The organism is Streptomyces sp. NPDC045678, from assembly GCF_056432085.1.
In genome coordinates this window covers 1-57671 of sequence record NZ_JBWKJS010000017.1, presented here as the reverse complement: position 1 = coordinate 57671, position 57671 = coordinate 1, and the positions used below count along the sequence as shown (strand labels likewise).

Annotated in this window: 26 protein-coding genes and 1 pseudogene (1 of these 27 running past the window's edge); 15 read left to right on the top strand and 12 right to left on the bottom strand. The window is 72.1% G+C overall.

Translation table 11 applies throughout. The features are described 5' to 3' along the window. On the top strand, positions 1–101 hold the 3' portion of the coding sequence (locus AC07DO_RS39185) for an SDR family NAD(P)-dependent oxidoreductase (RefSeq protein ID WP_479067202.1). The gene continues 658 nt to the left of window position 1, outside the view; only the last 101 of its 759 coding nucleotides appear in the window; the start codon falls outside the window, past its left edge; its stop codon occupies positions 99–101. Positions 102–133: 32 nt separating this feature from the next. Here AC07DO_RS39185 and AC07DO_RS39180 read toward each other — a convergent pair whose 3' ends face one another. Then, on the bottom strand, positions 134–439 hold the full coding sequence (locus AC07DO_RS39180) for a helix-turn-helix domain-containing protein (protein WP_479067200.1): 306 nt from the start codon (positions 437–439) through the stop codon (positions 134–136). Between the two features lie 64 nt (positions 440–503). Here AC07DO_RS39180 and map point away from each other — a divergent pair, with 64 nt between their 5' ends. Further along, positions 504–1280 (top strand): type I methionyl aminopeptidase, encoded by a 777-nt coding sequence (gene map / locus AC07DO_RS39175; RefSeq protein WP_479067198.1) that lies wholly within the window; start codon positions 504–506, stop codon positions 1278–1280. A 135-nt stretch (positions 1281–1415) separates the two neighbouring features. Here the strand turns inward: map and AC07DO_RS39170 are convergent, their stop codons facing one another. Further along, positions 1416–1892, bottom strand: a complete 477-nt coding sequence (locus AC07DO_RS39170; protein WP_479067224.1) for a MarR family winged helix-turn-helix transcriptional regulator — start codon at positions 1890–1892, stop codon at positions 1416–1418. Positions 1893–2033: 141 nt separating this feature from the next. Here AC07DO_RS39170 and AC07DO_RS39165 point away from each other — a divergent pair, with 141 nt between their 5' ends. The 4 genes and pseudogenes from AC07DO_RS39165 (at position 2034) to AC07DO_RS39150 (ending at position 6281) form a co-directional block, all read left to right on the top strand. After that, positions 2034–3551, top strand: a complete 1518-nt coding sequence (locus tag AC07DO_RS39165) for an MFS transporter (protein ID WP_479067196.1) — start codon at positions 2034–2036, stop codon at positions 3549–3551. Between the two features lie 188 nt (positions 3552–3739). After that, positions 3740–4285, top strand: a pseudogene (locus tag AC07DO_RS39160) (FAD-dependent monooxygenase); the annotation flags it as partial. A 23-nt stretch (positions 4286–4308) separates the two neighbouring features. After that, a complete protein-coding gene (locus AC07DO_RS39155) occupies positions 4309–5106 on the top strand; it encodes an SDR family oxidoreductase (protein ID WP_479067194.1) in 798 nt (265 codons plus the stop codon). Next, the gene (locus AC07DO_RS39150; protein WP_479067192.1) at positions 5103–6281 is read left to right on the top strand and encodes a cytochrome P450 family protein; all 1179 of its coding nucleotides are present in this window, start codon (positions 5103–5105) and stop codon (positions 6279–6281) included. The genes AC07DO_RS39155 and AC07DO_RS39150 overlap by 4 nt, the downstream gene beginning before the upstream one ends. Before the next feature lie 21 nt (positions 6282–6302). On the opposite strand, the gene AC07DO_RS39145 is transcribed toward AC07DO_RS39150, so the two are convergent. From AC07DO_RS39145 to AC07DO_RS39125, 5 genes are all read right to left on the bottom strand, one after another. Next, positions 6303–7661 (bottom strand): S41 family peptidase, encoded by a 1359-nt coding sequence (locus tag AC07DO_RS39145; protein WP_479067190.1) that lies wholly within the window; start codon positions 7659–7661, stop codon positions 6303–6305. Between the two features lie 144 nt (positions 7662–7805). After that, entirely contained in the window at positions 7806–8279 is a 474-nt protein-coding gene (locus tag AC07DO_RS39140) for a hypothetical protein (protein ID WP_479067188.1), read from the bottom strand. Between the two features lie 92 nt (positions 8280–8371). Beyond that, positions 8372–8989 carry an SHOCT domain-containing protein gene (locus AC07DO_RS39135; RefSeq protein ID WP_479067186.1) on the bottom strand — a complete coding sequence of 206 codons (618 nt, stop codon included), beginning with the start codon at positions 8987–8989 and terminating at the stop codon, positions 8372–8374. A 169-nt stretch (positions 8990–9158) separates the two neighbouring features. Continuing rightward, on the bottom strand, positions 9159–11426 hold the full coding sequence (locus tag AC07DO_RS39130; protein ID WP_479067184.1) for an NACHT domain-containing protein: 2268 nt from the start codon (positions 11424–11426) through the stop codon (positions 9159–9161). 189 nt (positions 11427–11615) lie between these two features. Then, positions 11616–11723: an SDR family oxidoreductase gene (locus AC07DO_RS39125; RefSeq protein WP_479067182.1), complete on the bottom strand. Its 108-nt coding sequence runs from the start codon at positions 11721–11723 to the stop codon at positions 11616–11618. Positions 11724–11915: 192 nt separating this feature from the next. On the opposite strand from AC07DO_RS39125, the gene AC07DO_RS39120 reads away from it, so the two are divergent. From AC07DO_RS39120 to AC07DO_RS39110, 3 genes are all read left to right on the top strand, one after another. Continuing rightward, entirely contained in the window at positions 11916–12311 is a 396-nt protein-coding gene (locus AC07DO_RS39120; RefSeq protein WP_479067222.1) for an Rrf2 family transcriptional regulator, read from the top strand. 198 nt (positions 12312–12509) lie between these two features. After that, a complete protein-coding gene (locus tag AC07DO_RS39115; protein ID WP_479067180.1) occupies positions 12510–13262 on the top strand; it encodes a DUF4232 domain-containing protein in 753 nt (250 codons plus the stop codon). Positions 13263–13592: 330 nt separating this feature from the next. Beyond that, a complete protein-coding gene (locus tag AC07DO_RS39110) occupies positions 13593–13958 on the top strand; it encodes an SH3 domain-containing protein (RefSeq protein ID WP_479067178.1) in 366 nt (121 codons plus the stop codon). 350 nt (positions 13959–14308) lie between these two features. Here AC07DO_RS39110 and AC07DO_RS39105 read toward each other — a convergent pair whose 3' ends face one another. The 4 genes from AC07DO_RS39105 to AC07DO_RS39090 all read right to left on the bottom strand — a co-directional run bounded on the left by AC07DO_RS39105 (position 14309) and on the right by AC07DO_RS39090 (position 19090). Then, positions 14309–14626, bottom strand: coding sequence for an acyl carrier protein (locus AC07DO_RS39105; protein WP_479067176.1), 318 nt, complete (start codon positions 14624–14626; stop codon positions 14309–14311). Positions 14627–14670: 44 nt separating this feature from the next. Further along, the gene (locus tag AC07DO_RS39100; RefSeq protein ID WP_479067174.1) at positions 14671–17112 is read right to left on the bottom strand and encodes a type I polyketide synthase; all 2442 of its coding nucleotides are present in this window, start codon (positions 17110–17112) and stop codon (positions 14671–14673) included. Between the two features lie 203 nt (positions 17113–17315). Continuing rightward, on the bottom strand, positions 17316–18197 hold the full coding sequence (locus AC07DO_RS39095) for an alpha/beta fold hydrolase (RefSeq protein WP_479067172.1): 882 nt from the start codon (positions 18195–18197) through the stop codon (positions 17316–17318). Between the two features lie 26 nt (positions 18198–18223). Then, on the bottom strand, positions 18224–19090 hold the full coding sequence (locus AC07DO_RS39090; protein WP_479067168.1) for an SAM-dependent methyltransferase: 867 nt from the start codon (positions 19088–19090) through the stop codon (positions 18224–18226). A gap of 235 nt (positions 19091–19325) precedes the next feature. On the opposite strand from AC07DO_RS39090, the gene AC07DO_RS39085 reads away from it, so the two are divergent. After that, positions 19326–20861, top strand: coding sequence for a DHA2 family efflux MFS transporter permease subunit (locus AC07DO_RS39085; RefSeq protein ID WP_479067166.1), 1536 nt, complete (start codon positions 19326–19328; stop codon positions 20859–20861). After that, a complete protein-coding gene (locus AC07DO_RS39080; RefSeq protein WP_479067164.1) occupies positions 20839–21450 on the top strand; it encodes an acyl-CoA-like ligand-binding transcription factor in 612 nt (203 codons plus the stop codon). Before AC07DO_RS39085 ends, AC07DO_RS39080 begins: the two co-directional genes overlap by 23 nt. 241 nt (positions 21451–21691) lie before the next feature. On the opposite strand, the gene AC07DO_RS39075 is transcribed toward AC07DO_RS39080, so the two are convergent. Further along, positions 21692–22504 (bottom strand): thioesterase II family protein, encoded by an 813-nt coding sequence (locus AC07DO_RS39075; RefSeq protein WP_479067162.1) that lies wholly within the window; start codon positions 22502–22504, stop codon positions 21692–21694. A 241-nt stretch (positions 22505–22745) separates the two neighbouring features. Between AC07DO_RS39075 and AC07DO_RS39070 the strand changes: the two genes are divergently transcribed. From AC07DO_RS39070 to AC07DO_RS39055, 4 genes are all read left to right on the top strand, one after another. Continuing rightward, a complete protein-coding gene (locus AC07DO_RS39070; RefSeq protein ID WP_479067160.1) occupies positions 22746–31805 on the top strand; it encodes a type I polyketide synthase in 9060 nt (3019 codons plus the stop codon). A 6-nt stretch (positions 31806–31811) separates the two neighbouring features. Continuing rightward, positions 31812–38606 carry a type I polyketide synthase gene (locus AC07DO_RS39065; protein WP_479067158.1) on the top strand — a complete coding sequence of 2265 codons (6795 nt, stop codon included), beginning with the start codon at positions 31812–31814 and terminating at the stop codon, positions 38604–38606. Between the two features lie 57 nt (positions 38607–38663). Beyond that, positions 38664–50993, top strand: a complete 12330-nt coding sequence (locus tag AC07DO_RS39060) for an SDR family NAD(P)-dependent oxidoreductase (protein WP_479067156.1) — start codon at positions 38664–38666, stop codon at positions 50991–50993. Between the two features lie 166 nt (positions 50994–51159). After that, positions 51160–57671, top strand: a 6512-nt coding sequence (locus tag AC07DO_RS39055) for a type I polyketide synthase (protein WP_479067154.1), incomplete at its 3' end; no start/stop codon positions are given.

Sequence of the window (57671 nt, the reverse complement as noted above, 5' to 3'; positions counted from 1 at the left end):
CCGATGAGGTCGCCCCCGCGATCCTCTTCCTGGCCTGCGACGACTCCTCGTTCGTCACCGGCGCGGAGCTGGTGGTCGACGGCGGGCTCACCGCGCACTGAACAACCCACCCGTGGGGGAGTGGCGCGGCGGGTTACGAAACGAACAGGACGTGCCGGGCGACAGGCAGGGCCGGCTGGTCCTCGTCGGTGCGCTCCGGCCGGCTGATCTCGGCCCAGAGCGCGTCGAGGGACAGCCCGAGGGCGTCGGCGATCGCGGCGATGGTCGGGAAGGCGGGGGTGGCCACGCGGCCGGATTCGATCTTTCGGAGCGTCTCCGGCGAGATGCCCGCGGCGAGCGCGACGTCGATCATCGAGCGGCGGCCCCGGGCCCGGCGGAGCAGGGCGCCCAGGCGCTGTCCGCGTTCGACCTCGGCGGGAGTGAGCGGCAACCTGACCATCCGCCCATTCTAATACCGGTATAGTTAGAACGGTATAGTTATTGGAAGCACGTGAGAGGCCCCCATGATTGAGATCCTCAACTCCACCCGGATCGATCGGGCGAAGGACACCGGAGCGCTGGTCGGCAACATCCTGCACACGCTGAAGCAGCGCAGCACGCCCGGCACGAACCTTCTGGACATCGACCAGTGGGCCAAGGAAATGATCACTGAGGCGGGGGCGCAGTCCTGCTACGTCGACTACGCGCCGTCCTTCGGGCGCGGCCCGTTCGGCCACTACATCTGCACGGCCGTCAACGACGCCGTGCTCCATGGCCGGCCCCACAGCTACACGCTCGCCGACGGCGACTTGCTGACTCTGGACCTGGCTGTCTCCCTGCGCGGAGTGGCCGCGGACGCCGCGATCAGCTTCCTCGTGGGCAAGGCCCGGCCGGCGGAGAGCGTCGCGATGATCGAGACGACCGAACGTGCGCTGGCCGCGGGCATCGCCGCCGTCAGGCCGGGGGCGCGCATCGGTGACCTCTCACACGCCATCGGTACGGTCCTCGGCGAAGCCGGCTACCCCATCAACCTCGAGTTCGGCGGTCACGGCATCGGCTCGACCATGCATCAGGACCCGCATGTCGCGAACAACGGACGGCCCGGCCGGGGCTACAAGCTGCGCCCTGGACTGCTCCTGGCCCTGGAGCCCTGGGTCATGGCCGACACCGCCACGCTCGTCACCGATGCCGACGGCTGGACGCTGCGCAGCGCAACGGGCTGCCGGACGGCGCACAGCGAGCACACCATCGCCATCACCGACGACGGAGCCGAAATCCTCACCCTTCCCCCGCTGGCGTAGCCGTCAGGGGACGCGCCTGCGGTTCCGCTGCCGCCGACTCCCGTGCAGCGGGCGACACCGCCGGGCCGCTCGGCCGGAAGCCATACGGCAAGGGGATTCGTCCGTCAGGGAGTTCGTCCGTCAGGGAGTCGTCCATCAGGAAGTGGGGCCATCAGGGGTGCGGAGGGGGCGCGGTGGCACCGCGCCCTGTTCCGTGAGGTGGCTGTCCATGGTGGTGTTCAGGTCGGCCACGAATGCTTCGACTTGTGCCAGGAACTGGGGCGGGTAGTGCGACATCGCGGCGTCGAGGCGGTGGGCGAGCGGGCCGAAGAACTCGTCCGCCCGTTCCTGGATGTGCGCGCCGCTGCGCAGGGTGACGATGCGTCGGTCGGAGTGCTCCCGGGCCCGGGTGATGTGCCCCGCCGCTTCGAGACGGTTCAGCAACGCCGTGGTGGCGCCGGTGGAGAGGGAGATCCGCTCGCTCAGCCGCGCCGGTGACAGCGGAGTGCCGCGCTCCTCGGCGGCGGCGATCTCCAGGACCGCGGTCGCATCCGTGGAGTGCAGGCCCAGCCAGGCGGCGAAGCGGCGGCTGAGCTCGGTGTAGTGGCCGCCGTAGATCCTCAGCGACTCCATCAGCCGCTCACGCTGCTCTGCGACACCGTCGCGCACTGCTTCCTCCACGCCTTCGCCCTTCCCTCCTGCCGAGCGGTCCGAGCACACCGCTTTGACAACCTACCGCCCCTCACTTTACCTTCACGGTGGAATTACTTCACCATGGAGGTATCTGTCGTGCGTGACCCGTCTCCCCTCCCTGACGAGACGACCGAGCCCTACCGGTGGCGGTGGCTGATCCTGGTGGTGATGATCGTCGCGGAGATCATGGATCTCCTGGACGCCTCCATCGTCAACGTCGCCGGACCGGACCTGGAGAAGTCCCTCGGTGCCGGATCCGTCGGACTGCAGTGGGTGATCGGCGGCTACGCCCTCACTCTGGGCGCCGGCCTCGTGCTGGGCGGCCGACTCGGCGACCGCTACGGCCGACGCCGGATGTTCCTGATCGGCCTGACGGCCTTCACCGCGAGCTCCCTGCTGTGCGCGGTCGCGCCGAACATCGAGTCGCTGATCGCCTTCCGCCTGCTGCAGGGCACCGCCGGAGCGATGCTGCTGCCCCAGGGGCTGGGCCTGCTGCGGGAGAACTTCTCCGGCCCCGAGCTCACCAAGGTCTTCGCGATCTTCGGCCCCGTCCTCGGCCTGGGCGGCATCATCGGCCCGGTCCTGGGCGGCTTCCTCATCGAGGGCGACTTCTTCGGCCTGGGCTGGCGGTCGGTGTTCCTGGTCAACCTGCCCATCGGTGTCGCGGCACTGATCGTCGCCGCGAGGTTCGTGCCCAAGAAGGCGGGCGACCGCACGGTACGGGTCGACATGACCGGCGCCGCCCTGGTCGTGATCTCCTGCGCCCTGCTGGTGCTGCCGCTCAACCAGGGGCAGGAGAACGGCTGGCCGCTGTGGACGTGGCTGTCCATGGCCGCCTCGGCGATCGGCTTCGCTCTCTTCGCCCTCCAGCAGCGCCGCACGTCCGCCGCGGGCCGCGAGCCGCTGGTGACCCCGGGGCTGCTGCGCAAGCCGGCCTTCACCGTCGGCCTCGGTGGCATCGCCCTGTTTTTCGGCGGACTGATCGGCACCCAGCTCGTACTGACCCTGTTCCTCCAGATCGGCCAGCACTTCACCTCCGGTGACGCGGGCCTCGGCAACCTGCCCCTCGCGGTGGGAACCGCGATCGGTGGCGCGGTCAGCGGCGCGTTCCTCGCGGACAGGATCGGCCGAAAGGTGCTCCAGATCGGACCGCTGGTCCAACTGGCCGGCGCGGCCGTGCTGCGGTTCGAGCTCGACGGCCTCGATGCCGCCTCGTTCTCGATCTGGGACATCGCTCCCGGTGTGGCGGTGGCGGGCATCGGCGCCGGCATGGTGATCGCCGCCCTGTTCAGCTTCATCCTGGCCGCGGTGGACGACGACGAGATCGGATCCGCGTCCGGTGTCCTGTCGGCGGTCCAGGCGGTCGGCGGATCCATCGGTGTCGCGGTCTTCGGCTCGGTGTTCTTCGCCCGGGCCGAGACCGGCGACTTCACCGGCGGCTTCCACCGCGCGCTGATCGTCCAGGCGTGTCTGCTGATGGTCTTCCTCGGAATCACCTTCCTGCTGCCCAAGAAGGGCCGCCCCGATGAAGAGCAGCACGGCATCACCCCCGAGGCGGCCGGCGACGGCCCCGGCACCGGCCAGCACCTCACCGTGTGAGCCCCGGCCCGATCGCGGGAGCCTGCATCGACGGCCCGCCCCTGGCTCCGACCCGTAGTCCGTCCTCGCGACGCCGGCCTGAGGCGTGCCGGAACAGTCCGCCGTTCCGTTTCACACCCCGAGGATGCGGGAGAGCCCGTAGTCGGAGGGCTCGTCGAAGGAGGTGTCCTCGAAGTGTGCGGCGGCTCGCGCACATGCACTACCCGGCCGGAGGCGTGGGCCTCAACGCCGGCATTCAGGACGCCATGAACCTCGGCTGGAAACTGGCCGCCACCGTGGCAGGCACCGCCCCCGCCGGACTCCTGGACAGCTACCACGCCGAACGCCACCCGGTCGGCGCCGACCTGTTGCTCAGCACCCGCGCCCAGAGGGCACTGATGAACGCCTACTCGGCGGAGGGCCAGGACCTGCGCGCGCTCCTGAGTCAACTCATCGCCACGGTAACCGAGTTCTCCCGAAGCCTGACCGAAAGGCTCTCCGCGCCGGCCGTCACCTACCCGGGCCCCGCACACCACCACCCCCTGACCGGTCGACGCGCCCCCAACCTCGAACTCTCCAACAGCACGGACCTCTTCACACTGCCCCGGGCCGGCCGCCACGTCCTGCTGCACTTCACCGGCACACCGACCCGACCCACGCCCACCTGGACCACCGTGCGTGCCGCGCTCATTCGCGCACGTTCCGCTCCGAGGACGTACGTTCCGCGCCCGGGGAAAAACGCGTGCCGTGTGTAAGGGCGCCCGTCAGGATGAGGAGCATGACTGGTGAGACGCTCGTGGGGAGTCGGCAGGACGTGGGAGACGGGGGGCGCCCGCTTGCCCTGGTCACGGGGGCGGGACGGTCGGCCGGGATCGCGGCGTCCGTCGTACTGGATCTGGCCAGGACCGGGTGGGACGTGGCCTTCACGTACTGGACTCCGTATGACGCGCGGATGCAGTGGGGCACGGAGCCGGGTGCGCCCGAGGAGTTGCGGGAGCAGGTGGCGTCCCTCGGGGCGAGAACGTTCGCGGTTGAGGCGGACCTGAGCGATCCGGCCGTGCCGCCGCGGCTCTTCTACGACGTCGAGCGTGAGCTGGGGAACGTCACCGCGCTGGTGCTCTGCCACTGCGAGTCGGTCGACTCCGGTCTGCTGGACACCACGGTGGAGAGCTTCGACCGGCACTTCGCGGTCAACGCGCGGGCGACCTGGCTGCTGATCCGCGAGTACGGGCTGCGGTTCCGCGGACGGCACGGCAGCGGACGCGTCATCAGCCTGACCAGCGACCACACCGCAGGCAACCTTCCGTACGGGGCCAGCAAGGGGGCGATGGACCGGATCACGCTGGCCGCCGCGCGGGAACTCGCGGAGCTGGGAGTGACCTGCAACGCGATCAATCCCGGACCGACGGACACTGGGTGGATGACCGAGGAACAGAAGGCGGACATGATCCGCTTCACACCGCTGGGACGCCTCGGCGTGCCACAGGACTGCGCCCATCTCGTCTCGTTCCTCTGCTCCGCGGAGGGCGGATGGATCAACGGCCAGCTTCTGCAGAGCAACGGAGGCATGGCGTGACCGACCCGACCCAGGACCCGGGCTTCCTGCGGAACCCGTACCCGTCCTACGCGGCGATGCGGTCCACCTGCCCGGTGCAGCCCGTGCCCGCCGGATCCGGCGGGCGTACCAGCTACCTGATCACCGGCTACGCGGAGGCCAGGGCAGCTCTGGCCGACGCGCGGCTGTCGAAGGACACAGCTGTCTTCTTCGCGGGCAAGGAGTCACGCCGCCGCCTGCACCCCGCGGTCGCCCACACCATGCTGGCCAGCGACCCGCCGCGGCACACCCGGCTGCGCAAGCTGGTGACCAAGGCGTTCACGACCGGGGCCGTCAAGCAGCTGCGCCCGTTCATCGCACGCACCACGGACGAGCTGCTGGACCGGTGGCCGGCCGACGGGCCGTACGACCTCGTGGCAGGTCTCGCGGTGCCGCTGCCGGTCATGGTGATCTGTGAACTGCTGGGCGTTCCGCAGGCCGACAGGACCGACGTCCAGCGCTGGTCGGCGGAGCTGTTCGCGGTGGGGAGACCGGACGTCATCGACGCGGCCTCCCACGCGATGGCCGACTACATGACGGGCCTGATCGCCGCCAAGCGCCGGGCACCCGGCGACTCGCTCCTCGACCGGCTCATCACCGCCCGCGACGGGGACGATCACCTGAGCGAGGAAGAGCTGGTCTCCCTCGCGGTGCTGCTGCTCGTCGCCGGGCACGAGACCACCACCAACTACCTGGGCAACGCTGTACTGGCACTGCTCCAGCACCCGGACGAACTCGCTCGCCTCCGGGACGACCCGGACGACGTACCTGGCGTGCTGGACGAGTTGCTCCGCTTTGACTCGCCGGTGAGTACGGCCACCTTCAGGTTCACCGAGGAAGCCGTCACGCTCGGCGGTACCGACATCCCGGCCGGCGCCCCGGTCCTGGTCGTGCTCGGAGCAGCGAATCGCGACCCGGCCCGCTTCCCGTCACCGGACGCGCTCGACCTGGAGCGAGACGCGGCCGCCCACCTCGCCTTCGGCCACGGCATCCACCGCTGCGTCGGCGCCCCCCTCGCCAAGGCCGAGGCGGAGATCGCCCTGAGAGCGGTGGTCACCCGCTTCCCCGCGATCCGGCTCGCCGTCCCGCCCGACCGGCTGACCTGGCGAGACACCCGCCTCGTACGCGGCCTCGCGTCGCTCCCCGTCCTGACGTAGCCGCGCGGCACCGGCGGACGGTCACCGCAGCACATTCAGGGCTCGGTCGTAGGCCGAGTCCCGGTTCTTGGCGAACTCCTCCTCGGTGAAGACCGGTTCCTTCAGGTGCGGCGGAATACCGGGGCCGTCGAAGGTGTCGCCGGTGCGGGTCAGGAACTGCTCGTTGGGCAGTACGGCCCCCATGCCGTTGGGCAGCACGCGGCCCAGAATGTCCGAGAAGACGCCTTGGGTGGGCCGGCCGATGCGTACGACCCGACCCTCGGGGCGGTCGATGAGGGACTGGGTGAACGTCTCACCCGCGCTCACCGTCGACCCGCCGGTCAGCACGGCGATGCGGCCGGTGTAGTGGGGTGCTTGGGCCGGGGTGACACGGATCGGCTCGGGGCGGGTGTACTTGGTGGGGTCGGCGGGGTCGTTGCGGGCGCGCTTGCGGTAGGCGACGTAGGGCGAGTCGGTGAGGCGCTCCGCGATGCGGATGCCCAGGAGGTCGGACCCGCCGCCATTGATGCGCAGGTCGATGATGAGGCCCTTGAGCCGTTTGGCGCGCTGCGAGGTGAGGACGGTGTCCAGGGTTCGGTCGAGCACGGCTTGTTCGGCGGAGTAGGGGGCGCCTTCGGTCGCGTACCCTCCGAAGCCGGAGATCCGCAGGTAGCCGCGATTGCCGGGCAGATCGGCGTACGTGATGCGGCCGTTGGCGAAGTTTCGCAGGTTGCGCGCCTTGGCGAGGTCGCGCCGCACGATGTATTTCTTGACCTTCTCGTCGAGTTCGTCGGTGGGAAGTTCGGTGCCGGGGCGGCCCTGCGCAAAGTACTTGTCGCCGTCACCGACGGCGACGTGCGCGTCGTACAGCGGAGTCACCATGTCGCGGAAGACGGCGAAGAGTTCATCGCGCGTGGTGTCAGGGTGCACCTTGGCGCGGTAGCGGGTGCGCATGCTCTCCCAGTCGATGCCCTTGGCGGAGAAGAAGGGATAGTTCTCCGCGAAGGAGTGCCAGAACACGTCGAAGCCCGCGAGAGGACCACTGGGGGCGGCCCGGGTGCAGTCGTCGGGCAGCGCCGGTATCCGCTTCAGCTTCCGGTGCCCCGCTGCGCCGTCGATGGCCACGGTGGCACGGTCGTGGTCGTGTCCGGTGCGTACGGTGAGGACGGCGTTGTCCGGGGTGGTGTAGACGCCGGGGCGCGTCTGCCGGGCGGCGAAGCCCTTCAGGCAGCTCACGGCCGTGGTCTGGTACTCCTGGAGCTGTCCGTCCCGCAGGGCCAGGACGGTGCCGTAGCCGTCCATGCGCCATACGCCGTCCGTACCGGCCGGGGCGTCGGCGGCGGAAGCGGCCTGAGTGAATCCCGCGGTCAGTGCCAGAGCGAGGGCGGCAGACACGGTCATACGCAAGATGTTCCCCAGTGTTCGTCAGTATGCGTCACCCGACAGTGCCTCACGCCCGCGCACCAGGTCCATCAGACCCGCCACTTGACGCCACCTGGCCACGCCACGATTTCTGATGGCGGGGCGCGGCGCGGCGCGCGCGTCTCAAGGGATGCGCCACGCCTCCTCGTTGATGCCCAGATCCTGTCGCGCGCTCTCGTGGTACGCGTTGAGACGCTCGTGGAGATCGCCGCGTACGGGCGGCGGCTCATGCTCCCGTGCCTGCTTCTCCATCTGCCAGACCCCGACGTTGACCTCGTGCGCGGCGGACACGACCGGTGCGGCCGCCAACAGGACCAGCGCCTCAAAGAGCGCCGAGCGCCTGCGTTCCCCCTCGTCCATCGACGCGATGAAGTGGTTGTACTCCTCCGAATCCGCGGCTGCCAGGCGCGCGAACTTCGAGGCGTCGGCGACCTCTTTCACGCACGCGGCGTACTCGATGTACGCGTTGAGCTTCCGCTCGTCCCACCGTGTCGCCAACGCCCGCCGGTGCTTGGCGCGTTCGGCCATGGTGACGGAGAAGTAGGACGTCAGGGCGCCGATGAGCACACCCACCAGCGTCACTATCTGAGTGATCATGGCCTGGACGATATCGCCGCGGTGTCGCTAGGGGGTTCCGTGGTCAGAGCTTTGTCTCGCATGAGGGAGGTACGCTCACCGCGGCCGCCTGATCAGGTTCCGAGCAATCGTGTCTTCTGTTGATCGAACTCGTCCTGCGTGAGAACTCCTTGTTCGACTAGCGCCTTGAGTTTGCTGAGTTCGTCGGCCACCGACTGAACTTGTGGTTGAACTGCCGGGGGCAGTGGGGCAGAGCCCTCCTCGGCGGCCAACTGCGCGGCGAGCGTGTTGAACGCGTTCGCGTACTGGTTGGCCGCTCGCAGGTTGGTGGAGTCCGGCGTCACGCTGTATGTCTGCGCAGACCCATTTCCAAAGGTCACGTTGATGACCGCTGCACCCTTGTTCTTGCGTCCCGCCAAGGCGGAGAGGCCGCCCGTCGCGACTCCACCGGCGAGCCTTGTGGCCGTCCACGCCTTATGGGCACCGGCATCCACGAACTCGGCTTGGCCGCCGAGTACAGGCCCTTGCGCGGTCAGACCGTATTTCGACGACGGCCACAAATGCATCATTGCGGCGGCGTTCATCATCTTCTCGGCAGGGTGCTGTTTACGCCAGTTCTTCAGCGCTTCTTTCTCCGTACGCCGTTTGTCCGCTGCTTCCGTACGGGCGCGCTGCTTCTCTTCGCGCTCAGCTGCCCTCTGTACAGATCTTTCCGGATCGCGCTTGAACATGATCCTCACCAGCCCATCTGGAGTCCGAAGGCGGTTCCGCACCTCGGTCCACTATCCCGCGGCGAGGGTGGCCGGCGCAGGCTGAACGGGCCATCGAGTAAACGCGAACCGAGGAGCCTCTCGGAGATGAGTGTGGACCCACGTTGACGGCACTACGCGGAGCGTTCTGTCAGTCGGCGGGCCGTGGCTGCCGGGCCAGGTGACGCTGGAGCTCAATGTGGCGGAACTGGTACATGGCTCCGACCTGCCGAAGGATGCCCCGGTGGTGAGCCTCCACGAGAAACGTCATCAGGCGCCACGGGACCCGGCGTGACAGAGCTAGGTAACACCGCGCGAGCCCGTACGACCACCAAGCCGTCAGGCCGAGGCTGAGGACAAGTCCGCTGATGAGGCCCTTCAAGATCCCCGAACCTGCTCCCACTCCGGCGCTGATCCCAGGCCCGACGCCGAAGGCGATCACGGTGCCGGTTACGAAAGGAGGCACAAAGGCCAGACCGACCGCCACGCGCAAGCTCATGCGTACCCCGACGGCTACGCAGAACCCGACTCCGAACCCCACCAGCACGGCGGACACCAGTCCGGTCTCGATCCCAGCGTTTGTGCCACCTTCCACCCCACCCGTGATCCCGCCGACCAGCCCGCCGAAACCCCCGCTCAGCAGCAGGATGATGCGGAATGTACGGCGATCCCGAGCGAGCAGCAGGCTCGGATCCACCGTCTTCGTCAAGTCCGGGCGGGACACTCCGATGCTGAACGGGACTGCTGACGCAAGGGCGGCCGCCGCACCGAAGCCGAAGCCGCCCACCAAGCCCACCATGGGAGCGCAGGCAACGGTCACGACGGCGCCGAACCCGATCCCCACCACCGTTGCGGGCCGCGACCAGACCAGGCCGATGCCCGGAACATCCGGTGGGTCGACGAGCGCGCCGACGATTCCTCCTGCGACGCCGGTGACCACCCCGCAGATGACACCGGCGGTCAGCCCGAATCCGAACCCCGCGATGAGTGCGAAGGGGAGGCCGAATGCGCAGCCCGTGCCCGAACCGAGCAAGAGGCGCCGGGCACGGGGGGAAAGAGCGTAAGAGAGTTCCCACCACGAGAAGTCGGGACTCCCACGGCGGTTGTCTTCCAAGTGACGGGCCAGGAAGGCAAAGGTGCGCCGGGCCTTTTCGGGCGAGCAGCGTGAAGGCGCGGCATAGGCGCTCGGGACGAAGGCGTTGAGCAGATGGGCCTCCAGACGGGCCCGGGTGGGGAAGCGCCAGGTATCGCAGAGGTCATTGGGGTGTGACCCGTGGGCGGGCTCGGCTCCGGGACGGAGGTTGTAGATCGTACGAGCCAGGAAGAGTCCGAACGGCGTGCTGAGTGCCTGACCCACGGGAGTGTCCGTGCCCAGCAGCCGAGTGACCGCGTGCCAACGGTGGGCAGCCGGGCTGTGTGATCCTCCGGCGTCTCGGCGCAGGTACGTGGCCGCCTGCTCGGGCATCAGGGGGAGCAGGCGGATGCCCGCGGCTCCATTGAATCGGGCGACGGTCCCCTGGCGAAGGTGTACAGCTCGATATTCCGCTGTGCGGCTTGCCAGCACGGCAGGGTGCCCAGGCGGAAGTGCCTGGTTGATGGCGTCCAGGGCGCGAGCACGCAGGTCGACGGGTAGTTCGTCGAACCCGTCCAGGAAGGGGAGGATCCGACCGCTGTCCAACAGAGCGTGCGCAAGATCGGATGCCTTGCCGGTCCTCGGATTGATCACCGTCGCAGCCAGAGCCGGATACGCTCGGCAGAGGTGCTGGGCCATCCACGAGAACAAGGACTTACGGCCGGGATCCCAGGAAGCCAGAGAAAGAAGTACGGGCACAGGACCGTGGGCGGGGCGCTGGTGGAGGAGGCCCAGGAGGAGTCGGATCATCAGCACGGTCTTGCCCGCTCCGGGTTCTCCCAAGACGACCAGACGGCGGGTGGGGAGACGCCGGGAGAAGACCTCGACGATGTCCGGGCCGCTGCCGGCCAAGCCGGTGGAGTCCGTAGGCCAGTAGGCCGAATCGGACGGTAGTCCGCAAGGCCCTGCTCGGGCCAGGCTGCAGAGCAGCGACCATTCCTCGAAGAGGTCGGGGTCGCCGCTTTTCCAGGCGACCGGCAGGGGATAGGGGTCGTGCAGTCTGCGCAGCCGTGCCTCGCTTTCCCACACCCGCTGCTCTGCCACGGACAGATCTCCGGCGACCGCGTCCAAGTCCCATGCCATGGCTTCCTCGTCGCGGGCGTGACGAAATGCCGCCCAGGCCAAGTAGGTCGGCCCCATCGAGGTCAACAGTGCGGCGGCGATCGCCGCGGTTCCCAGACCGAAGCGAGTCGCCAGCAACAGCGATCCCGTGGCTCCGGTCAACGTGTACAGCAGATAGATCCGCCCGGTTCGTGCCGGACTTGATCGGCGACCCCAGGTCTCCATGGCCACCATCGTGCGCCCGCGCTGCCCGCCTAGCACAGGTAGAAGTGCGGGGAATGGCAGCGCGCCCAGGAGCCTGCAACACGATCCCGATCCGGGGCTTGTGAGGTGTGCCCACGCACGCGCGGGCCGTGGGCGATGAGCACCCCGAAGATGCGATGTCCGTGAGGGTGCGCGGCAAGGCGTTCCGGTTCAGGCGTTGTATCCGCCGTAGGCGTCCAGTACCGCGCCCGTGACGTAGGACGCGGTGGGGCTTGCGAGGAAGGCGAGGGGCGCGGCTATTTTCTCGGGGTGGCCCATGCGTCGCAGGGAGGTGAGCCGAGTCGACCAGGGCCTTGAGGGTTTCCGGGCCCGGTCCGTCCATACCGCCCTCCATCGGGCCGGCCTCCACGACGTTGGCGTCCACCGTGCGGCCCTGCTCGCCCGAGACGGCTGCGTTGTTGACCAGGATGGCCAGGTCGCCGAAGCGCGCGACCACGTCGTGCCCACGCGCTGGGCTGGATCGGGCTCTATCAGCGCCAGGGCCACGGGGTCGCCACCGCCGAGCAGATCGCGACCAGCGCGAACACCAACCCCGTGATGGGCAGGTGGCTGCCTGGGGAGCTGCGCAGGGCGGGGCTCGTGGAGTCCCGGCGCGGGGTGGGCGCGGACCGGTCGCTGGCGCGCTGGTTCGGGTCGATGACCCCGCTCGACGTGTACGAAGCCGTGGAGCCCGGCCCGCTGTTCGCGACGCACCGCACCGCTCCGGACCGAGGGAGCATGGTGGGGCACGGCATCCAGCCGACGATGCAGGGCGTCTGCGCGGGCATCGACGAGACCCTGAAGGGCGATCTGGCTCACGTCACGCTGGAGAACGTGCTCCGGGACGTACTCGCGGCGCCTCGGTAGGCGTACGTCGAGGACGGAAACACCGTCATACCCTTACCCCGTATCGACCCCGGTCGATGTGTCGAGCTGCCGGGGCGCCGGGGTGGTGGGGCAATCAGTGGTGATGATCAGGTCGCCGCTGTTTCTGATCGATCGATCACAGCGGAACGAACCATCTCTCCGTCCGCCCGGGCCCCCGTCGGGCACGGAGGTACTCCCATGAGCAGTTACGGACGCACGCGTCGCATCACCCGTACCACCGCAATGGCCGCCGCCGCGGCCGTCGCCGCGCCGATGGGGCTCCTGGCAGGTGCCGGCAGCGCATCGGCGGCGGCTCCCACCTGTCGCACCGATCAGCTTCAGGCGTCGTGGAGCGACAAGGGCACGGCCAAGTCCGGTACCGCCACCGGAAAGCAGGAGACGGTCGTGGTGGAGCTGAAGAACTCCGGCTCCGGGACCTGCGCCCTCGAGGGGCGGCCCGGGGTGACCCTGACCCAGCAGGGCAAGGACGGCGAGACGCTGCGGGAGGGCAGCGGCAAAGCCGAGGAGGAACCGGTATCCCTCGACCCGGGCGAGAGCACCACATTCACTCTCGTCTTCCTCAGCGAGAAGGACGAGCCGAAGCAGGGCTTCACGCCCAAGACCGCCGTCGTGACCCCTCCGGGCAACAAGGACTCCATGGACCTGCCCTGGAAGTGGGGTCCTGTGACCAGGCAGGAGGCGGCGACCCACCCGGGCAACAGGGTCGGGCCCGTCGGCGCCGGTGTCCAGCTCACCGGGGAGGGGGACGGTGGAAAGGGCAGCGCCACGAAGGATGTCGACTGCGGAGAGGGATGGAACGGTCTGAGCATCCGCGCCGTCACCGCGCACGGCAAGGCCGCCTGTCCCACGGCGCACAAGGTCACCGACGCGTACGGCAAGGCCCTGGACGCCAAGAAGAAACCGCCGGTCACCGTGACCGTGAACGGCTAGGCCTGGAAGTGCGACGAGAAGCAGGGCAAGGTCAACCCCTACCAGGAGTGCGTCAGTACGAAGGAGCGGGGCGAGAAGGTGCAGCTGTTCTCCTGATGCCCCAGTAGCAGTGCGGCTCCAGCACCTCGACGCGTGGTGTCACCGCTCTCCCTCGCGGTGGCGCCACGCTCTCGTGCCGCCGCGTCGGCAAGCTCCTGCAATCCGGTGACCGGGCGCGTGTCGAACGTCGGGTAGCTTCCTGTTTCGCGCCCAGCCCCTACGTTTTTCTCCGCAGTGCAGACCGGGTTTTCTCGGAGGAAACTCGGCGCGTCGCCAAGGAGAAATAACGGCATGATGTTTCGAAATGCAGTGAGCGCCTGCCTCGCGGTCGGTCTCGCTTCCGTGGCCCTCACCGGTCTCGCGCAGGCGGACACCCAGCACGTGCGGGACTCCGGCGCCCCGGTGGCAGCACCGGTCGCCAAGCCGGTCAAGGGCACCGTCACCTCGCGGATCGGGGTCAACGTACGGCAGTACCCGACCTCCAACTCGAAGGCCCTCGGGGCCTACCGCTACCGTCAGGTCATCGACCTGGTCTGCAAGAAGACGAACGGTCAGCCGGTCAACCGAAACCGTGTCTGGTACAAGGTCAACAAGCCCAACGGGTGGGTCACCGCCGCCTTCGTCAAGAACCAGGCCGCGGTGCCCCTCTGTAAGTAGACAGGCAGTCGCATTTCCTTCGGCCGGGCGCTCCGTGCGCCCGGTCGAAGCCGTTTTTGGCCCTTTGGTCAATGGGTGCCGGAGGACAGGAAAAGGACTTTTTTCTCACCGCAGGGAAATGAGCAATTCAATGCGCCGCTTCACGTCCCGCCGCACGATCCGTGCCACACCGCCGCCCCCCCGGCCGAGATCCCGTCCGAGGGCAGCCGTGCCGGCGCGATCAACGGCCGCGGTGAGATCACGTACGGCGAGACGGGCCCTTGGCCCGCTCCGGAAGGGCCGCCGCCGCGTGCGTCCGGGGGCGAGGGGTGTTCCGAGTGGGCCGGTGGCCCGGGCTCGGTGGCCGGGGGCTACGCGGTCGTGTGGGCGAGTTCCTGGCCGAGGTGGTGGGCGAGCTGGGCCGGGGTCGGGTTCTCGACGATGGCGACCATCGCGATCTCCATGCCGGTCAGGGTCATCAGGGTCTTGGTGAGTTCGAGGGCGGTGAGGGAGTTGAGACCGTTCTCGAGGAAGTTGCTGTCGTCGCTCAGCGTGGTGTTGAGGAGGGTGCCGGCCTGCGTGCGGATGGTGTCGGTGAGGAGCTTCTCGCGCTCCTCGGGGGTGGCCGCGGCGAGCTGCTTCTCCAGCTCGGAGGCGTCCTGGCCGGTCGTGTTGTCGGTGCTGGTCATGAATGCTCCTGTGTGAGTGGGGTGTTGACGTGTCACACCGTGTGTCACACCGCGGTGTGCGTGGTGTGGTCGTGCAGCCAGTAACGCGTGGCCTGGAAGGGGTACGTCGGGAGGTCGATGGTCCGGAGGTGCGGTGTGCGCCGGGTGAGCGGCGTCCAGTCGACCGTGCCGCCCGAGGTGTGCAGCCGTGCGAGGGCCGTAAGGACCGTGCGCACGGCGGGTGATGCGGGGGAGAAGGCGCTCAGGTCGAGGAGGGTGTGGGTGTCGGGGTCGAGGCCGGAGAACGGGCCGGGGCCGAGGTCGGTGGAGGTGAGGTGGTGGTGCCAGTAGCCGGGGGAGGACAGGGGGGCGTCGGCCGGGGCGGTGCCGGTGAGCGCGAGCGTCGCGGGCCGGAACGTCAGGTCCTTCAGCACCGGTTCGTACGCCTCGGGGGCGGGCGACGCGTCCTCCGCCGTGGCCGTGAAGTGGGCCGCGGCCAGGCGGCACGCGTCGTCGAGGGCCAGGACGCCCGCCGCGTACGCGGCGGCGATGTGGCCGACGCCGCGTCCGCCGACCGTGTGGGCGTGCACCCCGGCTTCCAGCAGCACGCGGGCGAGCGCCGTGTGGAGCGCGAAGTGCTGGGGCGCGGGTGCGGTGGCGGGGAGGGGCGCGACGAGGTGGGCGTCGAGGAGGGCCCGGGTCTCGTCGAAGGCCGCGGCGAAGAGGGGGAAGGCCGCACCGAGGTCGGCGGACGCCGCCTCGATGCCGGCAGCAGACGTCCCGGTAGTAGGCATGCCGGTAGCAGGCGTGTCGGGAGCACGCGTGCCGTCGAAGTGCCAGGCGATCTTCTTGGGGGTGGTGTCCGCGGTGGTACGGGTCAGGTCGGGGTGGTCGTCGCCGGCGGCCAGAGCGCGGGTGGCGGCGAGGAGACCGGTGGTGTCCGTGCCGATGAGGACGGCCCGGTGGGTCAGGGGGCTGCGGGTGGCGGCGAGGGAGTGGGCGACCTCGGCGGGGGAGGGCGCGGGGTCGGCGGACGCCAGGTGCGTGACGAGCGCCTTCGCCTGCTCCTGGAGGGCTTCGGGAGTACGTGCGGACAGGGTCCAGGCCACGGGGAGTTCGGGCACCACGGTGTCGGCGGGGGCGTCCGGTACCGGGGGCTCTTCGAGGATGAGGTGGGCGTTCGTGCCGGAGGTGGCGAAGGCGGAGATGCCGACCCGGCGGGGCTCGTCGCGGCGCGGCCAGTCGACCGCCTCGGTGAGCAGCCGGACCGCGCCCTTCTTCCAGGCGGCCAGAGGGGTGGGCCGGTCGACGTGGAGCGTCGGCGGCAGCGTGTCGTGCCGGAACGCCTGGACCATCTTGATGAGTGCCGCGGCACCGGCGGCGCCTTGTGTGTGCCCGGTGTTGGACTTGACGGAGCCGAGCCACAGCGGCCGCTCGGGGGAGCGGTTGGCGCCGTAGGTCGCGAGGAGGGCCTGCACCTCGATGGCGTCGCCGATGGGTGTGCCCGTCCCGTGTGCCTCGACTGCGTCGACCTGGTCGGGGGTGAGCCCGGCGTCGGCGAGCGCGGCGCGGATCACGTGCTGCTGGGAGGGGCCGTTGGGGGCGGCGAGGCCGTAGCCCGCGCCGTCCTGGTTCACCGCGGAACCGCGGATGACGGCGAGTACGGGATGGCCGTTGCGCCGGGCGTCACTGAGCCGCTCGAGCAGGACGAGGCCGACGCCCTCACCGAGCCCCATGCCGTCCGCGGCAGCCGCGAACGGCTTGCAACGGCCGTCCTGTGCGAGGGACTTCTGGTGCGCGAAGGCATGGAAGGTGTGCGGCGTCGACATGACGGTGCCTCCGCCCGCCAGCGCCAGTCGGCACTCTCCGCGGCGCAGCGCCTGACAGGCCAGGTGCAGGGCGACCAGGGAGGACGAGCAGGCCGTGTCCACGCTGATGGCGGGGCCTTCGAGGCCGAGGGCGTACGCGATGCGGCCGGAGACGAGACTGCCGGACGTGCCGCCGCCGAGATAGGGCAGCAGTTCGTCGGGTGCGGTCTCCAGGCGCGTCGCGTAGTCGTGCCCGGTGGCGCCCACGTAGACGCCGGTGAGGGTGGAGCGCAGGGTGTGCGGTGCGATGTGGCCGCGCTCGACGGTCTCCCAGGCGAGGTGGAGCATGAGCCGTTGCAGGGGCTCGGTGGCCACGGCCTCGGTCGCGCCGATGTCGAAGAAGCCCGCGTCAAAACCGGCCGCGTCGTCGAGGAAGCCGCCGAGTTGCGCGTACGGGGGGTCCTCGGGGAGCTCCCACGTGCGGTCGTCGGGGAAACCGGTGACGGCGTCGCGCCCCTCCGACACCAGGTCCCACAGGTCGTCCGGGGTGCGGGTCTTGCCGGGGAGCCGGCAGGCCGCCGAGACGACGGCGACCGGTTCGTGCTGTGCTGCCTTGAGGTCGCGCAGCTGCTGCTGGGTCCGGTGCAGCTCGGCCGTCGTCCACTTGAGGTACTCGACGAGCTTCTCTTCGTTCGCCACGGGAATCGTCAGCCTTCCTGTTCTCGCGCGTGAAGCCTCAGGTGGGACGGTGTGGGCAGGCGTGAGCCGCACGCTGTCGTTGCCAGGGTTGCCGCGGCTGCTTAAGCGGGTCTAACTCCTGTCTTGCCGCCGGGACGCGGCTCTCTCGCGGACGCCGTCACCTCGCGGGCGCGGACGCGGTCACCTCGCGGGCGCGGACGCGGTCACCTCGCGGGCGCGGACGCGGTCACCTCGCGGGCGAGGAGGAGGAGGTCGGCGGCGATCTCGTCGGGCGCGCCCGCGTGCAGATCGTGGTCGGAGCCCGGGTACCAGCGCACGCTCACCCGTTCCAGGGCCGCTTCCGCCGCGGCGACCCACGCGCGTACCTGGTCGGACAGTTGGGGGATGGCCGGGATGAGGGGGAGCAGCCGGACCGGCACGGTGACCTTCGGGTACCAGTCGGCGGGCGCCTCGCGTTGCAGGCTCTCGACGATCGACATGACCTGTTCCGAGGTCATGCGGGGGATGAGCAGGCCGTCGGGCCCGACGCGGTAGTCCGCGAGGCGCGCCTCGATGGAGGTGGACGACCACTCGGGGTGCGTGGCCTTGAGGTAGGCGCGCATGTCGGCGGCGCTCGTGGTGCCCTGCTGCGCGCGCCGCACCACGTCGGCGGTGCGCTCCCAGAAGGCCCGCATCACCGGTCCGTCGAACTCGTACCAGCCGCCGTCGATCAGTGCCAAACCGGCCACGAGGCCGGGGTGTTCGGCCGTCAGGCGCAGTGCGAGGTGCGCGCCCCAGGAGTGCCCGGCCACCAGGGCGCCGGACAGGCCGAGGGCGGTGACCGCCTCGGCCAGGTCCGTGGCGACGGCCGCGTTCTCGTAGCCGTCCGGTGGCGCGTCCGACTCGCCGTGGCCGCGGTGGTCGACGGCGTAGACCGGGTGCCCGGCGGCGGCGAGCCGTCCGGCGACCTCGTCCCACATGCGGGCGTTCGACAGCATGCCGTGCAGCAGCAGGAACGGACGCCCCTCGGCTCCCGATCCGCCCGCGGGCCGGTGCCGGACGTTGAGGGAGACGGTCTGCGACACGGGGATGCGGAGGTTCTTCACAGGCGGGCCCCTGGGGAGTCGTCGGGTCAGGGGCGCTGTGCGGTGGCGAAGATGTAGCCGAGCTCGGGCATCTTGCCGAGAGCGGCCTGGTTGTGCAGGAAGAGTTCGTAGCCCTCGACGCCGATGATGTCGACGTACTCGTCGTGGTGGGCGCGGATCCACTCGACGTAGCCGTCGTACGTCTTGGCGGTCTCGCTGGTGATGTCGGTCAGTTCGAGGACCGTCCAGCCGGCGGCGCGGAAGATGCCGGGGTAGTCCCCGATGTCGGTGAGCGCGGCGTAGATCGTGGTGTCGCTGACCGTGGCGGTACGCGGCTTGCTCGGGTCGGGGTTGAGGTAGACCATGTCGGCGATCGGCATGCGGGCGCCGGGCTTGACCACACGGAGGGCCTCGGTGAGGACCTGCTGCTTGTCGGGCATGTGGAGCATGGACTCCAGGGCCCAGCAGTGGTCGAACGACGCGTCGTCGAACGGCAGGTTCATGGCGTCCACCTGCTCGAACCGCACGCGGTCGGCGAGACCGGCCTCCCGTGCCCTGCGGTTGCCGCGCTCGACCTGGCGGGCGCTCACAGAGATGCCGACCACCTCGACGTCGCGGGCGCGGGCCAGCTGCATGGCGGGGGTGCCGTTGCCGCAGCCGATGTCGAGGACGCGGTCGCCGGGCGCGGGGTCGAGGCGCCGGATCATCTCGTCGGTCATCTGGACCATGGCCTGGTCGAACGTGGCCTCCTGCCTGCCGCTGTCGAACCAGTAGCCGTAGTGCAGGTTGCCGTCTCCGAGCTGAGTCATCAGATCGAAGACCTTGTGGTCGTAGTAGTGGCCGATGTCGCTCGGCTCGGGGGCGACGGTCTTGTTCACCGTCGGGGGCTTCTTGGTCGTCGCGTTGTTCGTCACCACCTCAGCGTCACGGCGCGGCACGCGGTGTCACAACCCCACCTCTGCCCCTCAACAGCCCCTAGGGCGACGCCGACCCCACCCCTAGTAGGGGCCGCCCCAGCCGTAGGGGTCAGCCTCCCGAGCCCCTTCACGCCTTCTTGACGCGTTCCATACGGAACCCTCGGTACCGCGAGATAAAAAATGAGAGTACGCTCCGACTAGATATTGAGCTCTCTTTAGGAGGTCGACTCTCGTGTCAGCAGATCTGGGTGCACGGCGGTGGTGGGCCGTCGGGGCTCTCGTACTCGCCTCGATGGTCGTGGGCTTCGATGTGACGATCCTGAGCCTGGCGCTGCCGGCCATGGCCGACGATCTCGGGGCGAACAACGTCGAGCTGCAGTGGTTCGTGACCTCGTACACGCTCGTGTTCGCGGCCGGAATGATCCCCGCGGGCATGCTCGGTGACCGGTTCGGGCGCAAGAAGGTGCTGCTCACCGCCCTGGTGATCTTCGGCATCGCCTCGCTGGCCTGTGCCTACGCCACGGACTCCGGCACGTTCATCGCCGCGCGCGCGGTGCTCGGCCTGGGTGCCGCGCTGATCATGCCGACGACGCTGTCGCTCCTGCCGGTGATGTTCTCCGACGAGGAGCGCCCCAAGGCCATCGGCGCGGTGGCGGGCGCGGCGATGCTCGCCTATCCGCTCGGCCCGATCCTGGGCGGCTACCTCCTCAACCACTTCTGGTGGGGCTCCGTCTTCCTGATCAACGTGCCCGTGGTGATCCTCGCCTTCCTCGCGGTGTCGGCCTGGCTGCCCGAGTCCAAGGCCAAGGAGGCCAAGCCGTTCGACGTGGGCGGCCTGGTGTTCTCCAGCGTGGGTCTCGCCGCCATGACGTACGGCGTGATCCAGGGCGGCGAGAAGGGATGGACCGACGTCACCACCCTCGTGCCGACCCTCGGCGGTCTGCTCGCCATCGTGATCTTCGTGCTCTGGGAGAAGAGGGTGGCCGACCCGCTGGTCGACCTCTCGCTGTTCCGCTCGGCCCGGTTCACCTCGGGCACCATGCTCGGCACCGTCATCAACTTCACGATGTTCGGCGTGCTGTTCACGATGCCGCAGTACTACCAGGCGGTCCTCGGCACCGACGCGATGGGCAGCGGCTTCCGGCTCCTGCCGATGGTCGGCGGCCTCCTCGTCGGCGTGACCGTCGCCAACAAGGTCGCCAAGGCGCTCGGCCCGAAGACCGCGGTCGGCATCGGCTTCGCACTCCTCGCCGCCGCCCTCTTCTACGGCGCCACGACCGACATCGACAGCGGCACCGGCCTGGCGGCCGCGTGGACGGCGGCGTACGGCCTCGGCCTCGGCATCGCCCTGCCCACCGCCATGGACGCGGCACTCGGCGCGCTCTCCGAGGACTCCGCAGGCGTCGGCTCCGGCGTCAACCAGTCCATCCGTACCCTCGGCGGCAGCTTCGGCGCGGCCATCCTGGGATCCATCCTGAACTCCGGCTACCGCGGCGAGCTCGACCTCGACGGAGTGCCCGCGCAGGCACAGGGCGCCGTCAAGGACTCCGTGTTCGGCGGCCTGGCCGTGGCCCGGGCGCTCAAGGACAACGGGCTCTCCGAGTCGGTGCGCTCCGCGTACGTCCACGCCCTGGACGTGGTCCTCATCGTCTCCGGCGGCCTGGGACTGCTCGGCGTGCTGCTGGCGGTGGTGTGGCTGCCACGCCATGTTGGTCAGAGCAGCGCCAAGCCCGCAGAATCTGAGCATGAAGCAGCAGACGCAGTCTGACCAGGGCAGAACAGTGCCTGGACTGAGAGAACGCAAGAAAGCCAGAACCAAGGCCGGGATTCAGCGGGAGGCGGTGCGCCTGTTCAGGGAACAGGGCTACTCCGCCACGACCATCGAGCAGATCGCCGAAGCCGCCGAGGTCGCTCCCAGCACCGTCTTCCGCTACTTCGCGACCAAGCAGGACCTGGTCTTCTCGCACGACTACGACCTGCCCTTCGCCATGATGTTCCAGGCCCAGTCGCCCGACCTGACGCCGATCCAGGCCGAACGACAGGCCATCCGTTCGATGCTGAACGACATCACCGAACAGGAACTGGCCCTGCAGCGCGAACGCTTCGTGCTCATCCTCTCCGAGCCGGAGCTCTGGGGGGCCAGCCTGGGCAACATCAGCCAGACCATGCAGCTCCTCGCCGAACAGGTCGCCAAACGGGCGGGGCGTGATCCCGGGGACCCCGCGGTCCGCGCCTACACCGGAGCCCTGTTCGGAGTGATGCTGCAGGTCTCCCTGGACTGGGCGAACGACCCGGAGATGGACTTCGCGGCCACTCTGGACCAGGCGCTCTACTGCCTGGAGGACCTGCGTCCCTGAGCACCGAAAGGGGCGGGCTCCTTGCCCGCCCCCGAGGCGGGCCTCGCGCCCGCCTCGCGACCAGATGTCGTACGTGGCAGCCCTCGGCGGCAGCCGTGTACGAGGCAGGACGACCGCGCGCGGCCACCGCCCCCCGGCTGCCGCGTCCGGTCCAACCTGGCGTGCTCCGGCTTCCCTCGACGGAGCACGCCAGGGGTCTTTCCCGGCCGCGCCCACCCCACCCCCCCCGCCCACCCCGCCGCTACACTCCGGGAACCGCCGCCGTCAGCGCCCCGGTCACGATCGCCGCCACCCGCTCCTGACAGCCGTCGAGGTAGAAGTGGCCACCAGGCAGCACCCGGAGATCGAACGCCGCATCGGTGCGCTCCCGCCACGTGCCGGCCTCCTCGGGGGAGGTCCGCTCGTCGGCGTCACCGATCAGTGCCGTGATCGGGCAGTCCAGACGCTCAGGACCCGGCGCCTGGTACGTGGCGACGGCCCGGTAGTCGGCCCGCAGCGAGGGCAGGATCAGCTCCTGCAACTCCGGGCTCGTGAAGAACCGCTCGTCGGTGCCGCCCATCGCCCGCAGATGCGCCAGGATCTCCGCGTCGGCCGGCGCCCCGGACCGCCCGTCGGGACGGTAGGGCCGGGCGAGCCCGCCGGAGGCGAACAGATGCACCGGCCGACCCGGTCCCGCGGCACCCGTACCGGACCCAGCAGGACCGGAATCCCGCAGGCGCCGCGCCACCTCGAACGCCACGATCGCGCCCAGACTGTGTCCGAACAGCGCGAACGGCTTTCCGTCGGACGGCAGTTGGCCCACGACACCGTCGGCGAGCGCGGCCACCGATTCCAGACACGGCTCCTTGTGCCGGTCCTGCCGCCCCGGATACTGCACGGACAGCACGTCGACGCCGGGCGAGAGCAGCCCGGAGAGGCCGAACCAGTAACTCGCCGAGCCGCCCGCGAACGGGAAGCAGATCAGCCTCACCGGTGCCGAAGCGGAGTCGTGGTACCGCCGCAGCCACACCCCGGCCCCCGAGTTCCGCGGCGCCTGCGCAGTGCCCCTGTCCATCGCTCTCCCTCTCGTGCCGCTGTTGATTCCGCTGCCGTTCCGCTCCCGGTTTCGCCCCCGATGCTGGCCGCGGCCCATAGCGCCCGTCTAAAGCGGCGGACGGCTAGCCGGGGTTTGGTTCGCCTTTAGGGAGCCCGCTCACGATGAGCCCGGTACTCGAAGCGATCTCCGATTTCGGACCGGGAGCGCCGTTGATGTTTTCTGGCAGTCAGTTGTTCCGCGTTCGAACGCAGCTGACGTGATGGCCACGTCGCCGTCCGGCGCGAGCGCGGGCCCCGAACCGGTCGCGGTCGTCGGGATGGCCTGCCGGTTGCCCGGAGCACCCGACCCGGCGGCGTTCTGGCGGCTGCTGAGCGAGGGCCGCAGCGCCGTGCGCGACACCCCGCCCGAGCTCCGGCTGACCGATTCCGGCCTGCGCGGACCGGGCGGCTATCTGGACCGGATCGACGGCTTCGACGCGCCCTTCTTCCACATCGGCCCGCGCGAGGCCGAGGCGATGGACCCCCAGCAGCGGCTCCTCCTCGAACTGAGCTGGGAAGCGCTGGAGGACGCCGGTGTCCTGCCGTCCTCCCTGGCCCGCACCCGCACAGGAGTCTTCGTCGGCGCGCTCTGGGACGACTACGCCGACGTCCTGAACCGCGCCACGCGGAACGCCGTCACACGGCACACCATGACCGGCGTCCACCGCAGCATTCTGGCCAACCGCATCTCGTACGCGTACGCCCTGGCGGGCCCGAGCCTCACCGTCGACACCGCACAGTCGTCCTCGCTCGTCGCCGTGCACCTGGCCTGCGAGAGCATCAGGCGCGGCGAGTGCGGGACCGCGTTCGCGGGCGGCGTCAACCTCATCTGCTCGCCCCGCTCCACCGCACTGGCCGAGGCCCGCTTCGGCGGCCTCTCGGCCACGGGCCGCTGCCACACCTTCGACGCACGCGCCGACGGGTTCGTACGCGGCGAGGGCGGCGGACTCGTGGTGCTGAAACCGCTCGGTGCCGCGCGGCGCGACGGCGACACGGTGTACTGCGTCATCAGCGGAAGCGCCGTCAACAGCGACGGAGCCACCGACGGACTCACCCGGCCCAGCGGGCAGGCGCAGCGCGACGTGGTGCGCACCGCCTGCGGGCAGGCCCAGGTGACGCCCGACCAGATCCAGTACGTAGAGCTGCACGGCACGGGCACGCCCGTCGGCGACCCCATCGAGGCGGCCGCGCTCGGCGCCGCGCTCGGTCAGGACGGTGCGCGCACCGTGCCGCTCGCCGTCGGCTCCGCGAAGACGAACGTCGGCCACCTCGAAGCGGCGTCCGGGATCGTCGGACTGCTCAAGACGGCGCTGAGCATCCACCACCGCAAGCTGGCACCGAGCCTCAACTTCGACACCCCCCATCCGGCCATCCCGCTGGCCGACCTCGGCCTGGCCGTGCAGCGCGAACCGGCGGACTGGCCGCGCCCCGACCAGCCGCTGATCGCCGGGGTGTCGTCGTTCGGCATGGGGGGCACGAACGGGCACCTTGTGGTGGCTTCGGCGCCTGGGGTTGCGGGGTCCTCGGCGCCGGCGGCCTTGGCCTCGGTACCCGTGGCCGTGGAGCAGTCGGCCATCGTCCCGTGGCTCGTGAGCGCCCACAGCTCCTCCGCGCTGCCCGCCCAGGCCGCACGGCTGCGCACACACCTCGCGGCCGACCCGGCCACCCCCGACGCCGCCCGCATCGGCCACGCCCTCGCCACCATCCGCGCCCCCCTCGCCCACCGCGCGGTCCTGCTCGGCGGCACCACCACCGACCTGATCGGGTCCTTGGGCGCGTTGGCCGCGGGTGAGGAGACCGCCGACGTAGTGCGCGGCGAGGCGGTTCCAGACGGCAAACTTGCCTTCCTCTTCAGCGGGCAGGGCGCGCAACGCCCGGGCATGGGGCGCGAGTTGTACGCGGCCCATCCGGTCTTCGCCGACGCACTCGACGAAGCGTTCGCGGCACTGGACGCCCATCTGGACCGCCCGCTGCGGGAGATCGTCCTCGGCGAGGACACCGAGCGGCAGGGGTTGCTCGACCGGACCGAGTACACCCAGCCCGCGCTCTTCGCGTTCGAGACGAGTCTGTACCGGCTCGCGGCCGCCCACGGCCTGACCCCCGACTACGTTCTCGGCCACTCCGTCGGTGAGATCGCCGCCGCGCACGTGGCCGGCGTCCTCTCCCTGGCGGACGCGAGCGCCCTGGTCGCCGCCCGCGGCCGGCTCATGCAGGCGGTGCGGGCGCCCGGCGCGATGGCCGCGTGGCAGGCGACCGCGGACGAGGCCGCGGAGCTGCTCGCCGGGCACGAGGGGCGGGCCGCCGTGGCCGCCGTCAACGGCCCCGAGTCCGTCGTCGTCTCCGGTGACCGCGAGACGGTCGAGGAACTGACGGCCGCCTGGCAGGCGTACGGCCGCAAGGCCCACCGGCTCAAGGTCAGCCACGCCTTCCACTCCCCGCACATGGATTCCGTCCTCGACGAACTGCGCGCCGTCGCCGCGGGGCTGACGTTCCACGCGCCGGTCGTCCCCGTCGTCTCCAACGTCACCGGCGAGCCCGTGTCGGCGGACGGCGCCGAGCAGGCCGACCCCGAGTACTGGGCACGGCATGCGCGCGAGCCCGTGCGGTTCCTGGCCGGGGTGCGCGGGCTGTGCGAGCGAGGGGTGACGACGTTCGTCGAACTCGGTCCGGACGCGCCGCTTTCCGCGATGGCGCGGGAGTGTTTCCCCGCGGCAGGTGCGGCAGGTGCGGCAGGTGCGGCAGGTGCGGCAGGTGCGCCAGGTGCTGCTGGCGTTGCCGGTGGCGCGGGCGGCGGTTCAAGCCGTCCGCGTCCCGCCGCGGTGGCCGCGTGCCGGCGCGGACGCGACGAGGCGCGTACGTTCATGACGGCGCTGGCGCAGGCATACGTGCGGGGCGTCGATGTCGACTTCAGCGCCGCGTACGGCGCGCTCGGCGACGCGGAGCGCGTGAGTCTGCCCACGTACGCCTTCCAGCGGGAGCGGTACTGGCCCGAGGCGGAGCCTGCCCGGTACCGGGAGGCGCGGGAGTCCTCCGCGCCGGAGGAGAGCGGGCCGCGCCCGGTCGGCAGCGCGCGGACCGAGCTCGCCGAGCGGCTCGCCGCGCTCTCCGTCGCCGACCAGGAACGCACCTTGCTGGGTCTGGTCGCCAAGCAGGTCGCCGTCGTGCTCGGCGGTACCTCGGCGACGGTCGAAACGGCCCGTACGTTCAAGCAGTCGGGCTTCGACTCGATGGCCGCGGCCGAGCTGAGCGAACGGCTCGGCACGGTCACCGGGCTGCCGCTGCCCGCGACCCTCACCTTCGACCACCCGACTCCGCTGGCCGTCGCGTCGCACTTGCGCGCGCAGCTCACGGGGACGGGGGACGAGAGCCTCGCACGGCCCACCGGCACGGACGGCTCCCGCACATCCGGTACGTCCGGCACATCCGGTACATCCAGCCCGTCCGGCTCGTCCGGCTCGTCCGGCCCGTCCGGTACATCCAGCCCGTCCGGCTCGTCCGGCTCGTCCGGCCCGTCCGGTACGGATGACGACCCCATCGCCATCGTCGCCATGAGCTGCCGTTACCCGGGCGGCGCCGGTACGCCGGAGGACCTGTGGCGGCTGGTCGCGGACGGCGCCGACGCGATCGGCGCGTTCCCCACCGATCGCGGCTGGGACCTGGAGCGGCTCTTCCACCCCGACGCGGACCGATCGGGCACCAGCTGTACGCGGCAGGGCGGTTTCCTGTACGACGCCGCCGACTTCGACGCCGAGTTCTTCGACATCAGCCCGCGCGAGGCGCTGGCCGTCGACCCGCAGCAGCGGCTGCTCCTCGAATGCGCCTGGGAGGCCTTCGAGCGGGCAGGACTGGACCCCCGGGCACTCAAGGGCAGCCCCACCGGCGTGTTCGTCGGCATGACGGGCCAGGACTACGGCCCCCGGCTGCACGAACCGTCCCGGTCCACCGACGGCTACCTGCTCACCGGAAGCACGCCCAGCGTGGCCTCGGGCCGCCTCTCGTTCAGCTTCGGCCTGGAAGGGCCCGCGCTGACGGTCGACACGGCCTGCTCCTCGTCGCTGGTCACCCTCCACCTGGCGGCGCAGTCGCTGCGGCGCGGCGAATGCGACATGGCGCTGGCCGGGGGCGCCACCGTCCTCGCCACGCCGGGCATGTTCACCGAGTTCTCGCGCCAGCGCGGCCTCGCCCCCGACGGGCGCTGCAAGCCGTTCGCGGAGGGCGCCGACGGCACGGGCTGGGCAGAGGGCGTGGGCCTCGTACTCCTGGAACGCCTTTCCGAGGCGCGGCGCAAGGGACATGAGGTCCTCGCGGTGATACGTGGTTCCGCGGTGAACCAGGACGGCGCGAGCAACGGCCTGACCGCACCCAACGGCCCTTCGCAGCAGCGCGTCATCCGCGCCGCGCTCGCGGACGCGCGGCTCGCGGCCGACGAGGTCGACGCCGTGGAGGCGCACGGCACCGGCACGACGCTGGGCGACCCGATCGAGGCGCAGGCGCTGCTCGCCACGTACGGTCGAGGCCGTTCGCCGGAGCGGCCGTTGTGGCTGGGCTCGGTGAAGTCGAACATCGGCCACACGCAGGCTGCCGCCGGTGTCGCCGGTGTGATCAAGATGGTGCTCGCGCTGCGGAACGACCTGCTCCCCGCCACCCTCCACGTCGATGGGCCGAGCGGGCACGTGGACTGGTCGACGGGCGCGGTACGGCTGCTCACCGAGCCGGTCCTCTGGCCGCGCGGCGACCGCCCGCGCCGGGCGGCGGTCTCGTCCTTCGGCATCTCCGGGACGAACGCGCACCTGGTGCTCGAAGAGGCGCAGCCTGCGGCGGTCGGGGCGGTCGGGGCGGTGGAGGCCGTCGAGGCCGTCGAGAAGGCGGATGCCGGTGCGGCGGACGGCGTGCTGTTGCCGTGGGTGGTTTCGGGCCGCAGCGGCGAGGCGTTGCGTGAACAGGCGCGCCGGTTGGGCGAGTTCGTCGCGGTGGACGGTCCTGGAGGGGCCGCGTCCGCCGCGGAGGTGGGCCGGGCGCTGGTCACGACGCGGTCGGTGTTCGAGCACCGGGCTGTTGTGGTGGGTCGGGATCGGGATGCGTTGACGGATGGTCTTGGGGCGTTGGCGTCCGGTGCGGTGTCTTCGGATGTGGTGTCGGGGATCGCGTCCGGTGATGTGGGTCCTGGGCCGGTGTTGGTGTTTCCGGGGCAGGGGTCGCAGTGGGTGGGGATGGGGGCTCGGCTGCTGGATGAGTCGCCGGTGTTCGCGGCTCGTGTTGCCGAGTGTGAGCGGGCGCTGTCCGCGTACGTTGACTGGTCGTTGCGGGAGGTGTTGCGCGGGGACGGCCAGGAACTGGCGCGGGTTGAGGTCGTGCAGCCGGTGTTGTGGGCGGTGATGGTCTCGCTGGCCGCGGTGTGGGCGGATCAGGGGATCGTCCCGGCCGCCGTCGTCGGACATTCGCAGGGGGAGATCGCCGCGGCGGTCGTGGCCGGGGCGCTCACACTGGAGGACGGCGCCAAGATCGTGGCGCTGCGCAGCCGGGCGCTGCGGCAGCTCTCGGGTGCGGGCGCGATGGCGTCCCTCGGCGTGGGTCGGGCGCAGGCCGCCGAACTCGTCGACGGGCAGCCGGGGGTGGGCATCGCAGCCGTCAACGGGCCCTCCTCCACTGTCATTTCGGGACCCCCCGAGCGGGTCGCCGCCGTCGTCGCGGACGCCGAGGCGCGCGGGTTGCGGGGTCGTGTCATCGATGTGGACTACGCCTCGCACAGCCCGCAGGTCGACACCATCACCGACGAACTGACCCACATCCTGGCGGGCATACGTCCCGTTCAGGCCCCCGTGGCCTTCTACTCGGCGGTGACCGGCAGCCGTATCGACACCACCGGCCTCGACACGGACTACTGGGTCACGAACCTGCGCCGCCCGGTCCGGTTCGCCGACGCCGTGACGGCGCTCCTCGCCGACGGGCACCGGGTCTTCATCGAATCCAGCAGCCATCCGGTGCTCACACTCGGCCTGCAGGAGACGTTCGAGGAGGCCGGGGCCGACGCCGTCACCGTGCCGACGCTGCGACGCGAGGACGGCGGCCTGTCCCGCCTCGCCCTTTCGTTGGCCCAGGCCTTCGTGGCGGGGTGCGCGGTCAGGTGGGAGAACTGGTTCTCAGGGGGTGGAGCGACGGGAGGGTCTCCCACAGCTGGAGCGGCGGGCGGCCTGGCGCTGCCCACGTACGCCTTCCAGCGGCGGCGCTACTGGCTGGAGGCCGCCGGTGACAACCAGGACGCGGCCGGCCTCGGTCTCGCGGCGGTCGGCCACCCGCTGCTCGGCGCGGCGGCGGAGCTCGCCGAGGGCGACGTGCGGCTGCTCACCGGCCGTATCGGCAGGCACAGCCATCCATGGCTCGCCCAGCACACACTTTTCGGCACCGCTGTCGTGCCCGCATCCGTGCTCGCGGAATGGGCGCTGCGCGCCGCCGACGACGCCGGTTGTGCGGGCGTCGAGGAGCTCACGTTCCAGGCGCCTCTGGTGCTGCCCGACGCGGGGGGCGTGCAGGTACAGATCGTGGTGGGGGCGGTCGACGGTGACGGCGGCCACCGGAACGTGCACGTCTACGCCCGCCCTGACGACGAGGACGCCCTCGACGGGGGCGGTGCGGCGTGGACGTGCCATGCCTCGGGGCAGCTCGTCGCCGAGTCTGCGGGTGTGGATGCGGACGCGGGTGCGGGTGCGGGCGTGAAGGCGGACGCGGGTGCGGATGCGGATGACGGGGGTGATCTCGGTGGGGTGTGGCCCCCTGCCGGTGCCGATCACGTCGACCTGGGCGACTTCTACGACCGGGCCGCCGCGACCGGCGTCGGCTACGGGCCGGCCTTCACGGGGCTGCGCAACCTGTGGCGGCGGGGTGCGGAGCTGTACGCCGAGGCGGTACTGCCTCAAGAGGCCCCGGACGGGACCGGGTTCGGCCTGCACCCGGCCCTTCTCGATGCCGCACTGCACCCCGCCCTCCTCGACGAGCCGCCGACCGGCGCCGACCAGGTGTGGCTGCCGTTCAGCCTGACCGGGGTGTCGCTGTGGGCCACCGGCGCGACCTCGGTTCGCGTACGCCTCACACCGCTGGGCGACGACGGACCGCTCTCCGAACGGACGGGCCGGACCTGGCGGATCGCGGTGACCGACCCGACCGGGGCGAAGGTGCTGACCTGCGAGGGTCTGGCCGTGATCGCGGCGGGGCGGCGGGAGCTGCGCGGTGCCGGTCGGGGTGGGGCGTCCGATCTGTATGCGTTGCGGTGGGTGCCGGTTGCGGAGCCGGTGCCGGTGCCGGAGCGGGCGGCGGGGGCGATCCTTGCGGGGGATCTTCCGTCGGGCTGGGTCCGTCTGGGCGACGGCGGGCACCGCGATCTGGAGGCTCTGTGCGCGGCCGTCGACGCGGGAGCCCCGGTTCCGTCTGTCGTTCTCTCCGACGTGGAGGGCACCGGGGCGAATGAGGCGTCGGTGATGTCGGCGGTGGCGTCGGCGGTGGAGCGTACCGCCGTGCTCCTGGACAGCTGGCTCGCCGACGCACGCTTCGCCGATACCCGTCTGGTGCTGCTCACGCACGGCGCGGTCACCGCGGAGGGCGGCGACCCGCCCGCCCCGGCGGCCGCCGCGGTGCGCGGCCTCGTCCACCAAGCGCAGGTCGACCGTCCGGGCCGCTTCCTCCTCATCGACGTGAGTGCTGGGACCGGGGTGGAAGGGCCCGCCCTGGATCACGCCGTGGCCGCGGCTCTGGCCGGCAACGAACCCCAACTCGCCCTCCGGGGCGGCCAAGTCCTCGCCCCCCGGCTCGCCAACGCCGCTTCTGCGACCGCGACAACCGGGCCCACCGACGCGACGGCGCCGACACTCGACCCGGACGGCACGGTGCTCCTCGTCGGATCGGCCGGGGTGCCGGTCGTCGCCCTCGCGGAACACTTGGTTCGCAGCGAGCAGTGCAGGCATCTTATGATCCTCACCGAGAGGCAACTAGCTGCGGAGATTGGTGAGTTGCGCGAGTTGGGTGCCACCGTGCGCTTGGACGCCCTCGACCTCACGAACCCCGCCGCACTGGCAGCAGCCGTCGCCGCCGTCGACGCGGACCACCCCCTCACGGGAGTCATCCACGCCACTGGCACCGCGCCGAGCGACTCGTTCGCCGACGCGTGGGCGGCGAGGGCAGCCGTCACCGCGGCCCTGGACACCGCGACGGCCCACCTGCCCCTCGCCCTCTTCGCCGTACTGTCCCCGGTCGGCGCGGACCTGGGCATCCCGCGGCCGACGGCCGACGCAGGAGCCGACGCGTTCCGCGAGGCCCTCGCCCTGCGCCGGCACACCGCCGACACGACGGGTGTAGCCCTCACCTACGCCCCGCCGCCCACCGAGGAGAGCCCCACCCCGCCCCCCGTCCCCGGCATCGGCATCAAGGCAATCGAGCCCGAACAGCTCCCGGCCCTCCTGGACGCGGCCCGCGCACACGGCGGCATCCCGCTCGTCGGTGCCCGCCTGGTCCCCCACTCGCCGGCCTCCGTAGACCTGGACGCCCTGCCCGCACCGCTGCGCGCCCTCGCCGCGGCGCGGGCCCCCGCCCGGCGTACCGCCGCCGACCGCACGCCGCCCACGGACTGGTCGGCACGCCTGGCCTCCCTGTCCGCCGCCGAACAGCTCCGGCTGCTCACCGAGGCCGTACGCACCCACGCCGCCGCGGTCCTCGGCCGCACCGACCCGGAGGCGCTGCGCGGCGACGCCACGTTCAAGCAGCTGGGCCTGGACTCGCTGACGGCCGTCGAGCTGCGCAACCGGCTCGTCGCGGACACCGGGCTGCGCCTGCCCACGGCTCTCGTCTTCCGCCACCCCACCCCCACCGCCGTAGCCGCCCATCTGCGCGAACGGCTGACCGTCAGTGGCGAGCGGCCCGCCGGAGGCAACGCAACAGCCCCGACACCGGCCACCGGAGCACCCGTCCCTGGCGCCGTGCTGAGCGACCTCACCCGCATGGAGAACAGCCTCGCTGCCGTGGCGACCCAGCTGCCCCGGCTGCCCCACGGTGAGACGGGCGAGATCACCACCCGCCTGGAGGCGCTCCTCGCCCTCTGGAAGACCGCGAACGTCGCGACGGGCGCCACGACCAACAGCACGACGAACACCACGACGAACGTCACGACGGACGACGACAACGCCGCAGACCGGCTCAAGGTGGCGTCCGCCGACCAGATCTTCGACTTCATCGACAACGAGCTGGGTGTCGGGCCCGACACCTCGCGCGCGACCCCCACTCCGAAAGCCGGGTGACCCCACATGGCGAGTGAAGAGCAACTGGTCGAGTATCTGCGCAGGGTGACCACCGAGCTCCATGACACCCGTCGGCGCCTGGCGCAGGAGGAGGGCCGCAGGCACGAGCCGATCGCGGTCGTCGGGATGGCGTGCCGCTTCCCGGGCGGCGTGTCCTCCCCGGAGGATCTCTGGGACCTCGTGGCCGCGGGTAAGGACGCCATCGAGGACTTCCCGACCGACCGGGGCTGGGACCTGGAGTCGCTCTACCACCCGGACCCGGCCAACTACGCCACCAGCTACGTGCGCCACGGCGGTTTCGTGGACGACGCGGGATCCTTCGATGCCGACTTCTTCGGCATCAGCCCGCGCGAGGCGCTGGCGATGGACCCGCAGCAGCGCCTGATGCTGGAGACGTCCTGGGAGCTGTTCGAACGTTCCGGCATCGACCCCGTCTCCCTCAAGGGCAGCCTCACGGGTGTCTACGCGGGTGTGTCGAGCGAGGACTACATGTCCCAGCTCCCGCGCATCCCCGAAGGGTTCGAGGGGCACGCCACCACGGGCAGCCTCACCAGCGTCATCTCCGGCCGGGTGGCCTACAACTACGGTCTCGAAGGCCCCGCCGTCACCGTCGACACGGCCTGCTCCGCCTCGCTCGTCGCGGTCCACCTGGCAAGCCAGGCGCTGCGCCAGGGCGAGTGCGACCTGGCCCTCGCGGGCGGGGTGCTCGTGCTGTCGAGCCCGCTGATGTTCACCGAGTTCTGCCGCCAGCGTGGGCTCGCGCCGGACGGCCGCTGCAAGCCGTTCGCCGCCGCGGCCGACGGCACCGGATTCTCCGAGGGCATCGGCCTGATCCTGCTCGAACGCCTCTCGGACGCCCGCCGCAACGGCCACAACGTCCTGGCCGTCGTCCGTGGCTCGGCGGTCAACCAGGACGGCGCGAGCAACGGCCTGACCGCCCCCAACGACGCCGCGCAGGAACAGGTCATCCGAGCCGCCCTCGCCAGCGCCCGACTCACCGCCGCCGAGGTCGACGCGGTCGAGGCGCACGGCACCGGGACCAGGCTCGGCGACCCCATCGAGGCCGGCGCCCTGCTCGCCACCTACGGCCGGCACCGTGAGAGGCCCCTCCTGCTCGGCTCCCTGAAGTCCAACATCGGCCACACGCACGCCACCGCGGGCGTCGCCGGAGTCATCAAGACCGTCATGGCGATCCGCAACGGGCTGGTGCCCGCCACCCTCCACGTCGAGGAACTCAGCCCGCACGTCGACTGGGACGCGGGCGCGGTCGAGGTCGTCACCGAGCCCACCCTCTGGCCCGACACGGGCCACCCGCGCCGGGCCGGAGTGTCCGCGTTCGGCATCTCGGGAACCAACGCGCACCTGATCCTGGAAGAGGCGCCGGAGGATCGGGCGGAGCAGGGCGCGGGGGGAGAGCCTGGCGTGGTCCCGTGCACCGCGGGGAGCGCGGTGGTGCCGTGGGTGGTTTGCGGCAGGACGCCCGAGGCGTTGCGCGAACAGGCGCGACGTCTAGGCGAGTTCGTGGCAGGGGAGACGCAGGCACTGCCGGGTGAGGTCGGCTGGTCACTGGCGACCACGCGGTCGGTGTTCGAGCACCGGGCTGTTGTGGTGGGTCGGGATCGGGACGCGTTGACGGACGGTCTTGGGGCGTTGGCGTCCGGTGCGGTGTCTTCGGATGTGGTGTCGGGGATCGCGTCCGGTGATGTGGGTCCTGGGCCGGTGTTGGTGTTTCCGGGGCAGGGGTCGCAGTGGGTGGGCATGGGTGCCCAACTTCTGGATGAGTCGCCTGTGTTCGCGGGGCGGATTGCTGAGTGTGAGCGGGCGCTGTCCGCGTACGTCGACTGGTCGTTGCGTGAGGTGTTGCGCGGGGACGGCAAGGAACTGTCCCGGGTCGAGGTCGTACAGCCCGTGTTGTGGGCCGTCATGGTCTCCCTTGCTGCCGTGTGGGCGGATCAGGGGATCGTCCCGGCGGCGGTGATCGGGCATTCGCAGGGTGAGATGGCTGCCGCGTGTGTCGCGGGGGCGCTGTCGCTGGAGGATGCGGCACGGATCGTGGCGGTACGCAGTGACGCACTGCGGCAGTTGCAGGGGCACGGCGACATGGCGTCCATCGGTGCCGGTTCCGAGCGGGCCGCCGAGCTGATCGGCGAGCGGCCGGGCGTGAGCATCGCCGCCGTCAACGGCCCTTCTTCTACCGTCATTTCGGGCGCACCCGAACATGTGGCGGCCGTAGTCGCGGAGGCGGAGGCAGTCGGGCTGCGGGCCCGGGTCATCGACGTCGGTTACGCCTCCCACAACCCCCAGATCGACGCACTGCACGACCTGCTCACGGAACGCCTGGCCGATATCCGGCCGGTCCCCACGGACGTGGCGTTCTACTCGACGGTCACGGCTGAGCGTCTCCGGGACACCGCCGCGCTCGACACCGGTTACTGGGTCACCAACCTCCGTCAGCCGGTCCGTTTCGCCGACACCGTTGAGGCGCTCCTGGCTGATGGCTACCGGCTGTTCATCGAGGCCAGTGCTCACCCCGTGCTGGCTTTTGGCATGGAGGAGACGATCGAGCGGGCGGACGTGTCCGCGACGGTGGTTCCGACGCTGCGTCGTGACCACGGTGACGTCGCTCAGCTCACCCGTTCCGCCGCGCAGGCGTTCGCCGCGGGTGCGGAGGTGGACTGGCGGCGCTGGTTCCCGGCCGAGCCGGCCCCTCGTACCGTCGACCTGCCGACGTACGCCTTCCAGCGCCGGCGCTACTGGCTGGCCGACACGGTGAAGCGCGACGACGTCGGAGGGCAGGGGCCGACCGGGTCCGGGCACGCGCAGTTGCCCACCGCCGTCGCGCTCGCCGACGGGGGAGTGGTGCTCAACGGCCGGGTCTCCGCGGAGCGCGGGAGTTGGCTGGGCGGGCACGTGGTCGCCGGGACCGTTCTGGTGCCGGGTGCCGCGTTGGTCGAGTGGGTGCTGCGGGCCGCCGACGACGCGGGCTGCGCGACTCTCCAGGAGCTGACGCTCCAGGCACCCATGGTGCTGCCCGAGACCGGTGGCCTTCAGGTCCAGGTGGTCGTGGATGCCGCCGACGACCGGGGCAGGAGCGACGTACGGGTGTACTCGCGTCCTGAGCGGGATGCGGGGGCGGCGGTGTGGGTGTGCCATGCGGTCGGCGAGCTCGGCCGGGAGCCGGGGGCGAGGCCTGTGCGGCCCGCCGGGGCGTGGCCTGCGGCGGGGGCGGAGCCGGTGGACGTGGGCGAGTTCTACGAAGGTGTCGCCGCCGCCGGATACGAGTACGGCCCGGCGTTCCGCGGACTCCGTGCGATGTGGCGGCATGGGGAGGAGCTGCTGGCGGAGGTGGAGCTGCCGGAGCAGGCCGGTTCGCCCGCCGGGTTCGGTATCCATCCGGCGCTGCTGGATGCCGCCCTGCATCCGCTGCTCGCACAGCGGAGCCCGCACGGGACCGGAAGTGGTTCCGGGGGCGCCGGTGAGCAGGTGCTGTTGCCCTTCACCTGGAGCGGTGTCTCGCTGTGGGCCACCGAGGCCACGACCGTACGCGTACGCATCAGCGGGCTGAGCGGGCTGAGCGGCCTGGGCGGGCCGCCCGGTCTGAGCGGGCCGAGCGAGCTGCGTGGGAGCGGTGAGGAGGCGGTCTCGCTGGTCGTCACCGATCCCGCCGGTGCGCCCGTGCTGGACGTCGCGGAACTGCGCTTGCGGTCGACCAGCGCCCGACAGGTGCGGGCGGCGGTCGGGTCGGTCGGGTCCGGTGCCGATGGACTGTACGAACTGCGGTGGACGTCGCTTCCCGTTCCGGTGGCTGTGGACGAGGCCGGCGCGACCGATGACGTCGGCTGCGTGACGCTCAGTGGGCTGGACGTCGAGTGTGTACGAGAGGTCGCAGCGGCCGACGGCACGGCGCCCTCTGTGGTTCTGGCCCCCGTGGACGCCCCGGACGCGGCGTCGAGCGAGGACGGACTCACCCTGACGGCACGCGTGTTGAGCGTCGTCCAGGAGTTTCTTGCCGAGCCCCGCCTCGAGCAGGCGCAGCTCGTCTTCGTCACCCGGGGTGCGGCCGGTCCCGATGAGGAAGACGGTGTGTCGGACGGGGTGCCGTACGCCCCGAACCCGGCGGGCGCGGCGGTGTGGGGTCTGGTGCGCAGCGCGCAGTCGGAGAACCCAGGCCGGTTCGTCCTGCTCGACACGGATGTCGATCCCGGCGACAGCGATGGAGGCGGTGACGGCGTCGGCGACGTCGATGGAGACGGTGACAGTGACGGCGACGGCGACGGCGACGGCGGTGAGCGTGGCGACCGCGGCGAGCGCGGGATTCTGCACGCGGTCCAGTGCGCGGCCGACGCAGAAGAGCCCCAAGTCGCGGTGCGTGAAGGGCGGTTGCTGGTCCCGAGGTGGGTACGTGCCGACGCGCCGGCCGAGTTGTCCGGGCCGCCCGGCGCCCGGGCCTGGCGGCTCGTCGCCGGTGTGTCCGGGACGCTCGACGCCGTCGAAGCCGTGGCCTGCGACGAGGTGCTGCGCCCGCTGGAACCGGGGCAGGTCCGCATCGCGGTGCACACGGCCGGCGTCAACTTCCGTGACGTACTGATCGCACTCGGCATGTATCCGGACGCCGACGCACTGCCCGGTACCGAGGCGGCCGGTGTGGTGACGGAGGTCGGGCCGGGCGTCACCCGCCTGGCGGCCGGCGACCGTGTGATGGGCATGCTGGAGGGCGCCTTCGGGCCGTGGGCCGTCGCCGACGCACGCACGCTGGCACCTGTTCCGGCCGGCTGGGACACGCGGCAGGCGGCCGGCGCCCCGGCCGCGTTCCTCACTGCCTGGTACGGCTTGGTCGAGCTGGCCGGGTTGAGGGCGGGTGAGCGGGTGTTGATCCATGCCGCTACGGGTGGTGTGGGGATGGCGGCGGTGCAGATCGCCCGGCATCTTGGGGCTGAGGTGTTCGCCACCGCGAGTCCGGCCAAGCACGGCGTGCTGGAGGAGATGGGGATCGACGCCGCCCACCGTGCGTCCTCCCGGGACGCGGGGTTCGAGGACGCGTTCCGGCAGGGCACCGACGGGCGCAGTGTGGACGTCGTACTCAACAGCCTCACCGGCGAACTCCTGGACGCCTCCCTCCGGTTGCTGGGGGAGGGCGGTGGCGATGGCGCGGCCTCGGGCGCGAGTTCGGGCAAGCGCTTCGTCGAGATGGGCAAGAGCGACCCCCGCGACCCCGAACTGGTCGCGCTGACGCACCCCGGAGTGTCGTACGAGGCCTTCGACCTGGTCGCCGACGCGGGGCCCGAGCGGCTCGGGCGGATGCTCGACCTGCTCGGCGGCCTCTTCGCCGACGGGACGCTGGTGCCGCTGCCGGTCACGGCACGCCCCCTGGGGCGGGCACCCGATGTGTTCCGCCACATGAGCCAGGCGAAGCACACCGGCAAGCTGGTGCTCGACGTACCCGCTCCGCTCGACCCCGACGGCACCGTCCTCGTCACCGGAGGCACCGGCACCATCGGCGCCGCCGTGGCCGAACATCTGGCGCGCACGGGTGAGAGCAGGCATCTGCTCATCGCGAGCCGCAGCGGAGACGCGGCCGACGGAGCGCATGAACTCGCCTCGCGGATCGTCGAAACGGGTGCCGACGTCACGTTCGCCGCCGTCGACGTGAGTGAGCCCGGCGCCGTCGCCGCGCTGATCGCCGGGATCGATCCGGCGCACCCGCTGACCGGCGTCGTACACGCCGCCGGTGTGCTCGACAACGCCATGATTGTCAGCCAGAGCCCCGAAAGTCTCGCCCGGGTGTGGGCGGCCAAGGCGGCGGCCGCGCACGAACTCCACGAAGCCACACGGGAGTTGCGGCTCGGGATGTTCGTGACGTTCTCCTCCTTCGCCTCCACCATGGGCACCCCCGGCCAGGCCAACTACGCCTCCGCCAACGCCTTCTGCGACGCGCTGGCCGCGCGCCGCCGCGCGGCGGGCCTCACCGGGCTCTCCGTGGCCTGGGGGCTGTGGGAGGCCACCAGCGGCCTGACCGGCACGCTGTCCGCCGCCGACCGGGCCCGCATCGACCGCTACGGCATCAGGCCGACCGGCGCGGCCCGCGGCTGTGCCCTGCTGGCCGCCGCGCGCGCCCACGGGCGCCCCGACCTGCTCGCGATGGACCTCGACCCCCGTGTCCCGGCAGCCTCCGACGCTCCGGTCCCCGCCGTACTGCGCACGCTCGCGGCAACGGGAACATCCGCCACCGCCCGCCCCACCGCGGCCGCGGCGGGCGAGGCGACGGACTGGTCCGGCAGGCTCACCGGCCTCACCACCGAGGAGCGCCTGGACGTCCTCACCACGCTGGTACGCACCCAGGCGGCCGGGGTACTCGGCCACGCCGACCCGGACGCGGTGCAGGTCGACACGCCGTTCAAGGAGCTCGGTTTCGACTCGCTCACCGCCGTGGAACTCCGCAACCGGCTCGCCGCCGCGACGGGCCTGAAGCTGCCCGCAGCGCTCGTCTTCGACTACCCGCAGGCCCACGTGCTCGCCGCCCACCTGGCAGAACGGCTCGCCCCCGACGCGGCGGCGCGGGCGACGAGCGGCGACATGACCGCCCAGGTCCTCCAGGAGGTGGCCCGGGTCGAGCACGTCCTGTCCGCCGCCGTCGCCCAGGGCCTGGACCAGGCGGCCGTCGCGGCCCGCCTGGAGGCGCTGCTCGCCCGCTTCGCGGCGAGCACGGCCGCGGCGGAGGACGGCGACGACGCGGTGGACCAGCTGGAGACGGCCACCGCCGAGCAGGTACTGGACTTCATCGACAACGAACTCGGGGTGTGAGCCGCGTGCCGGCCGCACACCTCGCGTCGCGATCACGGGCGGGGAGCTAGAGCGCACATGGTGAGCGAAGAGAAACTGGTCGACTACCTCAAGCGTGTCTCCGCGGACCTGCACGCCACCCGGCAGCGGCTGCGCGAGGCGGAGGAACGCGACCAGGAACCGGTGGCCGTGGTCGAGACGGCCTGCCGCTACCCCGGCGGCGTCCGCACCCCCGAAGACCTGTGGGAGCTGGTCGCCGCGGGCGGCAACGCGCTGGGCCCCTTCCCCGACAACCGCGGGTGGGACCTGGAGCGGCTCTTCCACCCCGACCCCGACCACCCCGGGACGAGCTACGCCCGCGAGGGCGGTTTCATCCACGACGTCGACCGGTTCGACCCCGAGTTCTTCGGCATCAGCCCGCGCGAGGCAGCGGTACTCGACCCGCAGCAGCGGCTGCTCCTGGAGTGCGCCTGGGAGGCCCTGGAGCGCGCGGGCATCGACCCGCAGTCACTGCGGGGCAGCAGTACCGGCGTGTACGCGGGCGCCGCGCTGCCCGGCTTCGGCACGCCGCACATCGACGCGGCCGCGGAGGGGCACCTGGTCACCGGCAGCGCCCCGAGTGTCCTCTCGGGCCGCCTCGCCTACACCTTCGGCCTCGAAGGGCCCGCGGTGACGATCGACACCGCCTGCTCGTCGTCGCTCGTCGCCGTGCACCTCGCCGCGCACGCGCTGCGACGGCGCGAGTGCGACCTGGCGCTCGCGGGCGGCGTCACCGTCATGCCCACGCCGTACGTCTTCACCGAGTTCTCCCGCCAGCGCGGACTGGCCGCCGACGGCCGCTGCAAACCGTTCGCGGCCACTGCCGACGGCGCCGCCTTCTCCGAGGGCGCCGGACTCCTCGTACTGGAACGCCTCGCCGACGCCCGCCGTGCCGGGCACCGGGTGCTCGCCGTCATCAGCGGTTCGGCCGTCAACCAGGACGGCGCGAGCAACGGGCTCACCGCCCCCAACGGGCCCTCCCAGCAGCGCGTGATCCGTGCCGCCCTCGCCGGGGCGCGGCTCTCGCCCGCGGAGGTCGACGCGGTCGAGGCGCACGGCACGGGTACCCGGCTCGGGGACCCCATCGAGGCCGACGCGCTCCTCGCCACGTACGGACAGGAGCGGCATCAGGGCCGGCCGCTGTGGCTCGGCTCGGTCAAGTCCAACATCGGGCACACGCAGGGCGCGGCCGGGGCGGCGGGCCTCATCAAGATGGTGCAGGCGCTGCGGCACCAGACGCTGCCCGCCACGCTGTACGTCGACGAGCCCACGCCGCACGCCGACTGGGAGTCGGGCGCGGTACGGCTCCTCACGGAACCGGTGGCCTGGCCGCGGGGTGAGCGGGTCCGCCGGGCGGGCGTCTCGTCGTTCGGCATCTCCGGCACGAACGCCCACCTCATCTTGGAGGAGGTGCCTTCGGCGGACAGGGAGGAGCCGGTCGGCGGTGCGCGGCCTTCGCGGGAGCGGATCGGCGCCACGGGTCCGCGCGAGGGGGAGCGGTCGCCGGTGCCGCCGGTGCCGTGGCTGCTGTCGGCGCGCACTCCTGAGGCGCTGCGGGCGCAGGCGGACGCGTTGAAGGGTTACCTTGCCGCGCGGGGCCGCGCGGGCGGTCAGGAGACCGAGGACGCCGAGGTCGGCGAAGTCGGCGAAGGCGGCCAGGACGAGCAGCTCCGTCACGCCGACATCGCCGGGACCCTGCTCCGCCGCACCCTCTTCGAGCACCGCGCGGTCGTGCTCGGTGGGGAGCGGGGCGGGCGGGATGATCGCGGTGAGCACGGCGTGCGCGGTGCAGGCGGTGAGCACGGCGAGGGCGGTGAACGTGTTGCCGCGCTGGCCGCTCTCGCCGGTGGACGCGCGCACCCCGCCCTCGTCCGTTCCGCCGGCCCCGCCCGGAGCGGTGGCACCGCCTTCCTCTTCACCGGGCAGGGAAGCCAACGTCCCGGCATGGGCGCCCAGTTGTACGCGGCCTTCGATACGTTCGCGCAGTCGCTGGACGAAATCTGCGCCGAGCTGGACCCGCTGCTCGAACGGCCCCTGCGCGACACTCTGTTCGCCCCCGCCGACACCGCGCGGGCCGCCGCACTGCACGCGACCGGTGTGACCCAGGCCGCCCTGTTCGCGCTCGAAGTCGCCCTGTACCGACTGGTGACCTTCTTCGGGATCGCCCCCAGCCACCTGACGGGGCACTCCGTCGGCGAGATCGCCGCCGCACACGTCGCCGGGGTGCTCACCCTGCCCGACGCCTGCGCGCTGGTCGCCGCTCGCGGACGCCTCATGCAGGCCCTTCCGGCGGGTGGTGCGATGCTCGCCGTGCAGGCCGCCGAGGACGACGTACTGCCGCTGCTCGCGGGACGCGAGGACAGCCTCTCCCTCGCCGCCGTCAACGGTCCCGCCGCCGTCGTCGTGTCCGGCGACGCCGCCGCAGTTGCCGACGTCGAGCAGACCCTGCGCGGGCGCGGGCTCAAGACCAAGCGGCTCAACGTCAGCCACGCCTTCCACTCACCGCTCATCGAGCCGATGCTCGACGACTTCCGTGCCCTGGCCCGCACCCTGACGTTCCACGCGCCGACCCTGCCCGTCGTCTCCAACCTCACCGGCCGCCTCGCCGAGCCGGAGCTGCTCGCCGATCCCGAATACTGGGTACGGCACGTGCGGCAGCCCGTGCGGTTCTATGACGGGCTGCGCACCCTCGGCGACCAGGGCGTCGTGCGCTACCTGGAACTGGGCCCCGACCCGGTACTCGCCACGATGGTCCAGGACTGCCTCCCGGCCCGGACGGGCCACGAGGAGGACGCCGAGCCGGTCGTCACCGCCGCGCTGCGCTCCGGACACGACGAGGCCCGCACGCTGCTCGGCGCCGTCGCCGCGCTGCACGTCGACGGGCAGCCGGCCGACCTCACCGCTCTCGTCCCCGCCGACGCGGCACAACTGCCGCTGCCCACCTACCGGTTCCAACGCCGACGCTACTGGCGCGCCACCCCCGACGCCGCCGCCCCGGCCCGCGCGGCGGGCCTCCAGGAGACCGGCCACCCCCTCCTGCCCGCCGTCATCCGCCGGGCCGACGGCGGCCTCCTGCTCGCCGGACGCCTCTCCCTGCGTACGCAGCCGTGGCTCGCCGACCACGCCATCGCGGGCGGCGTACCGCTGCCCGCCACCGCGTTCGTCGAACTCGCCCTGCTCGCGGGGCGGCACGGCGACTGCGACACCGTCGACGACCTGACGCTGGAGACGCCGCTCCTGCTCGACGGCTCCGGCGCCGGAACACACGGTCGCGTGGGTGCTGATGCCGTGAAGGTTCAGGTCGCCCTCGGCGCTCCCGACGTGTCCGGCCGCCGCACCCTCACCATCCACTCCCGGCCCGCGGGCGCCGAAGGCGACGACGGGACGGGCGGGGACGGGACGGGCGGCGACGGGGAGGAGGGCGACCCGTACGGGTGGCGCCGCCACGCGACCGGTGTCCTCACGTCGAGCCGGGCCACCGAGCAGCCCGCGCCCGAAGCCACCCCGTGGCCGCCCGCCGAAGCCACTGCCCTGGACGTGGACGCGCTCTACGCCCGCCTCGACGCGCAGGGCTACAGCTACGGACCCGCCTTCCGTGCCGTCCACGCCGCCTGGCGGCACGGCGACGACCTGTACGCGGATGTCCGCCTCGCCGACGAACAGCGCGCCGACGCCGCCGCGTTCGCACTTCACCCGGCCCTCTTCGACGCGGCGCTGCACGTCGTGGACGAGCTGTACCGCGAGGGAGGGAGCGGAACGGAACCCGCTGACGCGCCGGTGCGGCTGCCGTTCTCCTTCAGCGACATACGCCACCACGCCACCGGTGCCACACACTTGCGCGTCCGGCTCAGTCCCCGGGGCGACGACCGGATGCGTCTGACGCTGACCGACACCGAGGGCGCCCCCGTCGCCACGGTCGACTCCCTGCAACTGCGTATCGTCGCCGCCGACCGCTGGCGCTCCGCCCACCCGGCGGCCGCGCCCCCGCTCCACCACGTGGACTGGCAGCAACTGCCGCTGCCCGACACAGCGCCGACCGCCGCCACCTGGGCCGTGCTCGGCCCCGACGACCCGGGCCTCGGCCCCGCCGTGCGCCGCCACCCGGACCTGGCCGCGCTCACGGACGCCGTAGCGAACGGCGCGCCCGTACCGGACCTCGTCTTCGCGTCCGTGCCCGCCGAGGGCACGGACGCGGCGGACGCGGCGGACGCGGCGGACGCGGCGGACGACGCCACCGGCCGTGACAACACGACGGCGGACCTCCCGACCCGCGTACGGGCACACGCCCAGCACACCCTCGACCTGCTGCGCACGTGGTTCGCCACGGACACCCTGGCCTCCGCCCGCCTCGTCATCCTCACCACGGGAGCCGTCACCGCCCGCGCGGACGACGCCCCCGCCGCCCTGGCCACCGCACCCCTGTGGGGCCTGGTCCGCGCCGCCCAGGCCGAACAGCCCGACCGCGTCCTGCTCGTCGACACCGACCGGACCCCGGCGTCACGCCACGCCCTGCCAAGGGCCCTGGCCGCGGCGACCACGCACGCGTCGGAAACGGAACTGGCCCTGCGCACAGGCACGGCCCTGGTACCGCGCCTCACAGCGACCCCAACCCAGCCACCGGCCCCGCTCCTGACCGCGGCCGCCGCCCCGACTCCGACTGCCGCCCCGACTCCGGCCTCAGCCTCGGCGTCTGCCTCGGCACCCACAGTACCCATCCCCCCAACCGGCACCACCCTCATCACCGGCGGTACCGGCGGCCTTGGCCGGGCCGTCGCCCGGCACCTCGCCACCGTGCACGGCGTCCGCCACCTGCTCCTCGTGAGCCGGCGCGGCGAGGCCGCCGAAGGTGTCGCCGAGTTGCGGGCCGACCTCGCGGACGTCGACGTCGACATACGCGTCGCCGCCTGCGACATCACCGACCCCGACGCGCTGGCCCGACTCATCGCGGACATCCCCGCCGCCCACCCCCTCACCGCCGTCGTCCACACCGCGGGCGTCGTCGACGACAGCCTCATCGCGTCGATGACCCCCGAACGGCTCGACACCGTCCTCGCACCCAAGGCCGACGCGGCCTTGACCCTGCACGAACTCACCCGCTACATGGACCTGTCGGTGTTCGTCCTCTTCTCCTCCGGCGCCTCCGTCCTCGGCAACGGCGGCCAGTCCAACTACGCCGCCGCCAACACCTTCCTCAACGCTCTCGCCGAACACCGCCGCGCCCAGGGCCTCGCCGCCACCTCCCTGGCCTGGGGCCTGTGGGAATCCGCGTCCGGCGGCATGGCCACCCGGCTCGGCGACGCCGACCGCGCCCGCATCCACCGCACCGGCGTCGCCGGCCTCACCGACGAGCAGGCCCTGGCCCTGTTCGACGCCGCCCTGGCGGCCCCGCACCCCACGGTCCTCGCCACCCGCTTCGACCGCGCCGTACTGCGCACCCAAGCCGCCGCCCACACCCTCCAGCCCGCCCTGCGCGGCCTGGTGCGCGCCCCCCGGCCCACCGCGGCCACCACCGAAGAGAGCATCGCGGCACCCACCTCCTGGAGCGCCCGTCTGGCGCGGCTATCCGCCGCCGACCGTGACCGCGCCCTGAGCGACCTCGTCCGCGAACAGATCGCGACCGTCCTGGCCCACCCCGCCCCCGAAACCCTCGAACTGGGCCGCGCGTTCCAGGAGTTGGGCTTCGACTCGCTCACCGCCCTGGAACTCCGCAACCGCCTCTCCACCGCCACGGGTATCCGCCTCCCCGCCACCCTCATCTTCGACCACCCCAGCCCCACCGCCCTCGTGCGTCACCTCCGCGGCCACCTCCCCGACTCCGAGGCGTCCACGTCTCCGGCCACCTCCGCCCCGGCGGCCCGCACCACCGCCACCGACGACGACCCCATCGCGATCGTCGGCATGGCCTGCCACTACCCGGGCGGCGTGACCTCACCGGAGCAGTTGTGGCACCTGGTCGCCACCGGCACCGACGCCATCGGACCGCTCCCCGAGGACCGCGGCTGGGACACGGCCGGCCTCTTCGACCCCGACCCGGACAAGGTCGGCCACAGCTACACCCGAGAAGGCGGCTTCCTCTACGACGCCGCCCGCTTCGACGCGGGCTTCTTCGGCATCAGCCCGCGCGAGGCCGCCGCCACCGACCCGCAACAGCGCCTGCTCCTGGAAACCGCCTGGCAGGCCTTCGAGCACGCCGGCATCGACCCGGCCACGCTCCGCGGCACCCCGTGCGGCGTCATCACCGGGATCATGTACGACGACTACGGCTCCCGCTTCCTCGCCCGCAAACCGGACGGCTTCGAGGGCCGCATCATGACCGGCAGCACCCCGAGCGTCGCCTCAGGCCGGGTCGCGTACACCTTCGGCCTGGAGGGCCCCGCCATCACGGTGGACACCGCGTGCTCCTCCTCGCTCGTCGCCATGCACCTGGCCTCCCAGGCCCTGCGCCAAGGGGAGTGCGAGCTCGCCCTGGCGGGTGGCGTGACCGTCATGGCCACCCCGAACACCTTCGTGGAGTTCTCCCGCCAGCGCGGCCTGGCCCCCGACGGCCGCTGCAAACCGTTCGCCGCCACCGCCGACGGAACCGGCTGGGGCGAGGGCGCCGGCCTCGTCGTCCTGGAACGCCTCTCCGACGCCCGCCGCAACAACCACCGGGTCCTCGCCCTGCTGCGTGGTTCGGCGGTGAACCAGGACGGCGCGAGCAACGGCCTGACCGCACCGAACGGCCCCTCGCAGGAGCGCGTCATCCGCGCCGCCCTGGCCGGTGCGGGCAGCGGCCCCGACGACGTGGACGTCGTCGAGGCCCACGGCACGGGCACCACGCTCGGCGACCCCATCGAGGCACAGGCCCTGCTGGCCACGTACGGCCAAGGGCGCACCGAAGAACGGCCGTTGTGGCTCGGCTCGGTGAAGTCGAACATCGGACACACGCAGGCCGCGGCGGGTGCGGCGGGCGTCATCAAGATGGTGATGGCGCTCCAGAACGACCTGCTGCCGGCGACGCTCCACGCCGAAGAACCGACCCCGCACGTGGCATGGGACGGCGGCGGCGTACGACTGCTGACCGAGCCCGTCCCGTGGGCGCGCGGCGAACGCGCGCGCCGGGCAGGGGTGTCGTCCTTCGGTATCTCCGGGACGAATGCGCATCTGATTCTGGAGGAGGCGCCGGAGGACGGCTCGGCGACGCCTGTCTCGTCGGTGCCGGATGGTGTGGTGGTGCCGTGGGTGGTGTCCGGTCGGACGCCTGATGCGTTGCGTGAGCAGGCGCGGCGTCTTGGCGAGTTCGTGGCGGGGAGTGCGGAGGCGGTCCCGGGTGAGGTCGGCTGGTCGCTGGCCACGACGCGGTCGGTGTTCGAGCACCGGGCCGTGGTGGTCGGGCGTGGCCGGGAGGAGCTGGTGGCCGGGGTTACGGCGCTGGCCGCGGGGGAGGCGTCGGCGGATGTGGTGTCCGGCGCGGCTGCCTCGGGCGGGGGTGCGGGGCCCGTGCTGGTCTTTCCCGGGCAGGGGTCGCAGTGGGCGGGGATGGGGGCCCGGCTGCTGGATGAGTCGCCGGTGTTCGCGGGGCGGATTGCTGAGTGTGAGCGGGCCTTGTCTCCGCACGTCGAATGGTCGTTGCGTGAGGTGTTGCGCGGGGACGGCAGTGAACTGTCCCGGGTCGAGGTCGTGCAGCCGGTGTTGTGGGCCGTCATGGTCTCGCTCGCGGCCGTGTGGGCGGATCAGGGGGTCGTCCCGGCCGCCGTGATCGGGCATTCGCAGGGTGAGATGGCTGCCGCGTGTGTCGCGGGGGCGCTGTCTCTGGAGGATGCGGCACGGATCGTGGCGGTACGCAGTGACGCGCTGCGCCAGCTTCAGGGGCACGGCGACATGGCGTCCATCGGTGCCGGTGCCGAGCGGACCGCCGAGCTCATCGGCGACCGGCCGGGCGTGAGCATCGCGGCCGTCAACGGCCCCTCGTCCACGGTCATTTCGGGACCTCCCGAGCATGTGGCAGCCGTAGTCGCCGCAGCGGAGGCGGCCGGGCTGCGGGCCCGGGTCATCGACGTCGGCTACGCCTCCCACAATCCGCAGATCGACGCATTGCACGACCTGCTCACCGAGCGCCTGGATGGCATCCGCCCGGTCCCCACGGACGTGGCGTTCTACTCGACGGTCACCGCCGAACGCCTCACCGACACCACCGCGCTGGGCACCGACTACTGGGTCACCAATCTCCGCCAGCCCGTCCGCTTCGCCGACACTGTCGAAGCGCTCCTCGCCGATGGCTACCGGCTGTTCATCGAGGCCAGCCCCCACCCCGTACTGGCTCTCGGCATGGAGGAGACCATCGAGCAGGCGGATGCGACCGCCACCGTCGTGCCCACCCTGCGCCGCGACCACGGCGACACCGCCCAGCTCGCCCGCGCCGCCGCCCAGGCCTTCGCCGCGGGCGCCGACGTCGACTGGCGCCGCTGGTTCCCGGCCGATCCGACCCCGCGCACCGTCGACCTCCCCACCTACGCCTTTCAACACCAGCACTACTGGCTGGAAGAACCCTCCGGGGGCACTGGGGACGCCGCCGATCTCGGTATGACCTCGGCCGGGCACCCGCTGCTCGGTGCCTGTGTGGAACTCGCCGAGGCAGGCTCGTACTTGCTCACGGGGCGGCTCTCCCGTACGGCTCCGTCCTGGCTTGCCGAACACGTGGTGGCCGGAACGGCGCTCGTGCCGGGCGCCGCGATCGTGGAGTGGGTGCTGCGGGCCGCCGACGAGGCGGGCTGCGCGACGGTCGACGAGCTCATGCTGCAAGCGCCGCTCGTCCTCCCCGACGACGGTGGCCTGCAGATTCAGGTGGCCGTGGGGGCGGCCGACGAGCAGGGCGGCCGACGTGACGTACGCGTGTACTCGCGCCCCGATCAGGTGGGTGGAGCCGACTGGCTGTGCCACGCGACCGGAGTGGCGAGTGCGGAAGTCGGCCCGGAATCAACCGCGTTGGACGGGCAGTGGCCGCCGACCGGCGCTGAAGCCGTGGACGTGGAGGGTTTCTACTCGCGGGCCGCGGAGGCGGGTTACGAGTACGGTCCCGCGTTCCGGGGCCTGAGCGCGCTGTGGCGGCACGGGACAGAGCTGCTCGCCGAGGTGGAGCTGCCCGAACCGGCCGGAGCTCACGGCGGATTCGGCATTCACCCGGCGCTGCTGGACGCCGCCCTGCATCCACTGATGCTCCTCGACCGGCCCGAGGACGGGCAGATGTGGCTGCCGTACGCCTGGAACGGTGTGTCGCTGAGTGCGGACGGGGCGACCCGGCTCCGCGTCCGGCTCTCCCCGCAGGGGGAGTCCGCCGAGCGCGACCTGAAGGTGGTCGTCGCCGATGGGACGGGCGCACCCGTCCTGGTCGTCGACGCGCTGACGCTCCGCGCGGCCGACCCCGGTCGGCTCGTGGCGGCGGCCGCCCGCGGTGGTGTCGACGGGCTCTACACCGTGGACTGGACGCCGCTTCCCGTCCCGGCCTCCGGAGTCCCGGCTTCCGAAGTCCTGGCCCCCGGTGCCGTGGAGGGCGGGGACTGGGTCACGCTCCCGGCCGGTGCAGGGATGGCCGATGTGGTGGCGGCCGCTGCCGGTCGTGCGGTGCCGTGGGCGGTGGTGGCTCCCGTCGAAGGTGCTGCGGGCGACGGGCTGCGGGTGGCCGAGCGAGTGCTGTCGGTGGTGCAGGGCTTCCTGGCCGCACCCGAGTTGGCGGAGTCGCGCCTGCTCGTCGTGACGCGCGGGGCCGTGGCCGTCGGGGGAGCCGAGGGGGCTGACGATGTCGACGCGTCCGCCGCCACCGCGTGGGGCCTCGTGCGCAGCGCCCAGTCGGAGAGCCCGGGCCGCTTCGTCCTGCTCGACACCGACACCGACAACGGCAGCGACGGCGGCGTACTGCCGCAAGCCGCCGTACGCCATGCCGTCACCGTGCTCGACGAGCCCCAACTAGCCCTCCGTGAGGGGCGTTTGTACGCCCCGCGACTCGCTCCCTCGGGCGCCCCCGAAGAGCTCGCCCCTCCCGTCGGCTCGTCCGTCTGGCGGCTCGGTACCTCCGGTACCGCCACCCTGGAGAACCTGTCGATGATCGACGCCCCGGAGGCGCTCGCGCCGCTGGAGGCGGGGCAGGTGCGGGTCTCCGTGCGGGCCGCGGGCATGAACTTCCGCGACGTGCTGATCGCGCTGGGCATGTATCCCGACAAGGGCACCTTCGCGGGGAGCGAGGGTGCCGGGCATGTGACGGAGGTCGGGCCCGGCGTCACACATCTCGCCGTCGGCGACCGCGTGATGGGGCTGTTCGAGGGGGCGTTCGCGCCGGTGGCCGTCGCGGACGCCCGGATGGTCGTCCCGGTGCCGGAAGGGTGGAGCCTTCAGGAGGCCGCGGCGGTACCCGTCGTGTTCCTGACCGCCTGGTACGGGCTCGTGGATCTCGGCAGGCTCCAGGCGGGCGAGGCCCTGCTCGTCCACGCGGGCACCGGCGGCGTGGGCATGGCGGCCACGCAGATCGCCCGCCACCTCGGGGCCGAGGTGTACGCCACCGCGAGCCCCGCCAAGCACGGCGTGCTCGACGGCATGGGCATCGACGCGGACCACCGCGCCTCGTCCCGCGACCTCGACTTCGAGGGCATCCTGCGGGAGGCGACGGGCGGACGCGGCATGGACGTCGTACTCAACAGCCTGGCGGGGGAGTTCACCGACGCGTCGCTGCGGCTGCTCGCCCCGGGCGGTCGCATGGTCGACATGGGCAAGACCGACAAGCGCGACCCCGAGCGTGTCGCCGCCGACCACGCGGGGGCGTGGTACCGGGCGTTCGACCTGGTACCGCACGCGGGCCCCGACCGGATCGGGGAAATGCTCGCGGAGATGGGCGAGTTGTTCGCCTCCGGGGTACTGGCGCCGCTGCCGGTCAAGACGTGGCCGCTCGGCCGGGCGCGGCAGGCGTTCCGGTTCATGAGCCAGGCGAAGCACACCGGCAAACTGGTCCTGGAGATCCCGTCCTCACTCGACCCGGACGGCACGGTCCTCATCACCGGTGGTACCGGAGTGCTGGCCGCCGCGGTGGCCGAGCACGTGGTCGGTGAGTGGGGCGTACGGCACCTGCTGCTGGCCGGGAGGCGCGGACCGGATGCGCCCGGGTGCGGTGAACTCGTCGCCAAGTTGCGGGGGTTGGGCGCCGAGGTGTCCGTCGTCGCTGCCGACGTCGGTGACGCGGACGCGGTGGCGGAACTCGTCGGCAAGACGGATCCCGCCCACCCGCTCACCGGGGTGATCCACGCGGCCGGTGTCCTCGACGACGCCGTGGTCACCGCGCAGACGCCCGAGGGCCTCGCACGGGTGTGGGCGGCGAAAGCGACCGCCGCGCGGCACCTGCACGAGGCGACACGGGAGATGCGGCTCGGCCTGTTCGTGGTCTTCTCCTCGGGAGCGGCGACACTCGGCAGTCCGGGGCAGGCCAACTACGCCGCCGCGAACGCCTACTGCGACGCACTCGTCCAGCGCCGCCGTGCCGAGGGGCTCGCCGGCCTTTCCATCGGCTGGGGGCTGTGGCAGAAGGCGAGCGGCATGACCGGGCACCTCGGCGAGGCGGACCTGGCGCGCATGAAGCGCACCGGCTTCACACCGCTGACCACGGAGAAGGGCTTGACGCTCCTCGACGCGGCGCGCGCGCACGGCCGCCCCCACGTGGTCGCGGTGGACCTCGACGCGCGCGTCGTCGCCGCGCAGCCCGCCGCGTCCCGGCCCGTGCTCCTGCGCGCCCTGGCCGGCGCGGCCCCGGGAACGCGGAGCGTGCGCCGCACCGCGGCCGCGGGCGCCGCGGCATCGGCGGACGGGCTCGCCGCGCGGCTCGCGGGCCTTCCCCCCGCCGAACGGCGCCGCGTGCTGCTCGACCTCGTCCGGGGCAACGTCGCAGGCGTCCTCGGGCACGCCGATCACGACGCTGTCCGGCCGGACACGTCGTTCAAGGAGCTCGGCTTCGACTCCCTGACCGCCGTGGAACTGCGCAACCGCCTGGCGGCGGCCACCGGCCTCAAACTGCCCGCCGCACTCGTCTTTGACTATCCGGAGTCCGCCACCCTCGTCGAGCACCTCCTGGAGCGCCTGTCGCCCGACGGCGCCCCGCAGCCGCTCAAGGACGCCGCCGACCCGGTGCTCAACGAACTCGGCAGGATCGAGTCCTCGCTGGACGCGCTCGCCCTCGACGACGAGGCGCGGGGCCGCGTCACCAGGCGTCTCAACACCCTCCTGTCCAAGCTGAACGGCTCCGGCTCCAGCTCGGGCACCGGCCCCGGTGCCGTGGCCGGCGTGACCGACCTGGACGCGCTCGACGACGTGTCCGACGACGAGATGTTCGAGTTCATCGACCGTGAGTTGTGACCTGCCGCCGCCTCTCCCGGCCGCCCCCTCCCGTACGGCCTTGTGCCCCGTCCCCCTGTGCCTCGCTGAGCTGATGGAGAAGTGACGTTCGATGTCGAGTGCTGAAGTGTCGAGTGCCGGAGTACCGAGTGCCGAAGGACCGGGCTCCGCAGGACCGGGTGCCGGAGTGGCGAGTGGCGGAGGGCCGGGTGCCGGAACGCCGAGTACCGAAGCGAAGCTCCGTCAGTACCTGAAGCGGGTCACCGTGGATCTAGGCCAGGCCCGCCAACGCCTGCGCGAGGTGGAGGAGCGGGCCCAGGAGCCGATCGCCATCGTCTCCATGGCGTGCCGCTTCCCCGGCGACACCCGTACGCCCGAAGCCCTGTGGGACCTGGTCGCCGCGGGCGGCGACGCCGTCGGCGACTTCCCCACCAACCGCGGCTGGGACCTGGAGAGCCTCTACCACCCGGACCCGGAGCACCCCGGGACCAGCTATGTGCGCCGGGGCGGCTTGCTCCACGACGCCCCCGGCTTCGACGCGTCGTTCTTCGGGATCTCCCCGCGCGAGGCCCTGGCGATGGACCCGCAGCAGCGGGTGCTCATGGAGACGGCCTGGCAGCTCCTGGAGCGGGCCGGTATCGACCCGGCGTCCCTGAAGCTGACACCCACCGGCGTCTACATCGGCGCTGGCGTCCTCGGATTCGGCGGCGCGCAGCCCGACAAGGCGGTGGAGGGCCACCTCCTGACCGGCAACGCGCTGAGCGTCCTCTCCGGCCGCATCTCCTTCACGCTCGGCCTGGAGGGCCCGTCGGTCAGCGTCGACACGGCGTGCTCGTCCTCGCTGGTGTCGATGCACCTGGCGGCCCAGGCGCTGCGGCAGGGCGAGTGCGATCTGGCCATGGCGGGCGGCGTGACCATCATGTCGACGCCGGGTGCGTTCACGGAGTTCTCCCGCCAGGGCGCGCTGTCCCCCGACGGGCGCTCCAAGGCGTTCGCCGCATCCGCCGACGGCACGGGCTTCTCCGAGGGCGCGGGCCTGCTCCTCCTGGAGCGCCTCTCCGACGCGCGCCGCAACGGCCACAAGGTCCTCGCGGTCATCCGCGGCTCGGCCGTCAACCAGGACGGCGCGAGCAACGGCCTGACCGCCCCCAACGGCCCCTCCCAGGAGCGCGTCATCCGCGCCGCCCTCGCCAACGCGGGCCTGGGCGCCGCCGAGGTCGACGCGGTCGAGGCGCACGGCACCGGAACCAGGCTCGGCGACCCCATCGAAGCCGGTGCCCTGCACGCCACCTACGGGCGCGAGCGCGACGACGACCACCCGCTGTGGCTCGGCTCGGTCAAGTCGAACATCGGCCACCCGCAGGGTGCCGCGGGCGTCGCGGGCGTCATCAAGATGGTCATGGCCCTGCAGCGCGAACTACTGCCCGCCACGCTGTACGTCGACGAGCCGACCCCGCACGTCGACTGGTCCTCCGGCACGGTCAGGCTCCTCACCGAGCCGGTCGAGTGGAAGCGCGGCGAACGGCCGCGCCGCGCGGGCGTCTCCGCCTTCGGCATGTCGGGGACGAACGCGCACGTGATCCTGGAGGAGGCACCGGAGGCACCGGAGGCACCGGAGGCACCGGAGGCCCCCGAGGTCCCCGAGGCCCCGGAGGCGTCCGCTGCACCGGCTCCTCGGCCGGCACCCGATGTCGCGGCACAGGAACAGCCCTCGGCCGCCGTCGTCCCGTGGGTCGTCTCCGCGCGAGGGGAGGAGGCGCTGCGCGCGCAGGCCGCGCTGCTGGCCGAGCACGTCGACGACGACCGGCGGCCCGCCTCGCCCGCGGACGTCGGATGGTCGCTCGCCACGACACGGTCGGTGTTCGAGAACCGGGCCGTCGTCGTCGGCACGGACCGGGCCGCACTCCTCGACGGACTGCGCTCGCTGGCCGACGGCGAGGCCTCGCCGGACGTCGTGTCGGGAGCGGCCGGCGCCACGGGCCCCGGCCCGGTCATGGTGTTCCCCGGGCAGGGCGGCCAGTGGGTGGGCATGGGGGCCCGGCTCCTCGAGGAGTCACCGGTCTTCGCGGCCCGCGTCGCCGAGTGCGAGCAGGCCCTGTCCGCGTACGTCGACTGGTCCCTGACCGACGTGCTGCGCGGGGACGGGTCCGAACTGTCCCGCATCGACGTCGTACAGCCCGTGCTGTGGGCCGTCATGGTCGCCCTCGCCGCCGTCTGGGCCGACCAGGGCATCGAACCCGCCGCGGTCGTCGGCCACTCGCAGGGAGAGATCGCCGCGGCCTGCGTCGTGGGCGCCATCTCCCTGGACGAGGCGGCGCGCATCGTGTCCGTCCGCAGTGTCCTGCTGCGGACGTTGTCCGGGCGCGGCGGCATGGCGTCCCTGGGCATGAGCCAGGAGCGGGCCGCCGAGCTCATCGACGGACACCCCGGCGTGGTCGTCGCCGCCGTCAACGGCCCGTCCTCCACCGTCGTCTCGGGCCCGCCCGAGGGCATCGAGGCCGTCGTCGCCGACGCCCAGGAGCGCGGGCTGCGCGCCCGTGCCGTCGCCTCCGACGTTGCAGGGCACGGCCCGCAGCTGGACGCGATCCTGGATCAGCTCACCGAGGAGCTCGCCGGCATCCGGCCCGCCGCGACCGACGTGGCGTTCTACTCCACCGTCACCGCGGAACACCTCACCGACACCACAGTCCTGGACACCGCGTACTGGGTGCGCAACGTCCGCCGTACCGTGCGCTTCGCCGACACCATCGACGCGCTCCTCGCCGACGGCTACCGCCTGTTCATCGAGGCCAGCCCGCACCCCGTCCTCAACCTCGCCCTGGAAAGCATCGTCGAACGGGCGGAAGTGTCCGCCTCCGTGGTCCCCACCCTGCGCCGGGACCACGGCGACACCACCCAGCTCGCCCGAGCCGCCGCCCAGGCGTTCACGGCGGGCGCCGCCGTCGACTGGCGCCGCTGGTTCCCGACGGACCCCGCCCCTCGTACCGTCGACCTCCCCACCTACGCCTTCCAGCGCCAGGACTTCTGGATCGCCCCCACCGCCGGACGCTCCGGCGACCCCGCCGGACTCGGCCTCGCCGCGTCCGGACACCCACTCCTCGGCGCCTCCGTGGGCCTCGCGAGCGGTGACGTACACCTGCTGAGCGGCCGGGTCTCGCGGCAGTCGGCCGCGTGGCTGGACGACCACGTGGTGGCCGGCCACGCCCTGGTGCCCGGCGCCGCACAGGTGGAGTGGGTGCTGCGCGCCGCCGACGAGGCGGGCTGCCCCGCCCTGGAGGAACTGACGCTCCAGACACCGCTCGTCCTGCCCGGCACCGGAGGCCTCCAGATCCAGGTCGTCGTGGACGCGGCCGACACCCACGGCCGTCGTGACGTACGGCTGTTCTCCCGCCCCGACGACGCGGACGCCGACGACGCCTTCGCGTCGGAACGGCCGTGGACCTGCCACGCGATGGGCGTCCTCGGCCCCGAGGCATCCTCCGATGCGAGCCCCGGGACAGCCCCCGAGGCGGCTAACGGTGAAGCGGAGCCCGAGCCTCTGGACGGCGTCTGGCCCCCGCCCGGCGCCGAACCCGTGGACCCCGACGACCTCTACGCGCAGGCCGACCGCACCGGCTACGGCTACGGGCCGGCCTTCCGCGGCGTACGCGCGCTGTGGCGTCACGGCAGTGCGGTCCTTGCCGAGGTGACGCTGCCCGAGGAGGCCGGCGACCCGGACGGCTTCGGCATCCACCCGGCGCTCCTCGACGCGGTGCTGCAGCCCGCGGCCCTCCTGCTGCCGCCCACCGAAGCCGGGCAGGTCTGGCTGCCGTTCGCATGGAACGACGTGGCCCTGCACGCCGTACGGGCCACCACCGTCCGGGTACGCCTCACCCTGCTCGGCGAGCGCGTCGACCAGGGCCTGCGGATCGATGTCGCCGACGCCGTGGGCGCGCCCGTACTCACCGTCCGCGACCTGCGCTCGCGCCCGACCGACACCGGCCGCCTCGCCGCGGCGGGGGCCCGCGAACGGCACGGGCTGTTCGACCTGAAGTGGCTCGCGCCGGAGCACGGGGGAAGCCGCAATGCGGGCGGCCCCTACGCGGGCGGCCCTCACGCAGGCGGCCCCCAAGCGGGCGCCTCTCACGCGGGCGGTCCCCTCGAAAGCGCGCCCGACAGCTGGGTGACACTGGGGGAGGACGTCCCCGACCTCGCCGCTCTCCTGGCATCCATCGAGTCCGGCGGCCCGACGCCGCGGCTGGTCGCCGCCCCCGTCGAGCCCGCCCCGGCCGACGACGGCCTGGCTCTGGCCACCCACGTACTCGACCTCGTACAGACCTGGCTCGCCGCGCCCCTGCACGACAGCCGTCTGGTGCTGGTGACGCGGGGAGCAGTGGCGTTCGACGGTGGCAGTAATAGTGACGGTGATGGGGATGTGGACGTTGCCGCCGCGGCCGTGTGGGGGCTGGTCCGCAGCGCCCAGTCGGAGCATCCCGACCGCTTCACGCTGCTCGACCTCGGCCCCGAGGACACGCTCGCCGACGCCATGGAAGCGGCGGCACACTCGGGCGAACCCCAACTCGCGTGCCATGGAGGCCAGATACGGGTCCCGAGGCTGACCCGAGCCGCACAGGAACGGACCGACGACCGAGCAGGCTGCCAGACAGGTGACCGGGCGCAGGCCGGCCCCGACGGCACGGTCCTCATCACGGGCGGCTCCGGCGTCCTCGGCCGCCTGGTCGCCGAACACCTCGTCAGGGAGTGGGGCGTACGCCACCTGCTGCTCGCGAGCCGACGCGGCGACCGGACGCCGGGGAGCGACGAACTGCGCGCCCGACTGGCGGAGTTGGGCGCCACCACCGTGAACATCGCGGCGGCCGACGTCGGCGACGCGGAATCGGTCGCGGCCCTGATCGCGTCGGTCGACCCGGCGCACCCGCTGACCGGCGTGATCCACGCCGCCGGCGTACTGGACGACGCCGTGGTCACCGCGCAGACACCCGAGAGCCTCGCGCGGGTGTGGGCGGCGAAGGCGACGGCGGCACGCCTGCTGCACGAGGCGACACGGGAGATCCCCCTCGGCCTCTTCGTGGTCTTCTCCTCGGCGGCCGCGTCACTCGGCAGCCCCGGCCAGGCCAACTACGCGGCAGCCAACGCCTACTGCGACGCCCTCGTGCAGCACCGCCGCGCCCAGGGACTCGCGGGCCTGTCCATCGCCTGGGGCCTGTGGCAGGCGACCAGCGGCATGACCGGGCAGCTGAGCGACACGGACCTGGCGCGCATGAAGCGCACCGGCTTCGCCGCGCTGACCGACGAGGGCGGCCTGGCTCTGCTCGACGCGGCCCGCGCCCACGCCCACGCCTACGTGGTCGCGGCCGACCTCGACCCCCGTGCCATGACCGACGGCCTCTCCCCGCTCCTGCGCACGCTCACCGCCCCCGCCGCTCGGCGCCGGGTGGCCTCCGAGGGCCTCGCCGACGGAGCGCTGGCCGCACGCCTCGCGGGCCTCGACGAGGAAGGCCGTCTGGAGCTGCTCACCGGCGTCGTACGCGAGTACGTCGCCGCCGTCCTCGGCCACGGCTCCGCGTCCCGCGTCAGCGTCGACGTCGCGTTCAAGGATCTGGGCTTCGACTCGCTGACCGCGGTGGAGCTCCGCAACCGCCTTTCGGCAGCCTGCGACGTACGGCTGCCCGCCACCCTCATCTTCGACCATCCCACGCCCCAGGCCCTCGCCGCCCACCTGGTCCACCGCCTCGCGGGCACATCGGCGACCGTGACCGCCCCCGTCGCCCCTCGCCGGCGCCCCACGACGACCGGCTCCCCGGACACCGAGGACCCGGTGGCGATCGTCGCCATGACCTGCCGCTTCCCCGGCGGCGTCAGCTCCGCCGACGAGCTGTGGGACCTGCTCGACACGCGCACGGACGCGATGGGCGGATTCCCCACCGACCGCGGCTGGGACCTCGGCCGCCTCTTCCACCCGGACCCCGAACACACCGGCACCACCTACGCCGACCAGGGTGGATTCCTGCCCGACGCGGGTGATTTCGACGCGGCGTTCTTCGGGATCAATCCGCGTGAGGCGTTGGCGATGGATCCGCAGCAGCGTCTGTTGTTGGAGGCGTCGTGGGAGGTGTTCGAGCGTGCAGGTATCGACCCGACGACGCTCAAGGGCAGCCCGACCGGCACGTACGTCGGCCTGATGAACCACGACTACGCCAAGTCCTTCCCCGAGGCCGACGCCCAACTGGAGGGCTACGCCTACCTCGCGAGCACCGGCAGCATGGTGTCCGGCCGCGTCGCCTACACCTTCGGCCTTGAGGGCCCGGCAGTGACGGTCGACACGGCGTGCTCGTCGTCGCTGGTCTCCATCCACCTGGCAGCCCAGGCGCTGCGCCAGGGCGAATGCGACCTGGCGCTCGCCGGCGGCGTCACCGTCATGGCCGACCCGGACATGTTCGCGGGCTTCGCACGCCAACGGGGCCTCTCACCCGACGGCCGCTGCAAGCCGTACGCCGCCGCGGCCGACGGAGTCGGGTTCTCCGAGGGTGTTGGTGTGCTGTTGTTGGAGCGGTTGTCGGATGCGCGTCGCAATGGTCGTCGGGTGTTGGCGGTGGTGCGGGGTTCGGCGGTGAATCAGGACGGTGCGTCGAATGGTTTGACGGCGCCGAATGGTCCGTCGCAGGAGCGGGTGATTCGTCAGGCGTTGGCGAGTGGGCG

Coding starts and splice junctions, on each gene's coding strand:
- AC07DO_RS39125 (WP_479067182.1), bottom strand. CDS start 11,723: ATGGGCCACCCCGAGAAAATAGCCGCGCCCCTCGCCTTCCTCGCAAGC.
- AC07DO_RS39170 (WP_479067224.1), bottom strand. CDS start 1,892: ATGGAGTCGCTGAGGATCTACGGCGGCCACTACACCGAGCTCAGCCGC.
- AC07DO_RS39080 (WP_479067164.1), top strand. CDS start 20,839: ATGAAGCAGCAGACGCAGTCTGACCAGGGCAGAACAGTGCCTGGACTG.
- map (WP_479067198.1), top strand. CDS start 504: ATGATTGAGATCCTCAACTCCACCCGGATCGATCGGGCGAAGGACACC.
- AC07DO_RS39155 (WP_479067194.1), top strand. CDS start 4,309: ATGACTGGTGAGACGCTCGTGGGGAGTCGGCAGGACGTGGGAGACGGG.
- AC07DO_RS39070 (WP_479067160.1), top strand. CDS start 22,746: ATGGCCACGTCGCCGTCCGGCGCGAGCGCGGGCCCCGAACCGGTCGCG.
- AC07DO_RS39130 (WP_479067184.1), bottom strand. CDS start 11,426: ATGGAGACCTGGGGTCGCCGATCAAGTCCGGCACGAACCGGGCGGATC.
- AC07DO_RS39105 (WP_479067176.1), bottom strand. CDS start 14,626: ATGACCAGCACCGACAACACGACCGGCCAGGACGCCTCCGAGCTGGAG.
- AC07DO_RS39075 (WP_479067162.1), bottom strand. CDS start 22,504: ATGGACAGGGGCACTGCGCAGGCGCCGCGGAACTCGGGGGCCGGGGTG.
- AC07DO_RS39180 (WP_479067200.1), bottom strand. CDS start 439: ATGGTCAGGTTGCCGCTCACTCCCGCCGAGGTCGAACGCGGACAGCGC.
- AC07DO_RS39060 (WP_479067156.1), top strand. CDS start 38,664: ATGGTGAGCGAAGAGAAACTGGTCGACTACCTCAAGCGTGTCTCCGCG.
- AC07DO_RS39140 (WP_479067188.1), bottom strand. CDS start 8,279: ATGATCACTCAGATAGTGACGCTGGTGGGTGTGCTCATCGGCGCCCTG.
- AC07DO_RS39165 (WP_479067196.1), top strand. CDS start 2,034: ATGGAGGTATCTGTCGTGCGTGACCCGTCTCCCCTCCCTGACGAGACG.
- AC07DO_RS39065 (WP_479067158.1), top strand. CDS start 31,812: ATGGCGAGTGAAGAGCAACTGGTCGAGTATCTGCGCAGGGTGACCACC.
- AC07DO_RS39135 (WP_479067186.1), bottom strand. CDS start 8,989: ATGTTCAAGCGCGATCCGGAAAGATCTGTACAGAGGGCAGCTGAGCGC.
- AC07DO_RS39115 (WP_479067180.1), top strand. CDS start 12,510: ATGAGCAGTTACGGACGCACGCGTCGCATCACCCGTACCACCGCAATG.
- AC07DO_RS39110 (WP_479067178.1), top strand. CDS start 13,593: ATGATGTTTCGAAATGCAGTGAGCGCCTGCCTCGCGGTCGGTCTCGCT.
- AC07DO_RS39145 (WP_479067190.1), bottom strand. CDS start 7,661: ATGACCGTGTCTGCCGCCCTCGCTCTGGCACTGACCGCGGGATTCACT.